Genomic DNA, 42201 nt, shown 5'->3' with positions numbered 1-42201 from the left:
GGTTCGAATCCCGCCTTCTCCGCCATTTTGGGGGCCTTTAGCTCAGTTGGTCAGAGCGTCCGGCTCATAACCGGCAGGTCCGGGGTTCGAGTCCCTGAAGGCCCACCATTTTCAATTTAATATGTAGGGGTATAGCTCAGTTGGTAGAGCAGTGGTCTCCAAAACCACGTGCCGAGGGTTCAAGTCCTTCTACCCCTGCCAATTTTCAATCGGGGTGTAGCGCAGTTTGGTAGCGCATCTGGTTTGGGACCAGGGGGCCGCGGGTTCAAATCCTGCCACCCCGACCATTATAATTTATATGCCCAGATAGCTCAGTCGGTAGAGCAGGGGACTGAAAATCCCCGTGTCGGTGGTTCGATTCCGCCTCTGGGCACCAAAAGAAAGCTTGAATAGTTTATTCAAGCTTTTTATTTTTGTTCTATGTGAAATGTTGGGGTGTTAGTATTTATTTAGATACTAGCCCCCTTATTTTTTGCTTATTTAATATTGTTTAAAATATTACTTAATAGATTTTTATAAAAATATAATAAACTATTAGGTTGAATTTTCTTATCCACTTTAAATACTAAATTTCCATCCATGTTAGAAACCCTATCTAAAGGTAAGTAAAGACATTTTTCATCATTTGGAGATAATCCCTTTTCTAACAAAATTTTCAGGTTAAACTTATTGGAATACTTTTCATAATTAAAATCTAAAAGTGTATCATAAAAGAAATAATCATTGTCCTCATCCCACAAAATAGAACCCTCAACATGTAGGGTAGATCCCTTTATTGTATGCTTTGATATGTATATTTTATAATCACTTTCGTGATTAATTACATAAGGAAAGTCTAAAAATAAATTTTCTTCTGGTATTAAATCTAATATTTTTAAAGTTTTACTAAAGAAATAAAGATCATCATAGTTGTGAAGTAAAATTACCTTTAGTAGCTTTTCATCTTTAGTTTCTTCGTATATGTTATATAGTTCCACACTGTCTTTTCCAGATATTGTATCATTTCTATGTATACCCATTAACTCTTCTACACTTTTTAGTTTGTAGCTGTCCATATTTAAAAGGGCCTTGTTTCTTCTTACTAAACATAAAAAATCCATACTCTTATAAGGTTTAATGGAATCACTTATTTTATTATATTTCAATCTTTCGTTAATGAAGGGTATATCAAAGGCATTACCATTATAACTTATAAGTAAATCAAAATTCTTTATATCTTTCATGAATTGAAGTAACATTTTTTTCTCTTCACTTCTGTTATTGCAAAAATATTGTTTCACTATGATTTTTCCATCACATACATAAAGCATACCTATTAATATAATTTTACTATTTTTACGACTAAGACCAGTAGTTTCTATATCAAAAAAGGCGAAATTAAGATCTGAATAATATTTACTAAAACTTGATGGTATATGTAAATCTTCTGAAATTTCATGTACAAATATTTCCATTATTGAGTCCTCCTGTAAATTAGCTATATATAATATAATAAGATAACTTTATAAAAATACAATAGGTAATTTTTAAGAGGGGCGATTATATGGATTTTTTAGAGAGATTTATAGATAGTATAGGTAGAGGAACACATACCCTATCAGTAAAAACTGATGAGGTTATAGAACTGACTGAGATGAAGATGAACATAAGAGGAATAGAGGAAGAAATAGAAGAACATAAACTGTATATAGGAGAAATTGTATATAAATATTATACAGAGGAAAAGGCTCACATGCCTACTAGTGAAATTAAAAGAAGGTGTATGGAGATAAGACGGCTAGAGAGAAAGTTAAACATGATGAAAGAAAGAATGGTTAGAAAAAGAGGTTTTGGCTATTGTAAGAATTGTGGAGAAATCATCAAGAAAAAACAAAATTATTGTCCTAGATGTGGGAATAGAGCACTAAAATACTAATTCTATTAGAGGAAATTGTAGAAAAAGATAGAATAATATATATAGAATATATAATATAGAATAATAAGATGTAGAAAAGTATAGTGTAGAAGAATTTAATTAAATTAGTTAAAGGAAGTGGAGAGGTACTATATGAAAAAGATATATTTAAGTGAAATGGAAGAAGATATGATTTTAGCAAAAGATATATTAGGACCATATGATCAGCTTCTAATTGCACGTGGGACAAGATTAAATGAAAATGTAATGGATAAAATAAAGGAACTAGGAATTAGATATATATATATAATTGGAGATTTAAAGAAGGAAGTATCTAAAGATGAGTATAAAGAGAAAATAAAAGAAGAAAGGCGCTTGAAAGAAAAATACGCTGAGTCTTTGAATAAATTTAAAGATGTTTACAATGAGGTTCAACTAGGTAAAAAAATAGAAACGGAGATTGTAGAAGAATCTGTAGCTGACTTAGTTGAAAACGTTGTTTTAAATAATAATGTACTAAAAAGGTTAAGAGAAACCCATGTGGTAGATGATTATACTTATACTCACTCTATTAATGTATGCGTCCTAGCAACTATGATAGGAAAATGGTTAAATTATAGTCAGGATAAATTGGATAAACTTGCATTAGCTGCTTTCTTACATGATATTGGAAAAGCAAAAGTTAAAAGAGAAATACTCTATAAACCAGGAAGATTAACTAGAGAAGAATGTTCAGAGATGAAAAGACATGCTGAATATGGATACAAGTTGGTACAAAATGATGACAAACTAGATTTTAATGTATGTTGTGGTATACTTCAACACCATGAAAGATTTGATGGTAGTGGGTATCCTTATGGGCTAAAGAGTGAAAGAATTCATGAATTTGCTAGAATAATAGCCATAGCAGATGTTTTTGATGCTATGACGTCTAAGAGAGTATATAAGGATAAGGAATCACCTTTTAAAGTGGCAGAAGAAATAGAAAGTGAAGGATATGGGAAATTAGATCCATATATATGTAATATCTTCTTATGGAACATATCTAAATTTTATGTGGGAAACGTAGTAAAACTATCTGATGGAAAAATAGGAAAAATAGTATTGGTAAACAAACAAAGGCCAACAAGACCACTAATAAAAGTTGGAGAAAATTTTGTTGACTTATTAAAAATGCCACAAATTAGTATAGTGGAAGTAGTTGAATAGATATTAACTATAAATGCAAAAAACCTAGCCTCGCGGGCTAGGTTTTTTACTAGTTTACGTTCAAAAGGGGTATTGGGAATAGAGATTATATTATCGAGGTTATCAGGGGGATAACCACTAAGCAAATTATAACAAAAAACGACAATGGTTGCAACACTTTCATATAAAAAAATTATAATTAAAAAATAACTTTGTGAATATGTTCAATTATAATTATCAAAATAAAAATATATGGGTAATTTACTTTACAAAGAGGGATTAATAATATAAAATATGCAAAGACATGTAAAATACAGTATTGGAGAGATAAATATGGAAGCTTATTTTGATAATAGCGCTACAACCAAACCTAAAGGGGAAGTTGTGGATATTATGCTTAAATCTTTAACAGATTATTATGGAAATCCATCTTCTCTACATAAAAAAGGTGTAGAAGTAGAAAAATTAGTAAAAGAGGCTAGGAAGCAACTAGCTAAATCTCTTTATGCTAAACCAGAGGAAATAATATTTACTTCTGGAGGTACTGAAGCCAATAATTTAGCCATATTAGGAACTATAAAAAGTAAAAAAAGAGAAGGTAGAAAAATAATTACTACTAAAATAGAACATCCATCGGTCCTTAATGTATATAAAACATTAGAAAATGAAGGATATGAGGTAGTTTACTTACGTATAGATGAATATGGAATGATAAGTATAGATGAATTAAAAGAAAATTTAACAGATGATACTATATTAGTTAGTATAATGCATGTTAATAATGAAGTTGGAACTATACAACCTATAGAAGAAATAGGAAAAATATTAAAGAAGTTAAAGAAAAGACCTACTTTCCATGTGGATGCTATACAATCCTTTGGCAAAATAAAAATTTCACCACAAAAGATAGGAATAGATTTACTATCAGTTAGTGCTCATAAAGTCCATGGACCTAAGGGTGTAGGAGTACTATATATTAAAAAGGGAACTAAGATACAACCAATAGTATTTGGAGGAAGTCAAGAAACGGGAATAAGATCAGGTACAGAAAATGTGCCAGGTATATTAGGTTTTGGGGCAGCCGTATCAGATTTTAATAATAAAATAGAAGAACATATTGAGTATATTAAAAACTTTAGAGAAAAGTTTAAAGAAAAAATATTGGCACAGGTTAAAGATATTAAGGTTAATGGCCATGAAACATGTCATGCTCCCCATATTTTAAATATTAGTTTTTCTGGAATAAGAGGAGAAGTACTTCTTCATTATTTAGAACAATATAATATATATGTATCTACAGGATCTGCTTGTTCTTCTAATAAAAAAAGTAGCCAAAGTCATGTGTTAAAGAGTATGAAATTAACTAATGAGCAGATAGAAGGAGCTATACGATTTAGTTTTTCATATACTAATAAAATGGAAGAAATGGATTATGCAATAGAAAAGATAAAAAATAGTGTAGAAGAGTTACGAATGATTATAAAGAGGTGATAAAATGAAAAAAGAATTGATAATTAGATATGGAGAAATTATTTTAAAGGGTCTCAATAGACCATACTTTGAAAATAAATTGATCAGACATATTGAGAACAACTTAAAGGACTTAGGTAATCTTAAGGTAAGAAAAGCTAATGGTCTACTTATATTAGATATGGAAGACTATGATGAAGATGAAGTAATAGAAAGGGTAAGAAAAGTATTTGGAGTGGCTTCCATAAGTTTAGCCTATGTATCTGAAGAAAAAAATATGGATAGTATTTGTGAATGTGCTATAACATATCTAAAAGACAAATTTGGTGATGATGAGGCAAAGACTTTTAAGGTGGAAGCTAAAAGAGCTGATAAATCCTTTAAAATTAAGTCACCTGAAATAGCTAGAGAAGTTGGTGGATATGTATTACAAAATACGGAGAATTATACAGTAGACGTACATAATCCAGATGTAGTATTAAGGGTAGATGTGAGACATAAAATATATGCTCATTCAGAAAAGGTTAATGGTTATGGTGGATTACCACTAGGAACAAATGGTAAAGCTCTATTACTATTGTCAGGAGGAATTGACTCTCCTGTGGCAGGATGGATGATGGCTAAAAGAGGAGTAGAGATAGAAGGTATTCACTATCATAGTTATCCTTTTACTAGTGACAGGGCTAAAGAGAAGGTAATAGAATTAGCTAGAAAATTATCCATATATTGTGGAACTATAAAATTACATTCCATAAACTTACTACCTATACAAAAGGAAATTAATGAGAAATGCCCAGAAGATGAAATGACCATATTATCAAGAAGATTCATGATGAAAATAGCAGAAAAAATAGCTGAGAGGCAAGAGTGTAATGCCTTAATAACTGGAGAAAATATAGGGCAGGTGGCTAGTCAAACCATACAGGGATTAACAGTTACAAATTCCTCTGTAAATATACCTGTATTTAGACCACTTATAGCAATGGATAAAATAGATATTATTAAGATGGCTAGAATGATAGATACATATGAAACTTCAATTTTGCCATTTGAAGATTGTTGTACAGTATTTTTACCAAAGCGTCCAGTTACAAAACCTAGAGTAGATAGAATAGAACAATCAGAATCTAAGTTAGATGTGGAAAAGCTTATAGATGAGGCCATAGAGCAAATGGAAACTATAGAAGTTAATTTAGAAGACTAGAAAAAACTCCCTTTTAGGGAGTTTTTTCTACGTGAATAAGAATAGATTGCCTATGGAGGGTATAATTACAAATAAAATGTAAAAAGTAAAATGTTTACAATGTTTTTTCAAAATGATATATTATTATAGACTAAAATTTTAAAGGGGGACAAGAGATGACAAAGAGGATTATCTCACTATTAGTAGCAATATTAATGATTATGTCATTGACAGTGGGGTGTAAAAAGGAAGATCCTAAGGACAGATTAGAAAAGGCCTTTGAAAATTCCATGAATCTAAAGACTGCAACTCAGGAGTTGGATATGAGTTTTAACATAGGGGTGCCAGAAGAAGAAATAAATAAAAACCCTATGATAGGCATGTTTGTAGGAATGATAAATCAAGCCAAACTAAAGGGGAATTTTCAAATTGATCAAGAGTCATTTAATATGGCGGGTAAAGTAAATGTAGCTTTAAGTGGAATGTCTTATGAAATGGAAATTTACTATAGCCCTGAAAAATATGTAGTAAAGTTACCTATGCAAGAAAAGTATATGGTACTATATGAGGGCAATGGTGAAAGCTTAAATGAAAACAAGGAAGACATGAAAAAATTAAGCGGCGAGATGAGTAAATCCATATTAGGACTTATTAAAGACGAAAATATTAAAGTCCTAGAGGATGAAAAATTAGATATAAATGGAAAAGAAGTATCAGCAACTCCTATAGAGATAACTTTTAATGATGAAGAATTTAAAGAAGTTATTAAAAGTATATTACCTAAATTATATGATAATCCCATGTTTATGAAATATACTATAGAAAATGCTAAAAGACAAAGTATTCTTTTAGGAGAAGAAAAGTCAGAAGCAGAGATTAAAGAAGAGTTACAAAAGGCAAGAGAAGAATTAAGCAAAGGAATAGAAGAATTAGATAAGGTTCTTACTATAGAAAAGGTAAAGATGGTATATTTTCTAGATAAGAATAATGAAATAGTAAGTTCTGAGATGGATATTAACATTAATTTAAAGGCAGATGAGGAAACACAAAGACCATCCATGTCTTTAGGTGTTAAAGGAAATAGTAAAATATATAATATAAATGAAGAAATTAATATAGAAATGCCAGAAATAACTGAAGAAAATTCAATGAAGATGGAAGAAATGCAAAATAAACTACAATAAATTAAGGGTATGGTCAAATATTTGGCCATATTTTTATTTTTGGACAAAACTAGTCAATACTAGTCAATTTTCATCGAAGGAAAAAGGGGAGATTTTGAAGAAGTATATTTAAAACAAGTAATGGGGGGAGTAGGATTGCAAACTAGTATAGAAATGATAAACAATAACTTAGTAGTGGCTTTAGATGGTGAATTAGACCATCATACAGCAAAGGAAGTTAGGGAGGAAATTGATAAAGCTATAAATAGAGAAAATGCAAAAAATATAGTATTTGACTTTAAAAAAGTAAGGTTCATGGATAGTTCTGGTATTGGAGTAGTAATAGGGCGTTTTAAGAAAATAAAAGAATATGGAGGACAAGCTGGTGTCATAAACTTAAATGATAGAGTGCATAAAATTTTTAAGATGTCAGGACTTTTAAATATAATAAAATACTATGAAACTAAAGAAGAAGCCTTAGAAAACTTATAAGGGAGTGAATAAATTGCTAGATAATAATCATATGAGACTAGAAATATTAAGTAAATCCCAAAATGAATCCTTTGCTAGAGTAGTAGTAGCTGCTTTTGTAGCACAACTTGATCCTACTCTAGAGGAGTTAGCAGACATTAAAACTGCCGTGTCAGAAGCTGTTACAAATTCCATAATTCATGGATATTTAGAGGAATTAGGAAAAATAGTAATAGAATGTGGCATAATGGGAGAAACTTTAGAAGTGACAATAGAGGATTTTGGAAAAGGTATTGAAAATATAGAACAAGCTAGAGAACCCCTTTTTACTTCCAAACCTGAGCTTGAAAGATCTGGTATGGGATTTACAGTTATGGAAACATTTATGGATTATGTTGAGATTGACTCCCAAATTGGAAGAGGCACAAAAATAAGGATGTCAAAAGAAATAAAAAGTTCTCGAGATTAAGGGGTAGATAATATGGGTATGCCTTATTCAGATAACCACAATAAAATATTTGACCATGAGACTACTTTAGGGCTCATAAAGGAAGCACAACAGGGGAGTGCAGAAGCTAAAAGTGTATTAGTAAGTAATAATTTGGGATTAGTAAGAAGTGTTATAAAGAGGTTTAACAATCGAGGTTATGATAAGGATGATTTATATCAGTTAGGATGTATCGGATTAGTTAAGGCTATTGAAAAGTTCGATTTTACCTATAATGTTAGATTTTCAACCTATGCAGTTCCCATGATAATAGGGGAGATTAAGAGATTTTTAAGAGATGATGGGATGATAAAAGTAAGTAGGTCCATGAAACAAACGGCAGCTAAAGTAAAAATGGCAAAGGAGAATTTATCAAAGGAAATGGGAAGAGAACCAACTTTAAGTGAAATTTCAGCATCACTAGACATTTCTCAAGAAGACATAGTAATTGCATTAGAGGCAAATGTCCAACTAGAGTATCTTTATGATGTAATTCACAAAGATGATGGTTCGCCAGTTCATTTAATAGACAAAATAAGCGAAAAAAAGGTAAAAGGCGAAGGTGAAGTTACGGATAGATTGGCCCTTAATGAGATATTATCAAAGTTAAAAGCTCGAGAAAGGACTATAATAATTCTTAGGTATTTTAAAGACAAAACTCAATCGGAAATAGCTCAAATTCTGGGAATATCTCAAGTACAAGTATCTAGAATTGAAAAAAAGATTTTAGGACAAATGAGAGATATATTAGAAAAGACATGGTAACATGTCTTTTTTTTTGAATTAGTAAGGGAATAATTGAGAATAATAAAGGTAAAGAATTAAAGTAGGTGAAATTATGAATAAGAAATTTAAAGTTGTTTCCATAGGATTGATTTTGGTATTAGGCGTAACTGCTTTTTTTTATTTAAAAAGACCTAAAGTAAAATTTACTAGGGCTAAATTAGTATATGGAGAAGAATATGGACAAAGTATATATACAACTTAAAAAAAATATAGACAAGGACTCTAATGCAGAGTTGAAAATAAAAGATGTGGCCTATGTGGCAGGGAAGAAAGAAATTAAAGAAATGGTGGAAGCTATACCAATAGGTAAAGTCCAGGAGGATTTTTATGAAATAATTTCACCAACAGAAGTGGCCAATAAGATAATAAGCACTACACCTCATATTGATATTCATTTTATAGATGATGAAGAGGTCCTTGTGAACGTAGTCAAGAAAAAAAAGAAGGAGTCTAAATTTTTATTATTACTACGGGTATCATTAGTAATAATAATACTAGCTATAGGAGAATCATTAGCCATTATGAATTTTCATGAGGATATAAGTATGAAAAATGTTCATATGCGCATATATGAAATTTTAACAGGAGTACATAATGAAAGTCCTTTAATTATTCAAATACCCTATTCTTTAGGAATAGGAGTGGGAATGGCTTTATTCTTTAATAAAATAGTTCCCAATAAATATGGTAGCGATCCAAGTCCTATGGAAGTGGAAATGAGTTCATACAGAAAAAAAGTAAATAGTTTTATGAGAAGTAAGCTAAATAAAAAATAGGTGAAAAGGTATGATTGTAGGCATAATAAGTAGCTTAATAGGATTTTCAGAAGGTGTTGTAGTGGGAACGGCCCTCATAGCCTTTATAACTATTTTAGATATAGTTCCAAGATTGGCTCAATTGACTAATACTGAAAAATATATAAGAGTATATGAATATACTATGATTATATCTGGAGTAAGTATGGTTTTAATAGATATATTAGATATAAGTTTTAATATTTCTTCAATAGGTGTAGGCATAACAGGACTGTTTATGGGCTTGTATGTGGGATTATTTGCCTCTGCCTTAACGGAAATAACAAACGTAATACCCATAATAGTAAAAACTTTTAACCTATATGGCTATGAAAAATATGTTTTTTATGCACTGATATTTGGAAAAGTCATGGGATCTTTCTTATATTGGTTTTATATAGTCTCTTAAGGAGAGGATAAGTATGGAAAAAACTACTTTAAAATTTAATGAAAATATATTTAATTTTATAAATGAAAAAAGAGAAAATAATAATATGGACAAAATAAAAAATAGTATATTTGATGATGAAACAGCAGTAAAGATAAAGCAAGTGAAATATTAGGAGGATAAAATGGCAAAAAAACGGAAAAGGAATAATAAGAAAAAACAACAACAAAGTACTAATAAGAAAAAACAACAACCACCCATTAATAAGAAGGAAGAATATGTCACATATGTTGAGGGGAAGATTCCAAAGCCCACATACCTTAAAAATTGTACATGGGCATTTATAGTAGGTGGTCTCATATGTACACTAGGCCAGTTCATATACAATTCATATAAAGGTTTAGGCCTTGATAAAATGGATTCATCAACAGCAACTTCAATAACCTTAGTTTTTTTAGGAGCATTTTTTACAGGACTAGGACTTTACGACAGACTAGGTAAGGTAGCTGGAGCAGGGTCCATAGTACCTATAACCGGATTTTCCAATTCTATAGTATCTCCAGCTATGGAATTTAAACGTGAAGGATATGTATTTGGAGTTGGAGCAAGAATGTTTAATGTGGCAGGACCAGTACTCGTATATGGTTTTGGAAGTTCTGTTATTGTAGGTTTACTTCATTTTATATTCTCTAAATAAGGAGGCTAGTAAGTTGGCAGAAAAGAAAAAGGGAAAGCAAACGGTGGAATTTGTTAATCCACCTTATATAATTTCTACTTCAAGTATAGTAGGCCCTAAAGAGGGTGAAGGCCCTTTGGGAAACCATTTTCATGTGGTTCTTCAAGATGATTTGTATGGAGAAAAAAGCTGGGAATTGAGCGAAAGTAAAATGCAAAGGGAATGTGTAAAGCTAGCAGCCCAAAATGGCAAATTAGAGATAAAAGACCTAGAGTACCTATTAGCAGGTGATTTATTAAATCAACTAATGGCTGCCACCTTTTCAGCAAGGGCCTTAGAAATTCCATTTTTCGGATTATATGGAGCTTGTTCAACCATGGCAGAATCTTTATCCCTTGGAGCCATGTTAATTGATGGTGGTTATGCAGATAACCTAGTAGCAGTTACATCTAGTCATTTTTGTTCAGCTGAACGACAATATAGAAACCCATTAGAACATGGAAATCAAAGGGCAATGACTGCTCAATGGACTGTGACAGGAACAGGGGCTGCCATACTTTCAAATAAGGGAAAGGGTCCTAGAATAACTCATGTTACTACGGGGAAAGTAGTAGATTTGGGTATAAAGGATGCAAATAATATGGGAGCTGCCATGGCACCATCAGCTGTGGACACCATAAGTACCCATTTTAAGGATACAGGATTAAGACCAAAGGATTATGATTTGATAATAACTGGAGATTTAGGTCTTATAGGAAAAGAGATTACAGAAGAGATGTTAAAGGATGAGGGATTTGACGTTAAAGATGTATATACTGATTGTGGAGTATTAATATTTGATGGTGAAAAACAAGATACCCATGCAGGGGGAAGTGGTTGTGGTTGCTCTGCATCTGTATTTTGTAGTTACATATACAAGGAAATGTTAAATAAAAAATATAATAGAGTATTGCTAGTTTCAACAGGAGCCCTACTATCACCAACTAGTAGTCAACAGGGTGAGACCATACCTGGAATTGCCCATGCAGTATCCATTACTAATGAAATTTAAGGTGGTGAAACTATGGAATATATGAGAGTATTTTTAGTAGGGGGAATCATTTGTGTAATTGGACAATTACTAATGGACGGTACAAAACTTACCCCATCACATATTTTAGTCATATTTGTAACATCAGGAGTAATATTAGGAGGGATAGGCATTTATGAGCCCCTAGCAGACTTTGGAGGAGCAGGAGCAACTGTACCATTACCAGGTTTTGGATATGCCTTGGCTAAAGGAGCCATAAAGGCAACTAGTGAAAAGGGTATATTAGGAGCATTTACTGGAGGTGTTCAGGCCACTGCAGGAGGTGTTGCAGCTGCTATTGTCTTTGGTTATCTCATGGCAGTTATATTTACACCTAAAGCTAAAAAATAGTTAAGAGAGGTATTATATATGGATAAAAAAAGAAAGGTAATATTAGTAACTGATGGTGATTCAGTGGCACAAAGGGCAGTGGAGGAAGCGGCAAGAAATATAGGAGGCAGATGTATATCACGTTCTGGTGGAAATCCAACTCCTATTACAGGTAGTGAAATTGTTAATTTAGTAAAAACCGCAAAACATGATCCCGTTGTAGTTATGGTTGATGATATGGGGGACTCAGGAACTGCCGCAGGAGAAATGGCATTGTATGAGTTGGCCAATCACCCAGAGATAGAGATTTTAGGTGTTGTGGCAGTTGCAGCAAATACTCCAGGTGTGGAGGGGATAAAAGTTGATTTTTCAGTAACTGGCCAAGGACAAATATATAAGGGAGCAGTAGATAAACAAGGTGATGAAACTAATGATGATATACTTTATGGAGATACAGTAGATATTATAGATAAATGTAATAATATTCCGGTAGTTGTAGGTGTAGGGGACATAGGGAAAATGCATGGAAGAGATAATGTGGAAATAGGTGCTCCTATAGTTACAAAGGCCATGGAAGAAATACTAAAGAAGAATGGATATAATATATAGAATGTTAAAAAGGAGACTTTTGAAAGTCTCCTTTTTTTTATTCTGATACGGTAACGCCATCTGGTAATGTTACTTCACTATCATCATTATTGTTATTATCATCATCTCCAGTAAGTGGGAAGATTAGATTGTCAAATATGGAATTATTATTTTCCGGCACCACATGAACATCACAGGCTTCAGTTGGAGCTTCATATATATAATCTGTAGGAACTATTCCATTATTTGCTTCTGGCATATAAGGAATAGGTCTTTTTCTAAATACTCGTTTTTCTATTAAAGTAGGAGGACAATTAGGTCCAGCTAACTTATTAGTAGAAGTATCGACCTCTAACTCTACGTGAACTTCATCATATTCAGTAGGTTGAGTTCCTGAAATGAAATATTCATATATTACAGACTTTTCTCCTAGTTTAGGATCTCTATAGCTTAATTGTGTAGGTAATTTTCCAGATACTCTGTCAACAGCTACTGCAACAATTCCATCTGGCTTTTTAAAGTTTTTGTCAGGCAAGTTTTTATGAATCTTGCTCATAACATTTTGCCAAAGTTGAGTACTTACAGAACTACCTTGATTTAATTTCATTTGTATATCATTACCTATCCAAACGGCACCCACATAATAAGGGGTATACCCAGCAAACCAAGCATCGTAGTTGTCTGAAGTAGTTCCTGTTTTTCCTGCTACAGGAATCTTACTATTAGAAGGTTCAAATTTGGCACGAGTTGCCGTTCCCCCAGATACAACGCTTTTTAGCATATCTGTCATAACAAATGCTACTTGAGGTGAAACAACACGATTTTTAGTAGGTGTATTTTCAATTATTATATTACCATCTTTATCCGTTACTTTAGTAAAGGATACAGGTTCTATATAAACACCTTCATTAGCTAAACTTCCATAAGCAGCAGTAAGTTCTAATGGGCTAATACCCTTTGTCATACCACCTAAGGCAACGGCAGCTAAGTTCATATCGTTATAGCGTCCCTTTTCTACTATTGTAGATATTCCCATTTTCTTCAAATAATCTATACTCGTATTAACTCCCACTTGCTCACCAACTTTAACGGCAACTACATTCATGGAAAGCTGTAATGCTTGCCTTATGGTAGATAAACCTTTAAATCTATCCTTATACCAGTTCTTAGGCCACATTTTACCACTTGGTTCATAGCGAGGGATATCGTCAACTATGGTGGCTGCTGTCCAACCGTTATCTATGGCTGGTGTATAAACGCCAATAGGTTTTATGGCAGAACCAGGAGGTCTAGGATTTAAAGCCCTGTTATAAAGCTTTTGTCCTTTTATATCTCTACCCCCAACTAAAGCTTTAATGTGTCCTGTGCGAGGATCGATTATAACCATAGCTGATTGAGGTTGAATAGCACCATTATCACTTAAATAATAATATTTTTTAGATACTAATAAATTTCCATTTCCGTCCTTTTTAGCAAAATCTCCATATGAAGAGAAGAAGGACTTGTTTATTACTAAATTATTATTTGAATCAAAGGATTTATACTCAGAAGGGATATTTAAATTTCCTCCCTTTAGAATTAAGTATTCCTTATTTCCATTCTCCACATAGGCATCCTTTAGCTTAACTATGATATCTACTACCTGTCCATCCTTTTTAGATGTATAGAAGTTAAATCTTTTATTTTTATTCAATACTAAATTTCCATTAGAGTCATAAGTGTAATCAGATTTAGGAATAATCAATTCTTTAGCTGAGTTTATTAAATTACCTTTTTTGTAAAGTAATACACTATTGTTTTTAGCTAATATATCTCCAGCAGAATTTTTTCTAGATATTAATGATGGGAAGTTAGCACTTTTTTTGTACTCAGCTTCAACTATTTTTTGCATATTAACATCTAAAGTAGTGTGAATTCTAAGTCCCTTATTGTATAACATATCACTTGCGTCTTGGGGAGATACATTAAGTTGTTCCTGTAAAGCTTCAATTACGTCATATTTTACTTTGTCAGTAAAATATGAAGATATACCGAAGGTACTAGATTTTCCAGGTTTAAGATGGTCAGCCATATCTTCATTTATAGCTTTATCATATTCTTCCTGTGTAATCATGCCTTCACTTTTCATTATGGATAAAACTAACTCTTGTCTTGGTCTATATCGATCATCGTAAACTATAGTATACAATTGATCGCTATCATCTAAGACTAAATGTTTTTTAGGGTCCACATCTTCTTTTTTTAATGTTTTTAGTGGAGAATATTTAGATGGGTTTTTAGTTATACCTGCTATTAATGCAGCTTCGGCTAAATCTAACTCTGATACATCCTTTGAAAAATAGAAATAGGACGCTCCTTGGACTCCTTTAGCTCCTCCACCTAAATATGCTGTGTTTAAGTATGCTTCTAAAATTTGCTCTTTAGTAAGTTCGTTTTCCATTGTTATGGAATAATAGGCTTCTTTTATTTTTCTTTCTAGACTTTTTTCATTAGTTAAATATAAGTTTTTAACTAATTGTTGGGTTATAGTACTACCACCTTGAACAGCAGCACCAGCTTTTACATTTTCTACGAAAGCACCTACAATTCTCTTTGGATTAATACCCCTATGGTCAAAGAATGATCTATCTTCTATGGCCAAAAAAGCATTTATAACATTTTCAGGAATCTTATCGTATTTTACTATTGTTCTTAAGCTGTCACTTTTCACCTTTTCTACTAACTCACCATTATCATCTAATATGAATGAATTCTCGTTTAGTAGTGTTCCCATCTGGGAAAAGTCAACTTCTGGGCTAGACTTGATAACGGCATAAACCATTCCGCCAACTATTCCAGTTCCTATAAAAGCGCATAATAAGGTAATTATTATAAATAGCCTAAAAAAGCTAAGCTTTTTCTTTTTGGTACCTTTCTTTTTATTAGAACGCCTTTTTTCTGCGTTGTTGTTATTATCAGACATTAAATCCCTCCTAAATAAGAAGCGCAACCTTGTAAAGATCCCTGTTAAACTTTATTAATAATATGAAGTTTTATAAATCCATATTAAAATATGGCACACTTACACCTCATTATAGCATATGTATATGAATATGTTAATTTTATTCGTAATATGGATAAAGCTTAGCATATTATGCTAAGCTATCAGTTCCCATTTGTGATAAAAAGGCCATGGCCATTTGAATTCCTTGGATTAACTCATTATTAACTAATTCTAAAGAGGCTTGTTCAGTTCCTGATTCAACTGTAATAAATGAAGTATTACCATTTATATGCAAATTTATAAATTTATTTTCCAATAAAGATTTACAACTTTGCTCAATCATAGCCACAATGCTAGGGTCTTGTAAAAATAGTGTGAAAGATTCATCTACACATATTTCTATTTTCTTGTCATCATTTAACTTTACGTATTTTACCATTTCATTTGTATTGTTCATAAAAAACTCTCCCTTGAAAATTAAGTCTGTATTATAATTGAAATATGAAAATTTCATTGGTAGGATAAGAATTAACTAAAAATTTAATTCTTTATTCTACAATACTTTATATATTATAACATCTTTTTTCACAAAAGTCTTTATTATAGTATTGCTTTTAATTTAAATAAGTGATATAATACAAAATTAGAAATAGTCTTTAAATCAATCCTGTGAGATTGGCAAGAGTTATATGGTAGAACATAGAATCTTTCTATGCTTTTTTATGCTATAAACTTCTTGCAGTCCAAGAAGTTTTTTTTATATAAAATTTTAAGGAATAATATTTTAAAGGAAATTAGAAAATTGAATCTAGCCTTTTAATTCAGTCCTGTGAGGCTGAAAAGGGGAGAATGGGAATTCTCCTTTTTAAAGGTAACTAAAAAAGGGAGGTTTTTTTATGTCAGAAAATACTTTAAGAATGTCAAAGGCAATAAAAAAAGAAGGGACAAGTATTGACCTGAAAAAAATAATACTAGCATTACAACATTTAATAGCCATGTTTGGTGCAACTGTCCTAGTACCAATGTTAACAGGGCTAGATCCATCGGTAGCACTAGTTGCAGCAGGTTGTGGAACCTTAATATTTCATTTAACCACTAAAGGGAAAGTACCAGTATTTTTAGGTTCGTCCTTTGCATTTATTTCAGGAATAATAACAGTAAGAGAAATGTTTGGCGGTGATCTTTCCTATGCACAAGGTGGAATAATCGTTGCTGGATTATTATATGTAATCATGTCCTTTGTTGTAAGAAAAATTGGAGTTGAGAAGATTAAGTATTTTCTGCCTCCAGTTGTAGTAGGACCTATGATTATGGTTATAGGACTTAACCTAGTGCCTGTAGCATTTTCTATGGCATCTAACAATTTAATGATAGCAGCTACAACTCTAGGAATATCTTTACTAATAAGATTTAAGGGTAAGGGACTAGTAAAACAATGTAGTATATTAATAGCAGTATTATGTGGATATGCAATTTCTTTAGGAATGGGAATTGTGGATACAAGCTTAATATTAGATTCTAAATTCATAATGATACCTAATTTTACTTTACCTAAGTTTCATATGGGTGCCATATCAGTAATAGCTCCTATAGTAATAGCTGTATTTATGGAACATATAGGAGATATAACTACAAATGGTCAAGTAGTAGGAGAAAACTTTATTCAAGACCCAGGTCTTAATAGAACATTACTTGGAGATGGACTTGCAACATTATTTGCAGGGTTCATTGGTGGACCAGCTAACACAACTTACGGAGAAAACACAGGAGTATTGGCCTTAACTAAAAACTATGATCCATCAATCTTGAGATTAGCAGCGGTACTAGCAGTGGCATTAGGATTCATTTCAAAAGTAGGTGGATTTTTAAGAAGTATTCCAGTTCCAGTAATGGGAGGAATTAGTTTAATATTATTCAGTATGATTGCTCTAGTAGGGGTTAAGACAATAAAGAATGAAGAAGTAAAATTAAACGGAAAAAACATAATAATTATGGCAACAATCATAATAATGGGATTAGGTGGAGCGTATATAGAAAAACAGTTTGGCGTATCTCTAGCTATAACAATAACTGAAACAGTTAAAATCCAAGGTTTAAGCTTAGCGGCTATAACAGGAATTGTTCTTAACTTAGTATTAAACAGAGCAAAATAAAAGACTTAATATAAATATGATTATAATATATATAAAGACTTCTAGCTTTAAGCTAGAAGTCTTTTAGTTTTAATAAGTATTTTTTAATATTTCCTTCTCGTATTGGAATAAAACATCCCTATCATTTTCCTTTAATTTATCTAAAATCTTTTCTCTAAACTTTTTACTCAAATCGGTTTTTTTCTTAATTTCCTTAGTTCTAAGTTCATCCCAATGAACTTTTTTTCTTTTATAGAATAGGTCTAGGTCTATTATACGTTTTCCATCTTCTAAATATTCTAAACCAAGAAGTATTTTTTTTATGTACTCTGGTGGATAGAAGGTTACTAACCTAACTCGATATATACCTACAGTATAAAAAATAGTAGCTGCATCTGTACCCCAAGATTCTCCTAATACTAAGCCTAATTCTAAATTTTCTATTATATGAAGAAGCCTTTCGTAGTGTAACTTATATTGTCCATAAGAATCGTATATTTTTATAGTAAGTTCATACCAATCCTTATTCCCCATTCCAATATTTAAATATTTTAAGGACTTTTTATGTAGGCTCTTTAATATATGATTAAAGTTTCCCTTAACATATACGGCTTTGTCATATATATTAGATAAACTAACAGGACTAGATAAGTTTTCCTTTGTAAAGGAAATAACTACTCCATTAGTATGGGCTTCCATAATTTCATCAAAAGTTCCAATGATTCCCTTGTAGTCATTAGAAATACTTTCTATAGTTTTCTCCACATCTCCTAAATATTTCATCATTATTATTTTAGGAGCAATTCTTAAACTTGCAATGAGATGACTCTTATTATGGCTGATGATGGTACTTAGGACCTTTTCAATATCTTTAGGAATTAATAATATATAATCTACATCAGCTACTGTAACAACATCCTTCATTTTAGTGGTTAAAAATGCGATAGAAGAGTTATCGTCAGCTAGTGTGGACGCCGTATCCCTATCGTATGGAACTCCTCTTAAATCATCCTTTAGAAAGTGAGAAAGTTTCTTTAAATTATTAGTTTCAATTACTAATGTCTTTGGACCACTTCTAACTATTGAAAGCATATATGTCCCCCCTTAAAAACCTATTCTAGACCTCCTCATTCTAATGTCATCAGTTCCGTATGGATAGGATAAAATGTGAACGTCTAGAGTGTTTAAATTGATAATATTTATTCCCGTTATACCATTTAAAAATATATGACCATTTTTTTCATGAGTTTTTATTTCTACACTGTGACCAAATAAATTAAAAGTTGTTGGATTTAAAGCCACCCTCTTAGGAAAATGGCCTATATTCATACTAATACCTCGTATATTAACTTTAGAACAAGAATCTATTAAGATTGACCTATTACAAAGATTTTGTACAACTTCTTTTTTATCGTGATTTCCTAACCCTATATAAACTTCCAAAGCTTTGGATGATTCTAGTATGTTAATCAATTTAGGAAGAGAAGAAGAATAGGAAGCTATTTTAGATGGATAAATTTCTAATTTAATATTGTCTACCAAATCACCTGTATGAACTATATAAGTTGGATTGATCTCATGGATTAATCTTTTAATAGGTCCATAGAGGATAGTAGGAGTATCTGAAATGTGTAATAATATTGGATCATTAATATGTAATATGTATTTAGGTATGTATATATTACCGATAATGTGACTAAATATTTTTTTTATATTTACCATGAAAAAACCCCATTAATCTTATTTTGTTAGTGAAATTATTAAATAATTTATTACCATATTACACAAAAAAATCAAAATTAAACAAAAGGAAAGTATTCAAAAGCATAGAGTATAATTTTTTTACTTACTTTCTAGCACATTCACCAGTTTTTCCAAGGAGTATTTCTATGCCATGATGAATAGAATCTATAATGTATTCTAAAGATTCTTTTACAGCCTTAGGACTTCCAGGTAAGTTTATTATTAAAGTGTTGTTTCTAATACCTGAGGTGGCACGAGATAACATAGCTCTCTTTGTTATGGATAAACTATAATATCTAATTGCCTCGCTAATACCAGGAGTTTTTCTTGTGATAACTGTCTCTGTAGCTTCAGGAGTAATATCCCTTTGACTAAAACCAGTACCACCAGTGGTTAATATTAAATTTAAGTTTAAATCATCACTCATATGTATCATTTCATTTGATAACTTGTCTAATTCATCAGGTAAAACTATGTATTTCTTAACTTCATATCCCTTTGCTTCTACAATTTCCCTAATAACTTTGCCGCTTAAATCTTCCCTTTCACCAGCAGCGCCCTTATCACTGCATGTTATTATACCTACACTAAACATTAAATCGCTCCTTTCTATTTTAATGGTTTTATTTTATATTTTTTTAGGATTTTAGTAAACATATAATGGAAAAGTTTTAATTTGAAAATTTTATTTACCTTTTTTAGACTATTTATGAGTATAATTATATTAGTTGACTGAAAAAAATCTGAGTGCTAGTATTAGGAAAGGAATAAATTAGGAAAAATATTAATATATTATATGGACAAGTAATATTCAATTGTGTATATAAACTAAACGATAAATAAATATGTTCTCCGAGCCATATATTCCTAAGGATATAACTATGGAAATATGGCCTGAACCTAGAGTTCACAGGGTTTATTTGGAAACGAATAGGCCTCCTACTTCTTTGGAAAGGAGAATAAGGTCTTATTTAGTATGCCCTTATTGTCTTTTTGCCAATAAGGGATTTTTATATTTATATGGAAAACTACTTATGATAAGTAGGTAGAGGCAAATTTATTTATCAGTTTAAGAAATAGCCATAATAATAAAATATACTTAAAATAGAACCTAAATGGAGGGGAAGATTATGAAAAAGATTTCTGTTCATGAAGCAGTGGGACATGTATTATGTCATGACATAACTCAAATTATACCAGGGAAAATAAAAGACAGAGCTTTTAAAAAGGGACATGTGGTGAGGGAAGAGGATATTCCTGTGTTATTATCCCTAGGTAAGGACAACTTATATGTGTGGGAAAATAAAGAAGGATATCTTCACGAAGATGATGCTGCACAGAGATTATCTAAAATGAGTGCAGGTGCAGGTATTGATTTTAGTGAAGTAAAAGAGGGAAAAATAAATTTTATAGCTAAATATGATGGTTTACTTAAAATAGATACTAATATGTTATATGAAGTTAACAAATTAGAAGAAATAATGTTAGCAACAAGACATAATAATACTCCTGTGAAAAAAGGAGATAAGCTAGCAGGTACGAGGGTGATTCCTCTAGTTATAGATGAGAAAAAAATAATAGAAGCAGAAAGTATTGCTAAAAATACTTTTATAGAAGTAGTGCCTTATAAAAAGTTAAAGGTGGGAGTAGTTACTACAGGAAATGAAGTTTATTATGGAAGAATTGAAGATAAATTTGGTCCTGTTATAAAGGAAAAAATAGAATCTTACGGTTCAGAAGTTATAGAACAAAGGATAGTAAATGATGATAGTGATGTTATAGCTAAAAATATAGAAGAACTTATGGATAAGGGAGCAGATATGATCGTTTGTACAGGTGGTATGTCTGTAGATCCTGATGATACTACACCTACGGGAATTAAGAAAGTAGGGGGAGAAATCATATCTTATGGAGCACCAGTACTTCCAGGAGCAATGTTTTTAATATCATACAAGGGAGATACTCCTATTTTAGGATTACCAGGATGTGTCATGTATGCTAAAACTACTGTATTTGATTTAGTATTACCTAGAGTCTTAATAGGAGAAAGAATTAAAAAGGAAGATTTAGCTGCATATGGCCACGGTGGTTTATGTCTTGAATGTGACGTATGTACTTATCCTGCATGTAGCTTTGGTAAGGGGTGGTAGTTTAAGTGTTACAAATGATTAAGTTAGAAGAAGGCCAATCTATTATAAGTGAGTATATAAAAACATTGGACGAAGAAGTAATAAACTTAATAGATTCCCATGAAAGGGTATTAGCAGAGGATATATATGCACCAATAAATCAGCCGCCTTTTCATAGATCCCCCCTTGATGGATATGCTCTACAAGGAGAAGATTCTAAAGGCGCTACTATTGAAAGTCCTGTAACTTTAAAAGTAATAGATGAGATATTTGCGGGAGAATATACACAAAAGGTTGTAAAAAAGGGTGAAGCTGTAAGAATAATGACAGGAGCGCCCATACCAGAAGGGGCTGATTGTGTCATTAGACAAGAGGATACGGATGAAGGAGAGTCCCTTGCTAATATATATAAAGAATTAAAGGCCTTTGATAACTATTGTTATGAAGGTGAAGATATTAAAAAGGGAACTTTAATTATTAAAAAGGGTTCATTTTTAAATCATATAAAAATAGGTGTATTAGCTAGCCTTGGAATAGATAAAGTAAAAGTGTATAAAAGGCCTAAAGTAGGACTTTTAACTACAGGAGACGAACTAATAGAAGTAGGACAAAGTTTAAGTACAGGTAAAATATATAATAGCAATTTATATACTTTATCCATGAGATTAAAGGAATTATATACAGAACCTATAATATTAAATATAGGGAAAGATTGCCAGGAAGAAATAGAAAGAGAAATTAAAAACTCATTAGATAAGGTAGATTTACTAATTACTACTGGTGGAGCATCTGTTGGAAAAAAGGACTTAATTAAAATAGTCTTAGAAAAAATGGGAGCAAATATTTTATTTTGGAAAATAGATATAAAACCTGGTACTCACGTGTTATGTAGTGAATTAGACAAAAAGCTTATAATAAGTTTATCAGGAAATCCAGCAGCTGCTAGTATTACCTTTGAAGTACTAGTTAGGGATTATATAAGTAAGCTTACTAATATTAATAACATATCTTTAAATAGAAAAACAGCTTACTTTAATGATGAATTCAATAAAGAGAGTATAAGAAGAAGATTTCTAAGGGGCATATGTACAGAGACCAAAGAAAAAACTTTAGTAGATTTAAGTAATGGAACTCAATCATCAGGAGTTTTAAGTTCATCCTTAAATTGTAATTGTCTAATAGATATACCAGCAGGAACAAAGGGTCTTAAAAAGGGAGAAAAAGTGGAAATAATCTTATTATAGAAAGAGGGATTTAAGGTGGAAAATAAGTTGACTCATTTTGATAAAGAAGGAAAAGCCATAATGGTAGATGTGAGTGAAAAGGAAGATACTTCACGAGAAGCTACTGCAAAGGGAAAAGTTATTATGAAAAAAGAAACACTAAATCTAATCAAAAATGGAGAAATGGGAAAGGGTGATGTATTAGGTGTGGCTAGAGTAGCTGGAATAATGGCTGCAAAGCAAACTCATAACATTATTCCCATGTGTCATCCTCTTATGATAACTAAAAGTCAAGTTGACTTTAGTATAATTGAAGAAGAAAATGCCATAGAAGTTATAGGTATAGTTAAAACTACTGGTAAAACAGGCGTTGAAATGGAGGCACTAACAGCCGTATCAGCAGCGGCCCTTACCATATACGATATGTGTAAAGCAGTAGATAAGAAAATGACCATATGTGATGTTCATCTATATAAGAAGACTGGTGGTAAAAGTGGAAATTTCATTCATGAAAAGTAAATTAATAAAAATACTATTGATTCTATGTTTTTTAATAACTATTACTTTCATACTTAGTCCTATTTTAATACTATTTGTTACCTATATTAAAAGGGGAATACAGGAAGTGAATAATCCCTTAGTAATAGATGCTATAAAAGTGAGTTTTAAAAGCACTAGTATTTCTCTTATTATAATAATTATATTAGGTATTCCTAGTGCCTATATTTTAGCCAGAGAAAATTTCTATGGGAAAAAAATTATAGACACTTTGCTAGAATTACCCTTAGTACTGCCACCAGCTGTATCAGGCCTATTACTTTTAATAACCTTTGGTAGAAATGGTTATATAGGAAAAGAATTATATAAATTTGGCGTAAAATTACCATTTACCTTTTGGGCTGTAGTTGTAGCTCAAATATTTGTGGCTCTACCCCTTTTTATTAAAACTGTAAAGTCAGGAATACTAAAGGTGGACAGGGATTTAGAGTTAGCAGCAGCAACTTTAGGAGATAAGCCTTGGCAAGTTTTTATGAGAATTACTTTACCTTTATCCTATGTATCTATCATAACAGGAGGGATTTTAGCCTGGGCAAGGGCATTAGCTGAATTTGGAGCAACCATAATGTTTGCAGGAAATTTAATGGGTAGAACCCAAACTCTACCTTTGGCCATATATAGTGCCATGGAAAAGGGAACAGATTTATCTTTATCCATTGCTGTAATACTAGTTTTCTTATCATTATTAGTATTGTTTATAGTAAAGTTTGGATTTAAAAAATATATGACTTAAAGGTGATTTTATGATAAAAAAGGGAGCCGTAATTTTAGCAGGTGGACAAAGTAGAAGAATGAACTATGAAGACAAAGCCTTTTTAAAAATAGGAAATATGACTTTTGTGGAAAAAATCTTAAATGAAACTTGTGATTATGAGGAACGTATAATAATTTCTAATAATCCACTAAACTACAAAGACATGAATGTTCCTGTTTTTTCAGATATTTTAGAAAGTCAAGGGCCACTGGCGGGAATACATGTGGGACTCAAGAATTCTAAACATGAGCGTAACTTGGTAGTACCCTGTGACATGCCAAATTTGAATAGGGACTTTTTAAATTTCCTAGGAAATATTGAGGAGGACTATGATGCTCTAGTACCTATAATAGGTTCATATGAACAACCCTTATGTGCCATATATAAAAAGAGCATAATATATAAAATAGAAGAGTGTATAAAAAATAGGATATATAAAGTTAAAGAACTTTATAGGGATATATCAGTTAAATATGTTCAGGTACCGAAGAAATATGAGAGTATTTTTATAAATGTAAATACTCCTAGTGAGTACAAACGCTTTTTAAAGGGGGACTAAAAAATGAGTACACCAATTGTATGTGTAGTTGGGAAATCTAATGTGGGAAAAACTACTTTAGTAGAAAAGTTGTTGAGAGAATTAAAAAAGAGAGATTATAAGGTTGGGACGATTAAGCATGATGTTCATGGATTTGATGTGGACAAACCGGGAAAGGATACTTGGAAACATGCCCAAGCAGGAGCTGATTCTGTAATAATATCTTCACCCTATAGAGTTGCAATGATAAAGAAGGTAGAAAAGGAATGGACATTAGACGAATTAATAAAGCTTCACCATGACATGGATCTAATCATATGTGAAGGGTTTAAAAGAAGTAATAAACCTAAGATAGAAATAGTTAGACGTGAACGTTCTACAGAAAATATTTGTTCTCCAGAAGAATTGTTAGCTATAGCCAGTGATATGGATATTAAAGTAGAAGGAGTTACTACTTATGGTATTAATGATGCTGTTGGATTAGTTGATTTAATAGTTGAGAAGATTATTAAAAGATAGGAAGAGTGAATGCCATGTTAGATAAAATGGGTAGACAAATTGAATACTTGAGAGTATCTGTAACAGATAGATGCAATTTAAGATGCGTCTATTGTATGCCAGAGGGTGGTATAGAACAGGTTACTCATGATGAGATACTGTCTTTTGATGAATTATATAGAGTAATTAAAGAAACTACTTATTTAGGAATTAAAAAAGTGAGAATAACAGGTGGGGAACCTCTTGTGAGAAAGGGTATTATTTCTTTTATTAAAAAAGTAAAAGAAATAAAGGGGATAGAAGAAGTATGCCTTACTACTAATGGAATACTATTAGCAGATTATATGGATCAGTTGTATGAAGCTGGGCTCGATAGGATAAACATAAGTCTAGACACTTTTAATTGCGATAGATATAAGAGCATAACTAGAAGGGATGGGCTTGATAAAGTACTAAAGGCAATAGAGTTAGGTGTAGAGAAGGGCTTTAAAAGGATAAAAGTAAATACTGTAATAATAAAAGAATTAAACTACGAAGAAATTGAAGACTTTGTAAATCTAGCAGAAGAATATGATATAGATGTACGATTTATAGAATTAATGCCCATTGGTGAGGCGAAAGGTTATACACCTACTTCCAATGATGAAATAAAGGGAATAATAAAAATGCATAGAAAACTATATCCTGTTTATAGTAAAAAAGGGTCAGGTCCTGCTAAGTACTATAAGACTAATGGTTCTAAGGGCAGAATAGGATTTATTAGTGCTATGAGCCATGAATTTTGTCAGGAGTGCAATAGAATACGAATTACTCCCGAAGGTTTTTTAAAGCTATGTCTACACTCTAATAAAGGAATTGATTTAAAAGAATTACTTAGGAACAATATAGATGATTATGAATTGAGGCATATAATAAAAGATGCAGTAGAAAACAAGCCAGATAGACACCACTTTAATGAAAATAGTGAAGATGAAGACAATAGACTGATGTCTCAAATAGGAGGGTGAAAATAATGGGAAAAATAATGGCTGTATGTATAAGTGAAAAAAAGGGAACACAAAAGAAGGATATAAAAGAATGTGAATTAGTAGAAAACTTTGGATTAAAAAATGATGCCCACGGTGGAAAGTGGCATAGACAAGTAAGTTTATTATCCTATGAAAAGATAGAAGATTTTAAAGCAAAGGGAGTACAAGTTGGAGATGGAGATTTTGGAGAGAACTTAGTAGTTTCAGGAATAGATTTATCATCTTTACCTGTAGGAACTAAGCTTACAGTAAATGATGCACTACTAGAAGTTACTCAAATAGGAAAAGAGTGTCACCACCATTGTCAAATATACCATGCAGTGGGAGATTGTATCATGCCTAGGGAAGGAATATTTGTTAGAGTATTAAAAGGTGGAGCAGTTAAAACTGGAGATGAAATTTCAATAGTTGAGTAGACTTTTATAATTAGGTAATATCGATCGTAAGAATAGGAGATGAATCCTCAAATGATGAAAAAGGTAATATCCATAATAGTATCAATTATATTAGTAATAGGCTTAAGTGCCTGTGGCCAAAGTACTGAGAAAAAAGATATAACAGTATTTGCGGCAGCATCATTAACGGAGAGTATGAATGAAATAAAGGACACCTACGAAAAAGAAAACCCTAATGTGAATATAGTACTTAATTTAGATAGTTCAAGTAGATTAAGAGTTCAAATTGAAAAGGGTGTAGATGCAGACATATATTTATCTGCTAATAAAAAACATGCTAAGGCATTAGTAGAACAGGGATTATCTGATAATGAATCTGAATTTGTGAAAAATACAATGGTATTTGTTACTCCTAAAGATGGAAAAATAAAATCTTTAGAAGATCTAATTAAACCCTATAATATAGTCATAGGACAAAAGGAAGTGCCAGCAGGGGGGTATGCCCTAGAAGTTATTCATAAATTAGACTCTAAATATAAAGGTGCATATGAAGAAAAGGTTTTAGATAATATAGCATCTCGTGAAAATAATGTGAAACAAGTTCTAGCAAAGGTCTTATTAAAAGAGGCAGATGGAGCCTTTGTATATTCATCTGATGTTACTAAAGAGATAAAGGATGAAGTTAATATTATAGAAATTCCAAAAGAATATAATACAGAAGCTGAGTATAGAGCCTGTATACTGGCTAAAGATACAGAAACGGCAGCTCTATATGAATATATTATGGGAGAGCCAGGACTAGGAATATTTGAAAAATATGGATTTGAAAAGTAGCAATGGAATGATTATATGAATTTAACTTACCTATAAAAGTAGATGATTTTATTATCTACTTTTTTACTTACTAAGAAATTATAATATCCTCAGAACTATGGTAAGTAAAAAAATAAGGGGGTGTGGCGGAAGAATTTCCCTGCCTCTTTAAAGGAGGGTGCTCAGATTGCGAGGGCAGACGCCTGCGGGAACCATAGGGTTCCATAAGGTCGCATAGGTCGTATTCCTTTTTTACTTGCTAGGTCTATTATAAATATTGGCTGCAACAGGACCTGTTAAAACGAATAAAGCTAAGAGCCTTATGGCTTTCATATATTGTCCACTAAACATATTTAGTATAGAATATATGAAAATAATTGGTGATAGTACTATTATGATTTTTAGTATATTATCAAATTTGCCATTTAACATGAGTAATCCCTACCTTTTTATTAATATTATAACATTATGTATTCTTTTATAAAAATATAAGTATTAAAAAAGAAACATCTATTATAATGCTTCTTTTTTAGTACTCATACTTTTATAAAATTTATTTTTTCTTTAATATAAATTTTTCTAAAACATAATTAACCCCATCTTCATCATTTGAATGGGTTACATAATCGGCCACTTCCTTTAGATAATCAGGAGCATTTCCCATGGCAACTCCTAGGCCTGCATATTGTATCATATCCATATCATTAAAGTTATCACCTATTGATATAATTTCTGCCTTTTTTATATGGAATTTATTGGCTAAAAATTCAAGGGCATTTCTTTTATTGGCATCCTTGTGAACAATTTCTACGAAATAGGGCAATGAGAAATAAAAGGTTAATTTATCCTTATAAATTTCATATAACCTATGGACATTATGCTCTAAAGCGTATCTATCCCTACTGCTGATTAATATTTTTACAACAGAATCATCAAAGGTTTCATAGATGTTTTCTACAATTTTTGGTTCTGCCATATCTATCTGTTCATGGATATGCATATTTTCAGGGTCTTCAATTAAAATATCATCATCCTTATAAACACTTAAGGACAATTTAGTGTCATGACAGTATTTTACAATTTCTTCATAGTAGGGTTTTGAAATTGTCTTTTTATAATATTCTTTACCCGTCTTTGCACACCTAATAAGAGAACCATTACAAGTAATTAAAGGTACGTCTAATTGTAGTGTCTTAGCAAAAGGGATTGCAGCAAGATACATTCTACCTGTAGATAGGGTTATTATTACTTTTTTATCTATTACCTTTCTAGCTGTTTCTATGGTCTTTTTGGATATCTCTAGATTTGGTGTAAGAAGAGTACCATCCATATCTATTGCAACAAGCTTATAATCCATAAAATTATCTCCTTAATTCATTTAATATATTAAAAACTTCTTTAGATATAGTTTGTTCAAATTTCTTATAGTATAAACCTATATTGGGACTATTAAATTGAAAAATGCAAAAGCATAAGAATGATTTGTAGCATGTAAATTTTTTTGATATTATTTTTATATACTAAAAAACATTTATTACATTATAAGGCAGAAAATATAAAAAAGGAGGGTGAAATTGATTAATCTAAGACGGGGATTTAAGGATGAGAATGGTGAACAATACCGTTCTATAGTGGAGAATATGGATGAATTGATTTGTAAATTCCTTCCGGATACCACTTTGATTTTTGTAAATAATGCTTATTGTGATTACTTTAATAAACGGGCTAGTGAATTAATTGGAACCAAGTTTTTAGAATTAATTCCTAAAACACATCATATGTTTGTGATGGAAAAGTTAAAATCATTTAATATAAATAATCACACTATTACATATGAGCATAGTGTAGTAAATGCCAAAGGAAAAACTTCATGGATAAAATGGACAGATAAAGCAATCTTTGATGAGAATGATAACATTATTGAATTTCAGTCTATTGGTACAGATATTACTCACCTTAAAAAAAAGGAAGAGAATTTGCAAAATGAATATAATGAAATAGAATTAGAAGTGAGAAAAAGGACTAAGGATTTAGAAGAGTCTAATAACAAATTAGAAAAAGAAATCAAACGTAAAACAATTATGGAAAAAGAATTGCGTGATAGTGAAGAACGATATCGTAAAATAGTAGAACTTTCACCTAATGGAATCTTTATACATATTGAAAGAAAAATAGTTTTTGCCAACTCCTCAATTACTAAACTTTTAGGGGGAGAAGAACCAGAAGAATTGATTGGAAAAAATATTTTGAGTTTTATTCATAGAGACTATCATAGCAAGGTAGAAAGTCGATTAAGCAATTTAAACATTAATAAGGACATGCCCCTTGCTAAATATAAGTTTATTAAGGTAGATGGTAAAACTATAGATGTTGAAGTAACTACAACTTTTTTCACATACCAGGGAAAACCTGCAATTTTCAGTATCGCTCGAGATATATCTCATCGTATAGAAAGTGAAAAACAAATTAAGTATATGGCTTATTATGATACATTGACTGAGTTGCCCAATAGGCATTTCTTAAACCATTATTTTGAAGAAATTATAAAAAAAGATGACAGGAAACAAACATTGGCAGTTATGTTTATTGACTTAGATAGGTTTAAAATCATAAATGATACGTTAGGACATACCTTTGGAGATATGGTTTTAAAACAAGTTTCAAGGCGATTGGTTAAATACATAGGTAAGGATCATACTATTTGCCGTCATGGTGGGGATGAATTTATCATCTTGATGAGTAATGTAAGCAAAGAAAAAACATCACAAATGGCAGAGGGAATTATAAGTGAGTTTACTAAAGAATTTATTATAGAAAATCATAAGATTTTCATTTCTCCTAGTATTGGAATTAGTTTATATCCTTTTGATGGACATGATGGAGAAACATTGATTAAATGTGCTGACATGGCCATGTATTTAGCTAAAGAGAAAGGGAGAAACAATTATCAGTTTTATATATCTAATCTAAGTCAGAGAGCTTGTAAAAAGATGTATTTAGAAAATGGTTTAAGAAAAGCATTAGAAAATAATGAATTTACACTATATTATCAACCTCAATTTAATTTAAGTACGGAGAAATTTATAGGGGTAGAAGCCTTAATCCGTTGGGAACATCCTGACTTTGGAATCGTATCACCTATGGAGTTTATTCCCTTAGCGGAAGAAAGTGGACTTATTATACCTATTGGTAAATGGATTCTTGAAAATGCGTGTAGACAAAATAAAATATGGGAGGAAGCTGGTTTTCCTCAAATAAATATAGCTGTTAATATTTCACCTGTTCAGTTTAAAAGTAAAGATTTTGTAAAAATGGTGGAGGGAGTATTAAAGGATACAAATATTGACCCTAAATATTTAGAGTTAGAAATTACTGAAAGCATTATGCAAAATATGGAAGATTCAATTTTAATATTGAATAAATTAAAAAATATAGGAATTAAAGTATCAATCGATGATTTTGGGACAGGGTATTCATCTCTAAGTGTTTTACAAAATCTACCCATAGATACTTTGAAAATTGATCAATCTTTTATAAATGACATTAAAGAGGACTTTAATATATCTCCAATTGTTAAAACAATAATAGATATGGGAAATAACTTAAACCTAAATATAATAGCAGAAGGAATAGAGCGTGAATATCAAATAGAATATTTAAAGGAAAATAAATGTTTTATTGGACAAGGTTACTTATTAAGCAAGCCACTATCTGTGGAAAAGATTAATGACATTTTTAAAAAATTTATTTATAAAGGATAAATAATATAATAGGAAAAGAAGCATCTACTGGGATGCTTCTTTTTTAGTACCTATTTTTATTATTTTAGGAGTAGTTCTGTAGTAGTCTTTAGAAACCACATAGGAATCTAGCAGTTCTCCATTTTTATAAACTTCTTTGATTAACTTAGAACTATATCCTGTATGGCCTTTATCTGTGACCTTTTCTTCTCCTGGATTTAGATTAGGATCTTCTATTTTTTGAACAGAGGCGTATTTTTTACTTAATACTTTAGATATTAATTTAATTTCCTTATCTAGTTTTTTACCATAAATTTTAAAGGTAACTGTATTTTTAGTAGTACTGCCATAAATATAAAGATCTTTATCCGTATTGTTTTTAAATTTAAAATCTTGAACTCCCCAGGATACGGTGGCATCTCTACTTAAAGGAACATATGGAACTGTAAGGGAATGATTACTTCTATCTACTATTTCTAAATCACCTAATAAAGTTGCATTATATAGAGTAGTAGAGGTTTGACAGATACCTCCTCCTAAGCCCTTAGAAACTCGCCCATTTGCATATACTCCTGCTACCTTAAAGCCACGTTCACTTGTACGTCTACCTACTGTTTCATTGTATGAAAATACTTCTCCAGGTTTTAGTAATGTTCCATTAATATAACTAGTAGCTACAGCTATATTAGTAGAACGTGGCTTGTTTGAGGCTGAGTATTTTGTAGTAAATTCACTAAGTAATTCTAATTCCATGTTTTGAAAGGTCTTTGTTGTAACAGAGGCAGTGGCTAATTTTGTAGGGACAGTAAAGATATTTTTCCCAATTAAAGGAGTGGCCTTTATATTTTCCATGAGCTTAGCTTTGTCAAACTCAAAGGAATTTACTTCTGGAATTACAGTAATATTATCCCCTGATATATGTAATTTAGCATTTTCCATAAGTGGTATAGGGATTTCATCTAATGGAGCTAAAGCAGCTAGGAAGTTCTTTTCATCTACAATATAATGGGCTTTTAAGTGTACGTCCTTATTAGGACCGATTTGGTCATTAAAATATATGGAATTGTAAATATCATTAGCCACTGATACTTTATCTAATTTGAATCCTAAATCTTTTAATTTGTAGTTTAAGGTCATATTTTCATCTTCATGAGTATAGGTTATTATTATTTCATTATTTAAAATAGAATTTTCTATAGAAATAAGACTTTCATTTAGCTTGTCTATATTTTCTACTTTAATATCTTCCACATAAATATTAGGACTTTCTCCATAGGATAAAGTAAAAGAAAGAATAAAGACCATAATAATGCAGCTTAATAATTTAGTTTTTTTCATAAGAAAACCTCCTCCCATAAAGTATATGAGAAGAGGGTTAATTTAATGACCAAGTTATTAAGTTAATTTATTAAAAATATGATCAAGTAAATCTATGCTTAAATTACCTGTTACATTATTTTTATCAAGTAAAACGTTATATTCCACAAAATCCATGGACTTTACCAAGTTTGTAGAAGCAAATAAACTAAAAAACTCTTTTGCATCTTCAAGGGAAAAACCGTTCCCTACAGGAGTACCTGTTCCTGGAACTAAGCTTGCATCTAAAAAGTCTAAATCAAAACTTATGTGAAGAGCTTCTATACCAGAACTTTTAACATTTTCCATTATTTCATCAAATATGCCTTTAATAGTACGTTTACGAATATATTCTGGTGAGTAGACCTTTAAATCTTTTTCTTTTATAAATTCCCTTTCACCTGAGTCAATGTCCCTAGCTCCAATTATGAAAACGTTTTTAGATGGAATAGGAGAACCATGTGAATAAATATTTTCTATTCCATTATCCCCAAGGCCCATAGCATAGGCTAGTGGCATACCATGAAAATTGCCTGAAGGGGAAGTTTTGTAAGTGTTAATGTCTGTGTGGGCATCAAACCATACTACACCAAAGTTTTTATAAACACTACTAATGCCTGCAATACTTCCTAGGGCAACAGAGTGGTCCCCACCAATAACTAGTGAAAAATAATTGTTTTTTAGTGAAAGTGAAACTAGATGTGCAATACTTGAGTTTAAATTCATAAGTGGGTTATAGTATTTCACATTACTATGATCTGAGAACTTATCTTCTGTAGATACAGTAGGTACATAAACATTTCCAAGATCGTAGACCTTGTGAGTTTTATTAAGTACACTTAGTAGACCCAGCTGTCTAAGTTTGTTGGGTGCCAGATCAGGTCCCTTTTTGTCGGCTCCATAAAAGGTTGGAGCACCTATTAAGTTAATATTCATAGTCCATCTCCTTAAAACATAATAATCTCCGTAGTAATATTTTAGCATTTTGGATGAATTTTTGCAAAATAATGAAATGTTAGAAAAAAGAATTTGATAAAAATAAAAGCCTCGACAGAATTTTGCCGAGGCTTTGGTTGCTACAGTAATTTTTCCTATTAATTAGCTTTTTTTATACCTTCAATATTATTTTCCCAACATTCAGCGTTTGTTACGCCTTCAATGTTAGATGATTTGAATACTGGATCTTTTCCTTCTTTCTTTTGTTTAGCATAGTCTTTTAATGCAGCAAAGGCAATATGTCCTAAAAGACCAATTGCAATTAAGTTTATAAGAGCCATAAGTCCCATGAATAGATCAGCTAAATCCCATACGATTTGGATTTTTGCAACAGAACCAAAATAAACCATACCAACAACACAAACTCTATATATTGTTAACCAAATTGCATTTCCATTTATAAACTCTATATTAGTTTCACCATAGTAGTAGTTTCCTATAATAGAACTAAATGCAAATAATAATATACATATTGCTACAAAAGTACCTCCCCAGGAACCAACTTGAGAACTTAAAGCTATTTGAGTTAATTGGATACCTGTTAAATCTCCATTTGTGTATACACCAGATAACAGGATTATAAACGCAGTTGCACTACAGATTAAAATAGTATCTGTAAATACTCCTAAGGTTTGAATTAAACCTTGTTTTACTGGGTGAGATACCTCAGCTGTAGCAGCTGCGTTAGGGGCACTTCCCATTCCTGCTTCGTTTGAGAATAATCCTCTTTTAATACCTTGCATTAAAGCTACACCAATGGCACCACCAGCAGCTTGTTTAAAGCCTAAGGCACTTCCAATTATCAAACTAAATATTTGTGGAATAGCTGCCATGTTTTTAACTATTACAAATGTTGCAATTATTACATAGGCAACTGCCATCACAGGAACGATGACTTCTGCTACTCTTGCAATTCTTTTTACTCCACCAAATATAATTATTCCAGTTACCACTGATAATATAATTCCCATCATACTTCTGCTAGTATCAAATGACTCTTGGAATGATAAAGCAATAGTATTTGATTGAACTGAATTAAATACTAAACCGAAACATAATGTTATAAGGATTGAGAATATAATACCCATCCATCTTTTGTTTAAAGCCTTTTCCATATAGTAAGCAGGACCACCTCTATAACCGTCCTTGTCCTTAACCTTGTAAATTTGAGCTAAGGTACTTTCCACAAAACTTGAAGCTCCACCTATTAAAGCTATAAGCCACATCCAAAACACAGCTCCAGGACCCCCTGTTGCGATTGCTATGGCAACACCAGCTAAGTTACCAGTACCTACTCTAGATGCAGTAGATATACAGAAAGCTTGAAAAGATGAAATACCTTCTCCCTTTTCCTGTTTAGCTCCATCTGTTAGGAGTCTAATCATTTCTCTTATAAATTTAAATTGTACAAAATTAGTTCTAAATGAAAAGTAAATTCCAAGAACGATTAATAAAAAGATAAGTACATAAGACCACAATAAAGTGTTAAGACTTCCGACTATATTTGTCAATAAGTTTCCCATTGTTCAATCTCCTTTCTTGTAGTAAAATTATTTTTAAACAATGAGGATATTATAGCAAAAAACTGCATATGTATCAATATTTATATTATTTTATACACCGATCAACAAATGTACGAGGATTAAAAACGCAAGTCTATCTGTTGATGTTGCTGGTGAATGGGCGCGAAATGGGACCCAAGTTCTATAAAAACCTACGAAAGAAATGTTGCATAAACTTGCAAAAAACATAAATAAAAGATGGATAATTAATGGAAAGGATTCAAATAACAGAGTATTTCTAAAAATTTCAAAAAACTTCAAATTCTATATACAAATAAATGATTTAATATTAAATCATCATATATTGTTGAATTTAGTCTAATATGATGTTATAATAAAGTTTCAAAATGAATAGGAAAGACAGTTCGTAACCATCCTGTCTATAAACAAAACTAGGACTTAACTATCTCAAGGTAGTTTTTTGTTTATAGGGCAGATTATGCCCTTTTTTTATTGTCTAGAAAAGTTAATTGACACAAAACATATAAATCAATAAAAAAAGGAAGGGGTTGTAGGGGAAGAGTTCCCCTGCCCGCTCTAAAGGAAGGTGCTCAGATTGCAGTAGCAATCGTCGAAGGAAACCATAGGGTTTCATAGCGAAGCATACGAAGTATGCCTTTTTGTTGTTTTTTCAACTAAAAGAGGGCTAATACTGTCCTTTTGTAGTGCTACTTTGTTATATGAGTAAGAGGAAATGGAGGATATTCATTGAAAAAAATAGGATTAACTACAACGGTGCCTGTTGAGGTACTTTTAGCTGCTGGATATAAACCAATAGATTTAAATAATATATTTATAACTGATGAGGATCATAAAAAATATATAGATATAGCTGAAAGAGATGGATTTCCCAAAAGTCTTTGTGCCTGGATAAAGGGTATATATGGAGTTTGTATAGATAAGGGAATAAAAGAAATTGTAGGAGTTACAGAAGGAGATTGTTCTAATACAAAGGGCCTTATAGAAGTATTAGGATTAAAGGGAATAAAAGTACATCCCTTTGGATTTCCACATAGTCATAAAATGAAAGATTTAAAGATACAAATAGATGATCTTATGGACAGATTCAATGTAACTATAGATGAAGTAGAAAAGGTAAGACAAGAGATAAATGAAGTTAGAAAATTAGGTATTGAAATAGACAGATTAACATATGAAGATTTAAAAGTTAGCGGTTTTGAAAACCACTTGTATGAAGTATCATTTAGTGATTTATGGGGAGATATTAATATCTTTAGAGAAGAACTAAAGAATAGAATAGATGAATATAAGAAAAGAAAAAAGTTTAATAAGGTTTTAAGAATAGGATACATAGGAGTTCCTCCTATGACAGCAGACTTATATGATTTTGTAGAGGAACAAGATGGACTTATTGTATACAATGAGGTTCAAAGGGAATTTGCTTTCCCAAGAGCTCATGAGGCTAAAGACATTTATGAACAATATTATGACTACACTTATGTATATGATGTGAACTTTAGAATAAAAGAGTTAAAAAGGCAAATAGACATAAGAAAGTTAGATGGAATAATCCATTATACTCAAGCCTTTTGTTATAGGGCCATAGAAGATATTGTATTAAAAGAGAAGTTAGATATTCCTATTCTAAATATAGAAGGAGATACTAGCAATAAATTAGATGAAAGAACAAAGCTTAGACTAGAAGCATTTTTAGACATGCTGAAGGATTTAAAGGAGTAGGATATGAAAATATTAGGTATAGATTTAGGAAGCCGAGAAGTAAAGATAGCCTTAATGGAAAATAAGGAAGTTATAAAGACTTTTAAAATAAGTACCATGTCCTTTTACAGGGACTATTGTACTTATGATGAAAAGATAATAGTTAATTTAGATAAACTTAAAATTAAAGATGTGGATATTTATGTGTCTACGGGATATGGAAGAAATAATACGGATCTAAGTAAATTTAAAGCCATAAATGAAATAAAAGCTCACGTATATGGAGCTATATACCAAACTGATTTAAAGGACTTCATATTATTAGATGTGGGTGGCCAAGATGTGAAAATAGTAAAGGTAGAAAAGGGTATTATAACAGATTTAGAATTAAATGAAAAATGTGCTGCTTCCTGTGGTAGATATTTGGAAAATATGGCTAATGTATTAGAAATTGACCTAGATGAAATGAGTAAATACTACAAGGACCCAGTAGAATTAAATGCCACCTGTGCAGTATTTTCAGAATCGGAATTAATAGGACAAATTGCAAAGGGTGTAGATATTAAGAGATTGTGTGCAGGCGTAAATTATTCAATGTATAAGAGATTAAGACCTATGCTTACTAAGTTTAGAGGAAAAAAATTAGTATTAGTAGGTGGAGTATCTAAAAATGAAGCGATAGAAAAATATTTAGTAAATGATTATGATGAAATAATTAAAGTTTCTAATCCTCAATTTAATGGGGCAATTGGATCTTGTTATTATGGTGAAAAGGTAAATGGAGGTAAATAGATGTATATATTAAGATCAGAGCATAGTTTCGATAGTGCCCACTTTTTAGCTGGATACGAAGGAAAGTGTAGTAATATTCATGGACATAGATGGAGAGTAGTGGTAGAGGTTATGGAAGAGAAATTAAAATCTGGTGGCCAATTAGATGGAATGGTTGTAGATTTTGGAGATTTAAAAAATGATTTAAAGGAAATAGTAGACTTCCATGACCACAAATTAATAATAGAAATGGGAACTATGAAAAAACACCTGGTAGAACTTTTAAAAGAAGAAGGATTTAAAATAATGGAAGTTAATTTTAGACCTACTGCTGAAAACTTTTCTAAGTATTTTTATGATTATATTACACAAAAGGGATATAAGGTAAAAAGGGCAGAAGTCTATGAAACACCGACTAATTGTGCCATATATGAAGGAGAAAGATAATGTATAAGGTAGTAGAACATTTTATAAGCATAAACGGAGAAGGAAAAAGAGCGGGAGAATTGGCTTTATTTATTAGATTTAAGGGGTGTAACCTTACATGTAGTTATTGCGATACTATGTGGGCTAATAGGGAGCATACTAAATTTACTTTTATGAATAAAGAAGAAATACATAACCTTATTAAAGAGAGTAAGGTTAAAAATGTGACTCTAACAGGTGGTGAACCATTACTTCAAGATAATATGTATGAACTCCTGGAGTTTATTTCACAAGATAAAAGTGTTAATATAGAAATTGAAACAAATGGAAGTGTGGATATAGGTACTTTTTCAAAATTAGATAATCCACCTTCCTTTACTCTGGACTATAAATTACCATCAAGCAACATGGAAGATCTAATGTATACTAATAACTATAATTATTTAAAAAATAGTGATGTGGTTAAATTTGTGGCAGGGACAAAGTCAGATTTAGATAGGGCAAAAGAAATTATAAAAAAATATGATTTAACTAATAAGTGTCATGTATACTTAAGTCCTTCCTTTGAAGAAATTACTCCTGCACAGATTGTAGAGTATATGAAAGAAAATAGATTGAATGATGTGAAACTTCAACTACAAATGCATAAATTCATTTGGGACCCAGAGGAAAGGGGAGTTTAAAATGAACATAAAAAAAATAGAAGAACATGTAAGAGGAATACTAGAGGCACTAGGTGCTGATACGGAAAGTGAAGGGTTAAGAGAAACTCCTTTGCGAGTGGCTAAAATGTACGAAGAAGTATTTGAAGGAATGAAATACTCAAATGATGACTTAGCTGAAATGTATGGAAAGACATTTGAAGAAAATATAAAGAGTAACAATAGTGAAAATGACATGGTATTAATGAAGGATATAGAAATATTTAGTCATTGTGAGCATCATTTAGCTTTAATGTATAACATGAAAGTATCTGTAGCTTACATTCCAAAGGTTAAGATAATAGGTCTTAGCAAAATAGCAAGAATTGCAGATATGGTAGGAAGAAGGCTACAACTTCAAGAGAGAATTGGAGAAGATATAGCTGATATAATAATGAAGATAACTGAAAGTGAAGACGTGGCAGTTATTATTGAAGGTGAACATGGTTGTATGACAGTTAGAGGAATTAAAAAAACTGGTACAAAGACTATGACGACCACCCTAAAAGGTAGATTTAATACGGATGTAATGTTGAACAATAGATTATTTAGAATGATATAAGGGGAATTTACTTCCCCTACATAGAAGGAGTTGAAGGTACATGAATAATGAAAAAGCTGTTGTAGTATTTAGTGGAGGGCAAGATAGTACTACATGTTTGTTTTGGGCTAAAGAAAAGTTTGGAGATGTTATAGCCATTTCCTTTGATTATAATCAAAAACATAAATTTGAATTAGAGTGCGCAAAGGATATATGTAAAAAACATGGTATAGAGCATCATATATTAGATTTAGGATTACTAAATCAATTAGCACCTAACTCATTAACTAGGGTAGACATAGAAGTGGACAAGACAGCTCCTAAGGAAGGATTACCAAATTCCTTTGTGGATGGAAGAAACTTATTATTCTTTACCTTTGCCGCTGTATTTGCAAAGCAAAGGGGAATCAATCACATAGTAACAGGAGTATCTCAAAGTGATTATAGTGGATATCCAGATTGTAGAGATGTATTTATCAAGTCTTTAAATGTAACACTAAATTTATCTATGGACTATGAGTTTGAAATCCATACACCACTTATGTGGATAGACAAGGCAGCAACATGGAAGATGGCAGACGATTTAGGAGTGCTTCATATAGTTAAGAATGAAACATTAACTTGCTATAACGGAATTGTAGGAAATGGATGTGGAGATTGTCCAGCCTGCGATTTAAGGAAGAAAGGCTATTTAAAATTTAAAGAAATGAAATAGGGATAGTTACAATGATACAATAAATAATATAAATTTAAAGGTATATATTTAAAAAATTTAGGCTATAAATATAATATGGTGTGATGCTATTAGGGTCAAGGGTCCTAGTGGCATGCACTACTCCTTTATAATAGGAAAGGTATGATACGTTCTAGGCAGTATCATACCTTTCTTTTTTGTTATTGATTAGGGAATATTAATATAAAATTAATTGTCCATAGCAAGGCTTTGAACTTGTATTTTTACCTGTTCTAGCATTTCTTTATTATTTATATTATCTGCTACCTTGTTTATTAAATCTGCTATTTGATCCATTTGTGCCTCTTTCATTCCCTTTATGGTCATGGCTGTAGTACCTATCCTTATACCACTTGTTATCATAGGTTTTTGTGGGTCATAAGGAATCATATTTTTATTTACCGTAATCCCCACACTAGAGAGGGCGTTATCAAGGTCTGCTCCAGTTAAACCCTTAGGACGAAGGTCCACTAACAATAGATGATTATCTGTACCACCTGTTACTAGTCTAAAGCCTTTGTTAGATAATTGCTTCCCCAGGTGTTTTGAATTTTTTACTACTTGTTTCATGGTCTTTTTAAATTCATTAGTCATGGCATTTTTAAAAGTAAAGGCTTTGGCAGCCATAGTATGAAGATGACAAGAACCTTGTACTCCAGGAAAAACTGCCTTATCTAATGATTTGGCAAATTCTTCTTTACAAAGGACAAAACCTCCCCTAGCGCCAGCTAAAGTCTTTGTAGTAGTAGAAGTTACAAAATCCGCATGAGGCACAGGGGAAGGATGGATTCCTGCTGCTACTAGTCCTGCAACGTGTGCCATGTCAACTAGGAAATATGCATTAACAGATTTTGCAATATATCCTATCCTTTCATAATCTATAAAACGAGGGTAGGAGCTAGCTCCAGTGACTATGAGCTTAGGCATGAATTCTTTTGCCAACTTTTCTAATTCTTCATAATCTATTAATTCAGTTTCTTTATTTAATCCATAGGACATGAAATTATATATCTTTCCTGAAAAATTCACCTTAGAACCGTGAGTCAAATGACCACCCTGGTCTAGCCTAAGTCCCATAACTTTATTCTGGGGATTTAATATGGATGCATATACACATTGATTAGCTTGAGAGCCAGAATGGGGTTGTATATTTGCGTGCTGGGCACCGAATAATTCTTTAGCCCTTTCTATTGCCAAGGTCTCCATTTTATCAATTACCTCATAGCCAGAATGATACCTTCTGCCAGGAAATCCTTCCATAGTTTTGTTAGTTAGTATACTTCCTTGGAGTTCTAATATTTCTCTAGGAACGAAACTTTCTGATGCAATCATTTCAAGGCTATTTTGTTGACGATTATATTCTTCTATTACAATATCATACAATTTTGAATCACTGTTTTTTAATGTTTCTAGCATTTTACATCCCCCTTTACTCTAGTTTATTATTTATTCCTCTAATTTATTATTTCATATAATATGGAGAATAAATATTAACTAAAATGATGGGTTTTTGAACAAAATTAACTAGTAATCATTATTTGTATAAAATAGTTGAATGTTTTTCCCTAAATTTTTTAGGAGTAGTATTATGACATTGTTTAAAGTTTCTATAAAAATAGTTTAAATTATTATATCCAACTAAATGGGAAATTTCTTGGATAGTCAAGTTGCTTTCAATTAGTAACTCCTGTGCCTTTTTTATGCGTAGTTCATTTAAATAGGTTATGAAGTTTTTATTTAAATATTTTTTGAACATCCTAGATAGGTGATTAGGGCTTAAATAAAAGTGTTGAGCACATTTATTAAGTTCTAAATTCTTTTCATAATTATTATTTATATAATTTATAATTTCATTGAAGGTTTCATTTTTAGTGTATATAAAGTCTATGTTCTCTTTAATAGTTTTAATAAATTGATTATTATCAATGGGTTTTAATAATATATCCTTGGCTCCCAATCTTAAGGCCTGCTGAGCATACTCAAAATATGCATAGGCTGTTATGACTATGAATTTTATAGCGCCATCATAAGAACTATTGATTTTTTCCATCACTTGAAGGCCATTGTATACTGGCATTTGTATATCAATAAAAACCACTTGAGGCTTTAATTTGTGAATAAGGTCTATGGCCTCATCGCCACTATAGGCATGACCTATAATCTCTATGGGGAAATTATTCATATTGACTAAATACTTTATTATTTCTCCAGAAGATTTTTCATCATCTACTACTAAGGCTCTTAACATGGTTCACCTCCTAAGTTTCTATGGTGAGAAGGCAGGAAAATTTTTATACGGGTACCTTCATTCTCCAGACTTTGTATATCAATATGAAAGTTTTTTCCGTAGATCATTTCTAATTTTGAATATATCATTTTTAATCCACTTATGGAGTTACTAGTATTGTTAATAA

Annotated in this window: 46 protein-coding genes, 4 tRNA genes and 1 riboswitch; of the genes, 37 read left to right on the top strand and 13 right to left on the bottom strand. The window is 31.4% G+C overall.

The genetic code is table 11. The annotated features are described in order from the left end of the window. The first annotated feature begins 31 nt into the window (after positions 1-31). From CCE28_RS20415 to CCE28_RS20400, 4 genes are all read left to right on the top strand, one after another. Positions 32-108: transfer RNA gene (locus CCE28_RS20415), tRNA-Ile, on the top strand. Positions 109-125: 17 nt separating this feature from the next. Further along, positions 126-201 (top strand) — tRNA-Trp (locus CCE28_RS20410). Positions 202-210: 9 nt separating this feature from the next. Further along, positions 211-287 (top strand) — tRNA-Pro (locus tag CCE28_RS20405). Between the two features lie 13 nt (positions 288-300). Then, positions 301-376 (top strand) — tRNA-Phe (locus CCE28_RS20400). A 100-nt stretch (positions 377-476) separates the two neighbouring features. Here the strand turns inward: CCE28_RS20400 and CCE28_RS20395 are convergent. Then, positions 477-1454 carry a ribonuclease H-like domain-containing protein gene (locus CCE28_RS20395; protein ID WP_095135851.1) on the bottom strand — a complete coding sequence of 326 codons (978 nt, stop codon included), beginning with the start codon at positions 1452-1454 and terminating at the stop codon, positions 477-479. 89 nt (positions 1455-1543) lie between these two features. Here CCE28_RS20395 and CCE28_RS20390 point away from each other — a divergent pair, with 89 nt between their 5' ends. From CCE28_RS20390 to CCE28_RS20325, 16 genes are all read left to right on the top strand, one after another. Then, positions 1544-1915 (top strand): zinc ribbon domain-containing protein, encoded by a 372-nt coding sequence (locus tag CCE28_RS20390; protein ID WP_095135849.1) that lies wholly within the window; start codon positions 1544-1546, stop codon positions 1913-1915. A 132-nt stretch (positions 1916-2047) separates the two neighbouring features. Next, positions 2048-3103, top strand: a complete 1056-nt coding sequence (locus CCE28_RS20385) for an HD-GYP domain-containing protein (RefSeq protein ID WP_095135847.1) — start codon at positions 2048-2050, stop codon at positions 3101-3103. A gap of 273 nt (positions 3104-3376) precedes the next feature. Beyond that, positions 3377-4573, top strand: coding sequence for a cysteine desulfurase family protein (locus tag CCE28_RS20380; protein ID WP_330396891.1), 1197 nt, complete (start codon positions 3377-3379; stop codon positions 4571-4573). Between the two features lie 4 nt (positions 4574-4577). Further along, positions 4578-5756 carry a tRNA uracil 4-sulfurtransferase ThiI gene (thiI, locus tag CCE28_RS20375; RefSeq protein WP_095135843.1) on the top strand — a complete coding sequence of 393 codons (1179 nt, stop codon included), beginning with the start codon at positions 4578-4580 and terminating at the stop codon, positions 5754-5756. 155 nt (positions 5757-5911) lie between these two features. Beyond that, positions 5912-6919 carry a hypothetical protein gene (locus tag CCE28_RS20370; RefSeq protein ID WP_095135841.1) on the top strand — a complete coding sequence of 336 codons (1008 nt, stop codon included), beginning with the start codon at positions 5912-5914 and terminating at the stop codon, positions 6917-6919. A 135-nt stretch (positions 6920-7054) separates the two neighbouring features. Continuing rightward, a complete protein-coding gene (spoIIAA, locus tag CCE28_RS20365; protein WP_242973042.1) occupies positions 7055-7390 on the top strand; it encodes an anti-sigma F factor antagonist in 336 nt (111 codons plus the stop codon). A 31-nt stretch (positions 7391-7421) separates the two neighbouring features. Continuing rightward, on the top strand, positions 7422-7838 hold the full coding sequence (spoIIAB, locus tag CCE28_RS20360; RefSeq protein ID WP_095135853.1) for an anti-sigma F factor: 417 nt from the start codon (positions 7422-7424) through the stop codon (positions 7836-7838). A 12-nt stretch (positions 7839-7850) separates the two neighbouring features. Then, positions 7851-8621, top strand: coding sequence for an RNA polymerase sporulation sigma factor SigF (gene sigF, locus CCE28_RS20355; RefSeq protein WP_095135837.1), 771 nt, complete (start codon positions 7851-7853; stop codon positions 8619-8621). Between the two features lie 73 nt (positions 8622-8694). Further along, on the top strand, positions 8695-8844 hold the full coding sequence (locus CCE28_RS22395) for a hypothetical protein (RefSeq protein WP_176461945.1): 150 nt from the start codon (positions 8695-8697) through the stop codon (positions 8842-8844). After that, complete coding sequence (locus tag CCE28_RS20350) at positions 8819-9418, top strand: stage V sporulation protein AA (RefSeq protein ID WP_095135835.1); 600 nt, start codon at positions 8819-8821, stop codon at positions 9416-9418. Before CCE28_RS22395 ends, CCE28_RS20350 begins: the two co-directional genes overlap by 26 nt. 10 nt (positions 9419-9428) lie before the next feature. After that, positions 9429-9845, top strand: coding sequence for a stage V sporulation protein AB (locus CCE28_RS20345; RefSeq protein WP_095135833.1), 417 nt, complete (start codon positions 9429-9431; stop codon positions 9843-9845). Between the two features lie 13 nt (positions 9846-9858). After that, positions 9859-9999 (top strand): hypothetical protein, encoded by a 141-nt coding sequence (locus tag CCE28_RS22390; RefSeq protein ID WP_176461944.1) that lies wholly within the window; start codon positions 9859-9861, stop codon positions 9997-9999. 9 nt (positions 10000-10008) lie between these two features. Further along, positions 10009-10521 (top strand): stage V sporulation protein AC, encoded by a 513-nt coding sequence (gene spoVAC, locus CCE28_RS20340; protein ID WP_095135831.1) that lies wholly within the window; start codon positions 10009-10011, stop codon positions 10519-10521. A gap of 13 nt (positions 10522-10534) precedes the next feature. Then, positions 10535-11551 carry a stage V sporulation protein AD gene (spoVAD, locus tag CCE28_RS20335; protein ID WP_095135829.1) on the top strand — a complete coding sequence of 339 codons (1017 nt, stop codon included), beginning with the start codon at positions 10535-10537 and terminating at the stop codon, positions 11549-11551. Positions 11552-11563: 12 nt separating this feature from the next. Beyond that, a complete protein-coding gene (spoVAE, locus tag CCE28_RS20330; protein WP_095135827.1) occupies positions 11564-11920 on the top strand; it encodes a stage V sporulation protein AE in 357 nt (118 codons plus the stop codon). 18 nt (positions 11921-11938) lie between these two features. Next, positions 11939-12508 (top strand): stage V sporulation protein AE, encoded by a 570-nt coding sequence (locus tag CCE28_RS20325; RefSeq protein WP_095135825.1) that lies wholly within the window; start codon positions 11939-11941, stop codon positions 12506-12508. A 37-nt stretch (positions 12509-12545) separates the two neighbouring features. Here the strand turns inward: CCE28_RS20325 and CCE28_RS20320 are convergent, their stop codons facing one another. Both CCE28_RS20320 and CCE28_RS20315 read right to left on the bottom strand, forming a co-directional pair. After that, entirely contained in the window at positions 12546-15449 is a 2904-nt protein-coding gene (locus CCE28_RS20320) for a penicillin-binding protein 1A (RefSeq protein WP_095135823.1), read from the bottom strand. Positions 15450-15618: 169 nt separating this feature from the next. Continuing rightward, on the bottom strand, positions 15619-15927 hold the full coding sequence (locus tag CCE28_RS20315) for a hypothetical protein (RefSeq protein ID WP_095135821.1): 309 nt from the start codon (positions 15925-15927) through the stop codon (positions 15619-15621). A gap of 439 nt (positions 15928-16366) precedes the next feature. On the opposite strand from CCE28_RS20315, the gene CCE28_RS20310 reads away from it, so the two are divergent. Then, on the top strand, positions 16367-17623 hold the full coding sequence (locus tag CCE28_RS20310) for a uracil-xanthine permease family protein (RefSeq protein ID WP_095135819.1): 1257 nt from the start codon (positions 16367-16369) through the stop codon (positions 17621-17623). Positions 17624-17692: 69 nt separating this feature from the next. Here the strand turns inward: CCE28_RS20310 and CCE28_RS20305 are convergent, their stop codons facing one another. From CCE28_RS20305 to CCE28_RS20295, 3 genes are all read right to left on the bottom strand, one after another. After that, on the bottom strand, positions 17693-18694 hold the full coding sequence (locus CCE28_RS20305; RefSeq protein WP_095135816.1) for a hypothetical protein: 1002 nt from the start codon (positions 18692-18694) through the stop codon (positions 17693-17695). Between the two features lie 12 nt (positions 18695-18706). After that, positions 18707-19324 (bottom strand): metallophosphoesterase, encoded by a 618-nt coding sequence (locus tag CCE28_RS20300; RefSeq protein WP_095135814.1) that lies wholly within the window; start codon positions 19322-19324, stop codon positions 18707-18709. A 124-nt stretch (positions 19325-19448) separates the two neighbouring features. Then, the gene (locus CCE28_RS20295) at positions 19449-19940 is read right to left on the bottom strand and encodes a MogA/MoaB family molybdenum cofactor biosynthesis protein (protein WP_095135812.1); all 492 of its coding nucleotides are present in this window, start codon (positions 19938-19940) and stop codon (positions 19449-19451) included. A gap of 243 nt (positions 19941-20183) precedes the next feature. Next, positions 20184-20319, top strand: a riboswitch (molybdenum cofactor riboswitch). A 156-nt stretch (positions 20320-20475) separates the two neighbouring features. Here CCE28_RS20295 and CCE28_RS20290 point away from each other — a divergent pair. From CCE28_RS20290 to modA, 9 genes are read left to right on the top strand one after another with little or no spacing between them, the layout of a single operon-like run. Next, the gene (locus CCE28_RS20290; protein ID WP_095135810.1) at positions 20476-21495 is read left to right on the top strand and encodes a molybdopterin-binding protein; all 1020 of its coding nucleotides are present in this window, start codon (positions 20476-20478) and stop codon (positions 21493-21495) included. Between the two features lie 14 nt (positions 21496-21509). Further along, the gene (locus CCE28_RS20285) at positions 21510-22718 is read left to right on the top strand and encodes a molybdopterin molybdotransferase MoeA (protein ID WP_242973044.1); all 1209 of its coding nucleotides are present in this window, start codon (positions 21510-21512) and stop codon (positions 22716-22718) included. A gap of 15 nt (positions 22719-22733) precedes the next feature. Continuing rightward, positions 22734-23216, top strand: a complete 483-nt coding sequence (moaC, locus tag CCE28_RS20280; RefSeq protein ID WP_095135808.1) for a cyclic pyranopterin monophosphate synthase MoaC — start codon at positions 22734-22736, stop codon at positions 23214-23216. Beyond that, positions 23206-23988, top strand: coding sequence for an ABC transporter permease (locus tag CCE28_RS20275; protein WP_207652940.1), 783 nt, complete (start codon positions 23206-23208; stop codon positions 23986-23988). The genes moaC and CCE28_RS20275 overlap by 11 nt, the downstream gene beginning before the upstream one ends. A gap of 10 nt (positions 23989-23998) precedes the next feature. Continuing rightward, the gene (locus CCE28_RS20270) at positions 23999-24568 is read left to right on the top strand and encodes a molybdenum cofactor guanylyltransferase (RefSeq protein ID WP_095135806.1); all 570 of its coding nucleotides are present in this window, start codon (positions 23999-24001) and stop codon (positions 24566-24568) included. 3 nt (positions 24569-24571) lie between these two features. Further along, positions 24572-25066, top strand: a complete 495-nt coding sequence (gene mobB / locus CCE28_RS20265) for a molybdopterin-guanine dinucleotide biosynthesis protein B (RefSeq protein WP_095135804.1) — start codon at positions 24572-24574, stop codon at positions 25064-25066. Between the two features lie 14 nt (positions 25067-25080). Next, positions 25081-26052: a GTP 3',8-cyclase MoaA gene (gene moaA, locus CCE28_RS20260; RefSeq protein ID WP_095135803.1), complete on the top strand. Its 972-nt coding sequence runs from the start codon at positions 25081-25083 to the stop codon at positions 26050-26052. A 5-nt stretch (positions 26053-26057) separates the two neighbouring features. Continuing rightward, positions 26058-26489 (top strand): MOSC domain-containing protein, encoded by a 432-nt coding sequence (locus tag CCE28_RS20255; protein WP_095135802.1) that lies wholly within the window; start codon positions 26058-26060, stop codon positions 26487-26489. A 51-nt stretch (positions 26490-26540) separates the two neighbouring features. After that, a complete protein-coding gene (gene modA / locus CCE28_RS20250) occupies positions 26541-27302 on the top strand; it encodes a molybdate ABC transporter substrate-binding protein (RefSeq protein ID WP_176461942.1) in 762 nt (253 codons plus the stop codon). Positions 27303-27533: 231 nt separating this feature from the next. On the opposite strand, the gene CCE28_RS20245 is transcribed toward modA, so the two are convergent. Together CCE28_RS20245 and CCE28_RS20240 are read right to left on the bottom strand one after the other, a co-directional pair. Then, complete coding sequence (locus CCE28_RS20245) at positions 27534-27713, bottom strand: hypothetical protein (RefSeq protein WP_095135794.1); 180 nt, start codon at positions 27711-27713, stop codon at positions 27534-27536. Between the two features lie 121 nt (positions 27714-27834). Next, positions 27835-28638, bottom strand: a complete 804-nt coding sequence (locus tag CCE28_RS20240) for a Cof-type HAD-IIB family hydrolase (protein WP_095135791.1) — start codon at positions 28636-28638, stop codon at positions 27835-27837. Positions 28639-28855: 217 nt separating this feature from the next. Here CCE28_RS20240 and CCE28_RS20235 point away from each other — a divergent pair, with 217 nt between their 5' ends. Beyond that, positions 28856-31042, top strand: coding sequence for an EAL domain-containing protein (locus CCE28_RS20235; RefSeq protein ID WP_095135789.1), 2187 nt, complete (start codon positions 28856-28858; stop codon positions 31040-31042). Positions 31043-31066: 24 nt separating this feature from the next. Here the strand turns inward: CCE28_RS20235 and CCE28_RS20230 are convergent, their stop codons facing one another. The 3 genes from CCE28_RS20230 to CCE28_RS20220 form a co-directional block, all read right to left on the bottom strand. Beyond that, positions 31067-32359: a VanW family protein gene (locus CCE28_RS20230; RefSeq protein ID WP_176461941.1), complete on the bottom strand. Its 1293-nt coding sequence runs from the start codon at positions 32357-32359 to the stop codon at positions 31067-31069. A gap of 57 nt (positions 32360-32416) precedes the next feature. Further along, positions 32417-33313, bottom strand: coding sequence for an arginase (gene rocF / locus CCE28_RS20225; protein ID WP_095135786.1), 897 nt, complete (start codon positions 33311-33313; stop codon positions 32417-32419). Between the two features lie 158 nt (positions 33314-33471). Continuing rightward, entirely contained in the window at positions 33472-34896 is a 1425-nt protein-coding gene (locus CCE28_RS20220) for an alanine/glycine:cation symporter family protein (RefSeq protein WP_095135784.1), read from the bottom strand. Between the two features lie 747 nt (positions 34897-35643). On the opposite strand from CCE28_RS20220, the gene CCE28_RS20215 reads away from it, so the two are divergent. The 6 genes from CCE28_RS20215 to queC are packed head-to-tail and all read left to right on the top strand — an operon-like array spanning position 35644 to position 39769. Then, the gene (locus tag CCE28_RS20215) at positions 35644-36636 is read left to right on the top strand and encodes a 2-hydroxyacyl-CoA dehydratase family protein (protein ID WP_095135782.1); all 993 of its coding nucleotides are present in this window, start codon (positions 35644-35646) and stop codon (positions 36634-36636) included. Positions 36637-36639: 3 nt separating this feature from the next. Beyond that, positions 36640-37407, top strand: coding sequence for an acyl-CoA dehydratase activase (locus CCE28_RS20210; RefSeq protein ID WP_095135781.1), 768 nt, complete (start codon positions 36640-36642; stop codon positions 37405-37407). Beyond that, complete coding sequence (gene queD / locus CCE28_RS20205) at positions 37408-37833, top strand: 6-carboxytetrahydropterin synthase QueD (protein ID WP_095135780.1); 426 nt, start codon at positions 37408-37410, stop codon at positions 37831-37833. After that, positions 37833-38495 carry a putative 7-carboxy-7-deazaguanine synthase QueE gene (gene queE, locus CCE28_RS20200; protein WP_330396889.1) on the top strand — a complete coding sequence of 221 codons (663 nt, stop codon included), beginning with the start codon at positions 37833-37835 and terminating at the stop codon, positions 38493-38495. The genes queD and queE overlap by 1 nt, the downstream gene beginning before the upstream one ends. Before the next feature lies 1 nt (position 38496). Continuing rightward, entirely contained in the window at positions 38497-39075 is a 579-nt protein-coding gene (gene folE / locus CCE28_RS20195; RefSeq protein ID WP_095135778.1) for a GTP cyclohydrolase I FolE, read from the top strand. A 40-nt stretch (positions 39076-39115) separates the two neighbouring features. Then, a complete protein-coding gene (queC, locus tag CCE28_RS20190) occupies positions 39116-39769 on the top strand; it encodes a 7-cyano-7-deazaguanine synthase QueC (RefSeq protein WP_095135777.1) in 654 nt (217 codons plus the stop codon). 207 nt (positions 39770-39976) lie between these two features. Here queC and CCE28_RS20185 read toward each other — a convergent pair whose 3' ends face one another. Further along, positions 39977-41203 carry a serine hydroxymethyltransferase gene (locus tag CCE28_RS20185; protein WP_095135776.1) on the bottom strand — a complete coding sequence of 409 codons (1227 nt, stop codon included), beginning with the start codon at positions 41201-41203 and terminating at the stop codon, positions 39977-39979. 118 nt (positions 41204-41321) lie between these two features. Further along, a complete protein-coding gene (locus CCE28_RS20180) occupies positions 41322-42035 on the bottom strand; it encodes a response regulator transcription factor (RefSeq protein ID WP_095135775.1) in 714 nt (237 codons plus the stop codon). Positions 42036-42201 lie beyond the last annotated feature (166 nt).

This window comes from Anaeromicrobium sediminis (assembly GCF_002270055.1).
Classification (GTDB): Bacteria; Bacillota; Clostridia; order Peptostreptococcales; family Thermotaleaceae; genus Anaeromicrobium; species Anaeromicrobium sediminis.
The sequence above is the reverse complement of the archived record's forward strand: the minus strand, read 5'-3'. Positions and strand labels throughout refer to the sequence as shown.

Coding starts and splice junctions, on each gene's coding strand:
- CCE28_RS20395 (WP_095135851.1), bottom strand. CDS start 1,454: ATGGAAATATTTGTACATGAAATTTCAGAAGATTTACATATACCATCA.
- CCE28_RS20390 (WP_095135849.1), top strand. CDS start 1,544: ATGGATTTTTTAGAGAGATTTATAGATAGTATAGGTAGAGGAACACAT.
- CCE28_RS20385 (WP_095135847.1), top strand. CDS start 2,048: ATGAAAAAGATATATTTAAGTGAAATGGAAGAAGATATGATTTTAGCA.
- CCE28_RS20380 (WP_330396891.1), top strand. CDS start 3,377: ATGCAAAGACATGTAAAATACAGTATTGGAGAGATAAATATGGAAGCT.
- thiI (WP_095135843.1), top strand. CDS start 4,578: ATGAAAAAAGAATTGATAATTAGATATGGAGAAATTATTTTAAAGGGT.
- CCE28_RS20370 (WP_095135841.1), top strand. CDS start 5,912: ATGACAAAGAGGATTATCTCACTATTAGTAGCAATATTAATGATTATG.
- spoIIAB (WP_095135853.1), top strand. CDS start 7,422: ATGAGACTAGAAATATTAAGTAAATCCCAAAATGAATCCTTTGCTAGA.
- sigF (WP_095135837.1), top strand. CDS start 7,851: ATGGGTATGCCTTATTCAGATAACCACAATAAAATATTTGACCATGAG.
- CCE28_RS22395 (WP_176461945.1), top strand. CDS start 8,695: ATGAATAAGAAATTTAAAGTTGTTTCCATAGGATTGATTTTGGTATTA.
- CCE28_RS20350 (WP_095135835.1), top strand. CDS start 8,819: ATGGACAAAGTATATATACAACTTAAAAAAAATATAGACAAGGACTCT.
- CCE28_RS20345 (WP_095135833.1), top strand. CDS start 9,429: ATGATTGTAGGCATAATAAGTAGCTTAATAGGATTTTCAGAAGGTGTT.
- CCE28_RS22390 (WP_176461944.1), top strand. CDS start 9,859: ATGGAAAAAACTACTTTAAAATTTAATGAAAATATATTTAATTTTATA.
- spoVAC (WP_095135831.1), top strand. CDS start 10,009: ATGGCAAAAAAACGGAAAAGGAATAATAAGAAAAAACAACAACAAAGT.
- spoVAE (WP_095135827.1), top strand. CDS start 11,564: ATGGAATATATGAGAGTATTTTTAGTAGGGGGAATCATTTGTGTAATT.
- CCE28_RS20325 (WP_095135825.1), top strand. CDS start 11,939: ATGGATAAAAAAAGAAAGGTAATATTAGTAACTGATGGTGATTCAGTG.
- CCE28_RS20320 (WP_095135823.1), bottom strand. CDS start 15,449: ATGTCTGATAATAACAACAACGCAGAAAAAAGGCGTTCTAATAAAAAG.
- CCE28_RS20315 (WP_095135821.1), bottom strand. CDS start 15,927: ATGAACAATACAAATGAAATGGTAAAATACGTAAAGTTAAATGATGAC.
- CCE28_RS20310 (WP_095135819.1), top strand. CDS start 16,367: ATGTCAGAAAATACTTTAAGAATGTCAAAGGCAATAAAAAAAGAAGGG.
- CCE28_RS20305 (WP_095135816.1), bottom strand. CDS start 18,694: ATGCTTTCAATAGTTAGAAGTGGTCCAAAGACATTAGTAATTGAAACT.
- CCE28_RS20300 (WP_095135814.1), bottom strand. CDS start 19,324: ATGGTAAATATAAAAAAAATATTTAGTCACATTATCGGTAATATATAC.
- CCE28_RS20295 (WP_095135812.1), bottom strand. CDS start 19,940: ATGTTTAGTGTAGGTATAATAACATGCAGTGATAAGGGCGCTGCTGGT.
- CCE28_RS20290 (WP_095135810.1), top strand. CDS start 20,476: ATGAAAAAGATTTCTGTTCATGAAGCAGTGGGACATGTATTATGTCAT.
- CCE28_RS20285 (WP_242973044.1), top strand. CDS start 21,510: ATGATTAAGTTAGAAGAAGGCCAATCTATTATAAGTGAGTATATAAAA.
- CCE28_RS20275 (WP_207652940.1), top strand. CDS start 23,206: ATGAAAAGTAAATTAATAAAAATACTATTGATTCTATGTTTTTTAATA.
- CCE28_RS20270 (WP_095135806.1), top strand. CDS start 23,999: ATGATAAAAAAGGGAGCCGTAATTTTAGCAGGTGGACAAAGTAGAAGA.
- mobB (WP_095135804.1), top strand. CDS start 24,572: ATGAGTACACCAATTGTATGTGTAGTTGGGAAATCTAATGTGGGAAAA.
- moaA (WP_095135803.1), top strand. CDS start 25,081: ATGTTAGATAAAATGGGTAGACAAATTGAATACTTGAGAGTATCTGTA.
- CCE28_RS20255 (WP_095135802.1), top strand. CDS start 26,058: ATGGGAAAAATAATGGCTGTATGTATAAGTGAAAAAAAGGGAACACAA.
- modA (WP_176461942.1), top strand. CDS start 26,541: ATGATGAAAAAGGTAATATCCATAATAGTATCAATTATATTAGTAATA.
- CCE28_RS20245 (WP_095135794.1), bottom strand. CDS start 27,713: ATGTTAAATGGCAAATTTGATAATATACTAAAAATCATAATAGTACTA.
- CCE28_RS20240 (WP_095135791.1), bottom strand. CDS start 28,638: ATGGATTATAAGCTTGTTGCAATAGATATGGATGGTACTCTTCTTACA.
- CCE28_RS20230 (WP_176461941.1), bottom strand. CDS start 32,359: ATGAAAAAAACTAAATTATTAAGCTGCATTATTATGGTCTTTATTCTT.
- rocF (WP_095135786.1), bottom strand. CDS start 33,313: ATGAATATTAACTTAATAGGTGCTCCAACCTTTTATGGAGCCGACAAA.
- CCE28_RS20220 (WP_095135784.1), bottom strand. CDS start 34,896: ATGGGAAACTTATTGACAAATATAGTCGGAAGTCTTAACACTTTATTG.
- CCE28_RS20210 (WP_095135781.1), top strand. CDS start 36,640: ATGAAAATATTAGGTATAGATTTAGGAAGCCGAGAAGTAAAGATAGCC.
- queD (WP_095135780.1), top strand. CDS start 37,408: ATGTATATATTAAGATCAGAGCATAGTTTCGATAGTGCCCACTTTTTA.
- queE (WP_330396889.1), top strand. CDS start 37,833: ATGTATAAGGTAGTAGAACATTTTATAAGCATAAACGGAGAAGGAAAA.
- folE (WP_095135778.1), top strand. CDS start 38,497: ATGAACATAAAAAAAATAGAAGAACATGTAAGAGGAATACTAGAGGCA.
- queC (WP_095135777.1), top strand. CDS start 39,116: ATGAATAATGAAAAAGCTGTTGTAGTATTTAGTGGAGGGCAAGATAGT.
- CCE28_RS20185 (WP_095135776.1), bottom strand. CDS start 41,203: ATGCTAGAAACATTAAAAAACAGTGATTCAAAATTGTATGATATTGTA.
- CCE28_RS20180 (WP_095135775.1), bottom strand. CDS start 42,035: ATGTTAAGAGCCTTAGTAGTAGATGATGAAAAATCTTCTGGAGAAATA.